A 55,555-nucleotide genomic window follows, 5' to 3' on the forward strand; every position below is an offset into this window, starting at 1 on the left:
CCTCATCCGTTAATGCAATCGTCGCACAAAGGCTTTGCAGAAAGATATGCACCGATTGCCGCCAGCCCTATTACCCGGAAAGCGAGAGCCTCCTGGAAATCGGGCTTGTCAGAGAAAAACTGCTCTCTGAAGGCCACTTGTACAGGGGTGCCGGCTGTATGGAATGCCTCAATACAGGCTATAAAGGCAGGATCGGCATTTATGAAATCCTTGTGATGAGCGATTCGATGAAATCAACAGTCCTGAAGACATCCGATGCGAATGATATTAAAAAACAGGCAATTGAAGAAGGGCTTCATACGCTGAGAGAAGACGGTGCAAGAAAGGTGAGTGACGGCGTCACCACTATAGAAGAAGTCATAAGGGTCACTCAGCAATAATGGCAAAAGCCAGACAGCTCTTCAGGTGTTCATCATGTGGAGGCACATCTGACAGATGGTCGGGCAAATGCAGCCAGTGTTCGGAATGGAATACACTGGAAGAGATCTTCGTTGAATCAGGTACCATCAATTCAAGTCCGCCAAGGGATACCGTACCGCTGCCCTTTGATGACATTACAGGCCAATCCCTTATGCGCCTGCCAACAGGTATTCCGGAACTGGACAGGGTTCTCGGTTCGGGTATTGTCGACGGCTCACTGGTGCTGATCGGCGGGGACCCAGGAATAGGCAAATCCACATTAATGCTGCAAATGGCGCATCATCTTTCATCTTCCAGAAAAGTGCTCTATGTCAGCGGGGAAGAATCGGCTGTCCAGTTGAAAATCCGGGGAGAAAGGCTTGGCGTGAAAGGCAGGTCCCTCCTTATCTATGCTGAAATCATGATGGAAAAGATAGCGGAACAGATCAAGGCCGTTTCCCCGGATATTATCATAATAGATTCCATACAATCCGTGTTTTCATCAAAAATCGAAGCAGCCCCCGGTAGTGTGGCGCAGATCAGGCATTGTGCGGGTATACTCATGGGTATCGCCAAGGCTACAGGAATTCCGGTTTTTGTGATAGGACACGTAACAAAGGACGGCTGGATAGCAGGCCCAAAAATGCTTGAGCACCTCGTGGACACAGTCCTTTATTTTGAAGGCGACTCCACCGGTGCATACAGGGTTCTCAGGGCGGTAAAAAACAGGTTCGGCCCTTCCGGCGAAATCGGCATTTTTGAAATGAAGGAAACAGGTCTCGCCAGTATAAGCAACCCTTCAGGAATCTTCATGGGCCTGGGCGGCAGACTATCCGGCAGTTCAGTCATGCCTGCAATTGAAGGCAGCAGGGTTTTTCTGGTGGAGATCCAGTCCCTTGTTAGCAAAACCACATTTTCAATGCCTAAACGGATTTCAATCGGCATCGATCCGTCACGGGTATCCGTCCTGCTGGCTGTTCTGGAAAAAAGAAGCGGCATGTTCATCTCCGGCTCTGATGTCGTAGTTAATGTTACATCAGGAATAAAGGTAATGGAACCCGCAGCCGATCTTGCTGTTGTAATGGCTGTAGCTTCAAGCTCACTCGACAAGCCTCTGCCTCAAGGATTCATCTGTCTGGGTGAAATAGGACTCAGCGGAGAGATCCGACCGGTCAGTCAGATAGAAATAAGGATGAAGGAAGCAAAAAGACTTGGTTTTACAAGAGCGCTTATTCCAAAGGCAAATTCCGAATCGATAATAAAATCCAGAGGAATTGAGATCACAGCTTTATCCCATCTGAGCGAGGCGATATCGGTTATCAGAAAAGTTTCCAATTGATTATGTATTCTTATAAATGAAATTATTATTAAATTTCTCTGCATAATCAGCCGATATAGATATGAGGAGAAACAATCCATGCGAAGGTATAATCTTTATTCAACAATGCCTGACACAGGAAGGTTCGAACTAATTAAAGATGTTTCATTCAACAGAGGAAACCAGGAAACAACATACTGGGCGGAATGCTTTACATGGGAGGATCTGAAAAAGTTGGTGCCCTACCTGAAAAAATTAGGATGGAAGCTGACTGTCGAGCCTGTTGATGAAGACGACCTTTATGGGAAAATGCATATCTACTCCTTTACCTGTGGAATCAACAGCGATGCACAGATAATAAGCATCTGCGGAATCAGAGTTATTCTGGCAAGGGACATCATTATTACCAGAAAACAAAAATCTTATTAAATCCAAGCTATTGACATAAAACTATTTCGCATTATTCTAAGATAATAATAATTTTTAGGGGAGAGATAGATGGGTACATTGACCAAGAATGTAATTATTGATGAAATTGTTTCATCAACGGGACTTTCCAGAAAAGAAGCTTCGGAAGCTATTGAGACCCTGCTCGATATCATCAAACTCCAGCTTGAAAAAGGCGATGATGTCTGCATCTCAGGATTCGGAAAATGGAAAGTCCGAAAGAAAAATTCCCGGAGAGGAAGAAATCCGCAAACAGGTGACGAGATAACAATAACACCTAGAAATGTAGTAACTTTTTCTCTTTCGAATGTTTTGCGGGCAAAGCTGACTGAATCAGCGAAATAATTAACCGGGAATAAACTGTTAAGGCAGCAACCTTATTCAAGATTGCTGCCTTATCATCTAAGAGAATTTCTGACTACTGTCGAACGTTTCTTACTTTTCCGCTTCTATAGCTTCTGTAGGGCATACATCAGCACAGGCGCCACAGTCCGTACAAAGTTCCGGATCGATGACATATTTATCATCACCTTCACTTATCGCGTTGACAGGACATTCATCAACACAGGTACCACATGATATGCATTCGTCCGTTATCTTATGTGCCATGATAATCCTCCTTTCGTTGTGAGAAATTAGCTATCGGAATTATCCTCAAAATGCAATTGGTTTTTTTCATTATTCCAACACCCTTGACCCGTACATCACAGGCATGTAAGCTGAACAACGGAGGAAAATAAATATGAACTATCACAATCTCAAAGACTCACCCGAAAAAGAAATACTAAAGGGATATCTGGCGAAATATGTCCATACATCTAACATGACAATACAATACTGCAACATTGCTTCCGGCTCGCCGATGCCTGAACATTACCACCCGCATGAACAGATATGCATGGTGATAAAAGGAAAGTTCGAAATGAACCTTGACGGTGAAAAGATCCTCCTCGGAGAGGGTTCAGTACTTGTCATTCCGCCTAACATGAAGCATTCAGGCATGCCCCTGACAGACTGTTATATCATTGATGTATTCCACCCGAGACGGGATGATTTTGCAGCGGCCGGAAATAAGTAAAAAACATGACAGAATACAGACACAGAAAATATTTCTTTGATGATGGAATCCGGTTTGATTGCATCCGGTGCGGTAAATGCTGTAATGGTGCTCCGGGGATAATCATTGTACTGGACAATGAGATAGGACCGATTGCTGATTTTCTGGAACTCGACAGGCAGGTGTTTATCGAGCGATGCCTGTATCCCTATCTTGATAATTTCAGCATAAGGGAAGATGATACAGGAAGGTGCATCTTCTTTGAGAACGGTTGTTCGATATATCCCCTCAGACCACTTCAGTGCAGGACTTTTCCATTCTGGTTCACGAACCTTCGATCCGAGACGGAATGGGCTCAGGTTCTGAAATCATGTCCGGGAACAGGCAAAGGGAGGCTTTATTCAAAAGAAGAAATCCTTGATATTGTCATGGCGACATTCAGTCTTTATAAACCGTTCTGCCATGCGCTCGGTCTGGATGACTACAGACCCTGATGTCTATCTGATTTTTTAAAGATTTTTTCTGTTATCCGTAAGCGCCTCTTTTGACAGTGATGAATATTACCCCGATCCCGAGCGCTGCAATATTGGCTGCCCAGCTTGATACAACCGGATTCATATATCCGGACATCCCCAAAGAGACCATTCCCGAATGAAAGGCCCAATAGGAAAGGGCGAAAACAAGTCCGAGGGCAATGCCTCTGGCTATTCCGCCTGTTCTGGGAAACCTCATGCCGAAAGGAAGAACAAGAATAGTCATGATGAGAGGTGCAATTACAAAACTTATCCTGCTGTGAAAATATGTTTCCACATTTTTTGAACTCAGTCCGTCTTTTTTGATCTGCGCAATGTAATGCCACAGCTCCGGTATTGTCAGGACTTCAGGTTTAGGCCTGGCCATAAAAAGGTCTTGGGGGTTACTCTTGAGAGGGAGCAGATTATCGCCCTTGACTGCCGATATTCCTTTATCAGAGAAGCTGTACCTGCTGACCCCCGTAGCAATCCAGGATTTCCCGTCCCATTTCGCCTTGTCCGCTTTCAAAACACCAGTCAGTCTGCCTTCATTCAGGCTGTAACAGGAGATCTTTTCCATGGATTCGCCATCGATGTCCAGCAGTTCAACATAGTAAATATAATCGCCGTCCCTGAACCGGCTTCCGTGGACATCGAATGAACCCTTAATCCCCTCGGTATCGATTTTGAATTTTTCAATCTTCTCGGCCTCCCTCTGGGCAACGGGATAAAAATAGAACGACAGAAATGACATGACACCGACTGCTATTATCCCCATGCAAAGGTACGGCAGATAAATTCTCCATACCGGAACAGAACATGACTGCATGGCAATCGTCTCTACATGTCTTGAAAATAGTGCCTGGGCTGCTAGGATACCGAGACAAAGCGAAAACGGCAGAACCAGATAGATCATCTCGGGAAGGCTTAAAATCATGAATGTGAATACAAGGGAACCCTGTGCCTGGCTTCTTGAAAACATTGACATGTTCCCGATAAAATTCGCCATGAATATCATCCCGGAAAGACTCACAAGCGCGCCTATCCACATGATGAATGCCTTTTTGAATATATAGTTGAAGAGCGTCATTTCACTGGCCTTTTCTGATATATGGACCTGACAATCCAGACAATACCAATTATCGCGCAAAACACTATATTGGGTATCCATGCACCCAGTACAGGATCAATACTTTCCGCTTTTACAAGCCTGTCTGTCATTATGAAAACAAAATAATAAGCAATAACAGCAGATATACCTATTATAAAACCTCCATATTTCGACGCCCTCGGTTTTCTGTAGCCGAAGGTTATGCCGACAAACCCGAGGATCAGACTCAGGACAGGAAATGAATATCTGTTGTAGTATTCTTTTATCCATTTGGGATCGGGATCCTCTGTAATAAGCTTTTTCAGCTCCGGCTGTGATGCCGTCTCCCAGGTCTTTATCCCCAGCTCTCTTGTCAGATTGAAATTGAGCACAAAATCATATTCATCAAAGGTGATATATCTTACAACCTTGTCCTTCTGCATAAACAGGCTGCCGTTATACAGTTTGAGAACAACCTTCGAATCCCCCATGCCGACTTCGCCCTTTTCCGCCGTCACAACATATGGTGTACTGCTTTTACTCTCGATAAATATCTGCTTGAGTCTTTTATTTTTCTGATCAACAGATCCAACATAAAAGGTTATCCCTCTGAACGAATCGTCAAAATCCCTTTCCTTAATGAAGGAATATATTTTCTGGGGCGCTTCTTCAACCAGCCTTTTCTGGATTGTCTCCATGGAAAGCGGCCCAAGCCATATAGAGATAATTATGTTTACAATCATGCACAGTACGGAAAACCATATGATAGGCATATTGATTGTTCTGCTCTTTACGCCGCATGCCTTAAGGGCAATTATCTCAGAATCTGAAGAAAGTTTTTCGAGCATAATCAGGATACTGAAAAGAAATGCCATAGGTACGACAAATCTCCCTACAGGCACAAATGCAAGAAGCATCAGATCAGCATCTTCAAGAGAAATAAACCTTCCCATCTGCACCCACTGGACAATAAGCATCACGCAAAAGAGAACGGCAAGTGCCCCCAGGAAGGTTTTTATAATATTATAAGTTATATATCTCTGGACCAGCATACAGAATTTCTTATATCCGTGAATTCAGGTTATGTCCATCTGCTTGATTTCATATCTAAACGATTTTTTTGTTATTTTCATTTCTGAAGATTACTCATTACGATTTGAATATTGCACACCGTAATCCAGATTACAATCATGTGATCATTGTAACCGAAATGAAGGAATATCAACACCAGGATGTTGTTCTATCATATTGTTTTTACATTATATTTTATAATTCATCTGACTTTGGCACATATGGCACCCGCATTGCCCTTACTTATTCGGATTCAGAACAAAAAGGGGGGCAACATGAAAGGACCGAAAACATTTTTTGCAGCAGCAATTCTCATGGCACTAATTGGTACTCCCGTTTTCTCAGCCGACTACAAACAGGGAGAAGTAATTGTCAAATTCAAATCCGCTTCACCGTTCATGAGCGCTGAAGCAGGGGCTCCTGCAGCCTACGCAGTTGCTGTGGATGACACACAAAAGGCAATCGAGGAACTCAATGCCAGGGACGATGTCGAGTATGCCGAGCCTAATTATATAATTAAGGCGGATGAAATACCTTCAGACTGGCCATATTCCTCTTCAGAATGGAAAGATGTGAGCCTGCCAAACGCATGGACCTATGTTTCCACCCATTCAGCCAATGCAAAGGTCAGGATAGCGGTCGTGGATTCCGGTGTCGACCTTCACCATTCGGAACTTGCTGATGTCCTGATTCCGGGTTACGATTTTGCAAATGATGACAGTGAGCCGGAAGACGATGCAGGCCACGGCACCAGAGTCACCGGCATAATAGGTGCAAAAGGCAATAACAACATCAAAGCCTGTGGAGTTGCATGGAACAGCAGCATAGAAATCATGCCGCTCAAGTTCATGAAGCTCAATGGATCAAGCACAACAGGTTATACCTCTGATGCAATAGAGGCAATCAATTATGCAGTAAACAACGGGGCCAGGATAATAAATGCCAGCTGGGGATTCGATTCATATTCCCGTTCGCTTGAAGACGCCATTAACTATGCAAGGAGCAAAGGCGTCCTTTTCATCTGCTCGGCCGGAAATAATTCGACGAACAACGATGAGGTTGCACACTATCCCTCAAACTATAAAATCGACAACATAATAGCGGTTGCAGCAATGAACAGGTATGGCGAACTGGCCAGCTTTTCAAATTACGGGCACTACAGCGTCCATGTTGCCGCACCGGGAAGCAGCCTTACAACTACCGACCTGAATAATTCCATTACATCCTATGCATCAGGTACTTCATTCGCTTCACCTTTCGTAGCAGGAATCGCCGCAATGGTGTTTTCGGAAAATCCATCAATCGGCTATTCCGAGGTCAGGACGAGAATAATCGAAGGTTCGATTATTGATTCATCATACTCAGAAGAGTTGAACATGAGCGGCGGATGCGTAAATGCCTACAATGCCCTTATGGCTATCAAGAATCATGACATGGTTGACAGTTCTTCCTGGAACGCTCCGGCAGCGGCAAGTGTTGATGATGAAGAAGCGTCGAGCGAAAGCGGAGGCAAGGGCTGCTTTATCGAGACGACAACATGTTCGCATGCCTCAGGCCTCCTGATGATGATATTAATTTCGATGGTCCTGTTCCCGGTGGTTGCCTTCAGGCTGCGCAGGGAATAATCCATACCCCCCCATGCCCTTCCGGTGGTCGGAAGGGCATGCCCCCCCAATTTACAGGGCGGGAGACTCCAAGAAAATAAAAGAACCGGCGGAAATCATATCCGCCGGTTCTTTTATACTTAAAAAGAAATTCTATTGTCCTATTCAGTTATAGTCTGAAACTCCTATTTTTGCATCATTGCTCTTTTTTAGTACGGGAGAAACAAATTCTGCACCAGTGACAGAGTCATCTGATCTGAACTTCCATTGTTCATAATATTTCGCTTTCCTGCTGCCTGTAAACTCGACCATGGTTGCGCATCCTGGATGCTTGATTCCTTCTCTTATAAGAATCTTCCATATAGTTATAAACGCTATCTTGACATCCAGCCAGATACTCCAGTTTTCAAGATACCAGGAATCAAGTTCGAATCTCTTCTCCCAGGTAAGTGTATTACGGCCGTTAATCTGAGCCCAGCCTGTTATTCCGGGTTTTATATTAAAAACCTTTTTCTGCTCGTCTGACAGCAGTTCCCAGTATTTCTCCATCTGCGGCCTGGGCCCTATTGCGCTCATTTCACCTTTGACAACATTGATGAATTGAGGAAGTTCATCAATACTGAATGACCTTAAAAAATCCCCGAATGGGGTCAATCTGTCCTTATCCGGAAGCAGATTTCCGTTTTCATCATATAAATCAAGAAGCGTCTTGAATTTATAAAGGGTAAATATCCTGCCGTTCATGCCCGGCCTGTCCTGCTTGAAAATAACGGGCGAACCGATTTTGAATTTGACAAGCAGGGCGACAACCAACATCAATGGCGAAAGGATAATCAATACAGGTATCGATATCATTAAATCCAGAAGCCTTTTTAATATATACCCTACCCCATGAACTGATGGCATTTTTCACTGACTCCTTGATTATATGAACAAAATTATTAATTTTTTTTATAATAATACCTGATGCCGATTTGTCAATTTTATTCTAAAAAATTATTCAAAGATAAACATATTGTTTCAGCTATGCGCTTCCCTGAAAAACCGTCCCAGAGCTGCGGAATTGAGCCTTTTCTTACGTTGCCCGTGATAATATTATCAACTTCCGATTCAAGCTTTTCCATGTCCCTGCCAATTAAAATGTTTGTTCCTGAAGTTACAGTTACCGGCCGTTCCGTGTTTTCCCTGACGGTCAGGCATGGAACACCCAGGAATGTAGTCTCTTCCTGTATTCCGCCGGAGTCGGTTATCACTGAACTTGCCTCGGACTGAAGGACAAGGAACTCAATGTAGCCGATTGGCTCAATCAGTTTAATGGTATCTGATATTCTGATTCCTGGAATTCCGGCAATCCTTTTTCTGGTCCTTGGATGGACAGGAAACAGGACTGGTATCTTTCTGCTTATATTATTGAGCGCATATATTATCCTGCCGAGCATATCGGGATCGTCGACATTTGACGGCCTGTGCAGGGTCACCATGACATATCCCTTCCTTTGTATCTGATACTTACCGGATTCCTGAGGCCACAGCAGTTTCGCTTCAGGCAACAGTCTGATCAGGGTGTCTATCATTACGTTCCCGACCATATGAATTTTTCCGGGGCTGACCCCTTCACGTATAAGATTTTCATTCCCGTCCTGTGACGGGGTAAACAGAACATCGGCGAGAGAATCAGTGACAATGCGGTTTATTTCTTCCGGCATTGTCCTGTCAAATGACCTCAGTCCGGCTTCTACATGGGCGAGCTTTATATGCTGCTTCGCGCAGACGAGCGAGGCTGAAAGGGTTGAATTTACATCACCATAGACAAAAACCATGTCAGGTTTAAGTTCGCTGAAAATCTTTTCGAGTTTTATCATTATCTGACCGGTCTGAAACGCATGCGAACCTGAACCTGTCCCAAGGTTTATATCCGGCCTTTTCATACCCAGCTGAGAGAAGAATATATCGCTCATATTGGCATCATAATGCTGGCCTGTATGGATAAGCGTCTGTTCGATGCCTTTCATATCATTTATCGCCCTCATAACAGGGGCCGCTTTCATGAAATTGGGCCTTGCTCCCACTATATGGATAATATGCATTTAATTATCCCTTTCCTGCCACTTCGAGAATATGTCCCAGCATTTCCGATGCATTGGCATCCCTTCTGTATTTCTTTGATGCATGAACGCATTTATTTCTTAATTCTTTTCTGAGAATTTCATTATCCTTCAATCTGTTAATCTGTCTGCTCAGATCATCAGGATTCTCGGGTTCAAAAGTTAACCCCACATCTTCGGATATCACTATTTCGGCAGATTCACCTTCGACACCGAATATAACCGGGATCCCCATGGCCATACATTCAAAAAGCTTTGAAGGTATAACCGTTCTGAACAAATCCGTTTTCTTCAGATGAATTATTGAAGCATCCAGCAGTGAATAGTATCTGGCTATATCGCTCTTCGGGACCGTGTCGATGAAAACCACATTGTCGAGATTTCTCATTGCGGCTATTTCTTTCAGATGATCCTTTTGCGCACCGTCCCCGACCATCAGGAATCTGATATCCCGGTTTTCGGACTTCGACGCCGCTTCAAGTATTGTCTCAAGGGCATGGGCCATGCCGTGTGTCCCCACATAGCCGGCAACAAATCTGCCTTCCAATCCGTATCTGGAGCTGATCTCCTCATCTTTTTGCATCGGTTTGTAGTTTGACAGATCCGCTCCGTTCAGAACCACTCTGATTTTATTTCCATCGACCCCCCTCCCCATCAAAACCCTTTTGAAGGAATTGGTTACCGATACTATCAGGTCAGCTTTTTTATAAAGATGCATTTCCACCTTTTCCAGAAGGTTTAAAATAAAAGAGTCCTTCATGGCGCCGACAACTTTTATCGATTCAGGCCAGATATCCCTGAGTTCAAAAATGAACGGTTTCCTCTTGAAGAAGCTGACAATATAAGCTGCGCAGGCAGTAAAAAACTGCGGCGATGTGCCGATAACAACATCAGGCTTCTTAACAAAAACCGAAGCTATTACAGCAGAAACCATAAAGCTCTGATAATCTATAATCCTTTTCAGAAAGCCTTTGTTAGGCGTTATAAAAGTCCACACACGGATGACCCTGATGCCGTTCATATTTTCGATGTCCCATAACTTGTTTTTATACCCGCTGAATACCTTCCCATTGGGAAAATTAGGAAAACAGGTTACGACCGTTACCTCGCAGCCCTCTTTCACCCACTCTATGCAGTGCTCGTATGTCCTGCTTGCCGGAGCGTTAACTTCAGGGGGAAAGTTGTCAGTCAAAAACAGGATATGCATGTTGTTTTCAGGCTTGCCGTGATATTTCAATAACCGAATGACCGGTGTGAAGATTTATTTCCAGGCATTTGCCTGGAACACGAAGACCGAATTCAGGGAAATAAAATGCATCGGAAATTATGACATTCCCGCCTTCGACAGACCATCCAACAGCTTTATTGTCCGGAAGAATAAATCTGCCTTTTTTTTCCGATCCGGAAGAGAACTCGATTTTTACATCCGGGTGAAGATGAAGAAACGATGACGCCTTTTTATAACCGCCGTAAACAGAGTCGTTTATTCGCAACCCGGAATTCATAAAGCTCCATTTCCTGTTGTGTACAGGCTTCCCCTGCAATCTGCGATAACCGTCATGCGAGCAGGATATTTCTTTCGACTCTTCATTGATGATAAGATTATATGGATGTGCCCTTCTCGCAACTCTGAAACTGCCCCACATCTCGGATGAATCGGCCCCGTCAATCATCAGCGTATTATGGGCGCGGGTTCCGCGCTGATTGAGCCTTTCTCCGCCATCTTCATAAAGTGAAACCCCGCTGTCAACTATTACACGCTGACTGCCGATTGAGAGCTCGAAATTAAGGGTGTCCGCATGAGCATGTCCCGGAAGATAATCAGCGCCGATTTCAGCCACATCAAGAAATGCCGTCATATCCCCGCAATCCACCCTGATATAACCGCTTTCCTTTAAATGTCTGATTTCAATATCACAGGCTCTTTCATACTCTTTCTGTTTCAACAAAGGGCTTATTCCCAGCCTTTGCGCATACTTAAAAAGTTCCAAGAAAGACCCGGCCACACCGAATGCAGAGTCATTAAATAAAACGATTTCCCCATCCGGATGGCTCATAGTCTCAAGCCATGAAAGCATACCCGATGAAATCCTCGAAAAGCCGGCAACTATCCGGGCCCGATTCCCGATCAATGTATCCGGGTACGCATTAAAAATATTTATCACATCAAGGACGTCTTCCAGCACCTGAGCGTGATACATGGGACTGAGCTCAAAATGTCCGCCGTCAGATAATATCTGTTCATCGAGCTGGGCTGAAAATATCCTTATCCCTTTTTCAAGCCACTTCTCGGCCGCATCACCTGAGAAAAAGAGCCCGGCAAAAATTAAGGCCTTTGCATTTGCCAGCAAATGATTTCCCAGTATATGCCACTCGAGCCTTCTGCTTAGGAATGCTGCCTGAAGATTGAGGCTGCTCTTTGCCTTCTCATTCAATATGTTTCCTGAAAGCCCCCAGAATATCCAGTTCACAAGCCTCCTTGAAAGCGGATACGGTTCCCAGCCGTTTCCTGAAAAAGGAGGATTCTCTGCTATCCATCTTTCTATTAAATTTCCATGCCATTCCTTTCTGTTTGCAGAACTTTCAGATCTCAAGTCATCGAAATAATGGAGATTATACAGCCATAGCTTTTCGATCTCAGGATTATTCCAGTCATATTCTGTTCGGATTTTGTTCTCTTTGTTCAGAAACCTGAATGTATCATGTGCGAGCATGCTCTGTTTTTTCAGTAATGGCGGAATAATATTTTTGCCCGGATGTCTTAAACCGAAATCTGAAGGTATCGGTTTCGGCTTTTTCAGGTTGAACCACACCCTGCAGTAAACCTGTGAGGGTTTTAAATATCTGATCGTATTTATATACAACAGAACCCTGTTTAAATCTTTATCAGTCAATGTCTGTCTTCCGGAAATTCCTGGCAGACTCAACTGCATCAAAGCTGCCTGCTGTAACATTTACAAGGGCACTGAATGGAACAAGAGGCAAACCGCCCTCTTCGACACTTTTAATAAAAGATTCAATTTCTGAATTATGCCCTTTATCCTGCCTGAGTGTTCTAAATGTCCTGAATGATTTAAAACCGTATCCTTTTGTCACCCTGAAGTTTTCCATCCTTATCACCCTTGAATCGCTGAAGACCTCAAGCATTTCCTTCGGATAACTCTTTGAGCCGTTTGAGAAATAATTGACCGTTCCGATGGAACCGTCTTCAAAGGCAAGCGATATGATCATCTTGTCATCTTTCACCTGCTCATTGCCTCCAGCCATGACGGCCTTGACCGCCTCGATCGGGCTACCTGCAATAAAGGATAAGAGGTCCATGAAATGACAACCCTCGCCTATTATCCTGCCGCCTCCGCGCAACGGGTCCTGAATCCAGTGATCGGCCGGAATGGCGCCGGCATTGACAGTCATATTCATGCAAAGCGGCCCTTTTCTTCCTTTAAGAGCACTCACGATTTTTTGAGTATGCGGGCTGAATCTTCTGTTGAATCCGACCATCAGATGAAGCTCGGGGTTTCTCCTTACCGCGTCTTCGACTTCGGCGAGCCCTTCCCTGCTGATAGCGAGGGGTTTTTCAACGAACACATTCTTCCCGGCATCAAGGGCTTCACTTACAAACCTTGAATGAAGGTGATGGCCGACAACTATAAACACCGTGTTTATATCAGAATCGTCCAGTATATACCTGTAATCGGAAACCGCCTTGGAAGAATTGAATTTCCGTGCAGCATGATTGGCGCTCACGCTGTTCAGATCGGCAATCAGACGAACATCCGCATCGGCCGAGATGAGGGCCGGAATCAGAATTGACTTTGCAAAACCGCCTGCACCGATGATACCAATTCTTGCCTTGCCCACACCCTTTTTGAGAGATGGACCTCCGATATCATGCCCGGTTTCAGAAACATTCTTATATTCCACGCTTTCAGATGACTGTGCGGGGAGGCTTCGCGTCGGGCTTTGAGGATATCGGATCAATATACCCAGTGAATCCTTTTCATGCAGTATCCTGTCATATTTATCTGCAATATTTTCAAAATCTATCCTTTCGCTGATAAGACTTTCAATATCCAGGGACCCATTTGAAATGGCTTCGAGTACCGCCTCCATATTGCGCTGTTCCGTCCAGCGGACATACCCGAACGGATAATCATGTCCCGAAAGTTCATATGACTCGTCATACCTTCCGGGTCCATATGAGCATGAAACCTGGAAGGATATCTCTTTCTCATAAAAATCGCTGCGAAGCAGGTTAAGGTCAACCACTCCCACAAGAACTATTCTGGCCCTCTTCCTGCAGGATTGTGCGGCCTGATGGATAATATCATCACCCTTCGCTGATGCTGCGATGATTACACCGTCAACACCTTTTCCCGACGAGAATGCGGACGCTGCCGCAACAGGGTCATTATCCGATGCATTGACGACCTGCGCTCCGAACTTTCTTGCCAGCTCAAGCCTTTTTTCATTCATGTCCACAGCCAGCACACTGCATCCGTTCGCCCTCAAAAGCTGCACAGCGAGCAGACCGACAAGACCGAGCCCGAAAACAATGAATTTTTCGCCCAGGTCCGGCCCGGCAAGCCTTATGCTTTGAAGCGCTATACTACCGAGGACTGTAAATGCAGCATGTTCCGATGAAACATTTTGAGGAATCTTGACGCAGAGATTTCCCGGAACGCATACGATTTCAGCGTGCGAGCCGTTAGAAGCAACCCTGTCTCCGGGAACGATGTCTTTTATTCCCGGCCCTACTTCGAGTACAACCCCGGCATTGCAGTATCCCAGGGGCATAGGTTCATCAAGCTTGTTGAAGACGGCATCAACGGTCGCCAATACCCCGTCGGTCTGCATCTTTTCCAGGACCTGCTTTACCTTTTCGGGCTGCTGCCTGGCTTTCGCTATCCAGCCGGCTTTCCCGAAATCCAGAAGCATGCGTTCCGTCCCGGCAGACACCAGGCTTTCAGCAGTTGCAATCAATATATGCCCCGGACGCACAACAGGAACAGGAACTTCAACAATCTCAGTCCTGCCGTTTTTGATATTCTGAAGAATCTGCTTCACCCATCCCCCATAAAATACACTCGGTTTATTGTTTATAAAGTTAATCGACTTTGAAGCTTATACAATATTGCTCTTGACTGATTTGAAAATGAGTTCATTTTTCTCAACCTGACCGATATAATTAATCAATACCGCCCTGTATTTACCCTTGAAAACAAACAGGCTTCCCGCTGCAGCGCCGATTATACCAAAATTATCAACCAACTCATAAATATCATTAACAGATCCGGCTCCTCCCAACGCGGTCAAAGGTATGCTGACAGATTTTCTAATCTGTGAAATCAGGTCCAGGTCATATCCTTTCATCATGCCGTCTCTGTCTATAGAATTGATTACTATTTCGCCTGCCCCCAATTCCTCAACTTTTCCGGCGAATTCAACCGGATGCTTTCCAGCAGCCCTTTTGCCATTATGTGTAAATATCTCATAATGGCTAAAAAACCCCTTTTTCTTTACATCGATTATTACAACAACGCTCTGATTACCCACCTGCGCAGCAGCTTCAGAAATAAGAGTGGGCGTCTGGATTGCTGCTGAACTGATAGCGACCTTCTCGACACCCAGACCTATAATCTTCTTTATCTGTGCGACAGTCTTTACGCCTCCGCCGTAGCATAAAGGCATGCGGCACTCTGCAGCAAGATGTTCAATCAAGGTATAATCCGGTTCCCGTCCCTCAGCAGTGGCATCTATATCAAGCACGACAAGTTCATCGACTTCCTTCTCGTTATATATGCGGACAGCATTGATCGGATCGCCGACATATTTCGGATTGTCAAACTTAACCGTTTTGACAAGCCCTTTATTCTTAACAAGCAGACATGGGATTATTCTTGGACGCAGCATATCTACATCTCGGCAAAGTTCTTCAAAAGCCTGATGCCCCAATGATGGCTCTTTTCAGGATGGAACTGGACACCAAAAATATTTCCGGAACGGATGGCACATGAGAAAGTACCGTTATAATCAGTTTCTGCTAGAATATTATCATCTTTGTCAGGATGAACATAAAATGAATGGAGAAAATAGAAGCGGGCATCCTTCTCGAGACCATTGAAAAGGCAGTCACCGTTTCTAGGAACAACATCATTCCAGCCCATATGTGGCAACGACAGCCTCCCCTCTCTTGTTCTCTCCCCTTCTAATCTTTTTATTTTTTCACTATCCTCACTTCTGACTCCTGATTCCTTACTGAACTTACACACTTCCGCATCAATCCAGCCCAGCCCTGGCAAGGAACCTTCTTCACTGCGTCGGGCCATTATCTGCATACCAACACAAACACCCAGGACAGGTATGTTCTTTTTAACTACCAATTCATCAAGGACATCTCTCATTCCAGATTCATTCAGAAGGGCCATGGCCCAGTCAAAGGCACCGACCCCGGGAAGAATGATCCGGTCTGAGGCCAACAGCTCTTCCGGTGAGGAGGCAACAGCATATTCGATATTCAATCGCTTATATATATTTGCAAAAGCCTGGATGTTACCCAGTCCGTAATTTACAATTTTGATCAACGCTTGCCGCCCAAAGTAAGACCTAAAAGTCTCATTGCTTTTGCCCCGATACTATAAATCATTTCCTGTGACTTATAATCCTTGTACGACTTGTTGGGCGCATCCATATAGCCCTGCAATTCATTTACCGTTATCCCGAGTTTTGTCGCCACATATTCAAAATCCTGTCCGATCGTCTCCTCATCATAGGGTGGCTGCGATAATTTATCCAAGGCCTCTTCCCGTGTCATCTGATTCGTAAGAATCAGACTGGAATACTGCACCCTTCTTGTATCATATCCGAACTTCTTGAACAGCCAGTAACCTTCATAAAATTTGGTGAATCTTGATTCAAAATGTTTCTGGGGATAAGCCTGCCAGCCGAACTTTTCTTCCAGGAGCTTCATGGCATCCATCTTGTGATAAGGAATGTAATTGAGTGGCGTCACCACCCGGATTCCCTTAAAATATCTCAGATAAACCTTATGGCGCAGAATCGTCGTCAAAGGAAAATTTATTAGCGGCCTGGTTCCAAACTTCCTGTGAATATCCTTTAGTTGAATTGAATCGGACTGGTAATACATCCATTCGATCGGATTTCTTATGCATTCAGTTGAATAGTTCGCCCCGGTCAATATGTATTTGACCCTATATTTTTCAGCAAATCTGTACATCATTGCGAAGAATGCATGGTCCTGCGGTGTATCGATATGAGCAACACCCGATTTAAAAAAGGCCAGTTGGAGATCTTTCATTTCCTCCCAGTCAATCACCTCGGTGTACAGGTCAAGCCCGAGCTTATCGATCAGCTTTTCTATATTGTTTACAGCCACCTGCGAATTCCATCCAGCATCGACATGAAAGACCAGAGGCCTGAGATTGAATTTTTCTTTTGCCACATATGTCAGATAAGAACTGTCGATGCCCCCGCTCATGCCTATAATGCAGTCAAAATCTTTTCCGGCGCCTTCTTTCCTGATCCTCTCAACGATCTTCTCCAGCTCTTCTCTGCCCTTCTCGTCAGTATGCCAGTTCGGCAGGATTTCCTTATAGAAAGTATTGCAGTGATCACACATGCCGTCCTGATCAAATGTGATCATGGAATCAGTAGTATCCATGACGCAGTTGGTGCATATTTGATAAGATTCTTTCATAAAATATTTTTTACTCCCGTATGACTTTGAATGTCGCTCTCAGTTAATTTCAATTTAAACTTACCGCTTTTCGAGTAAATAGGCTCCTTCAATATTACATAATCAAAATCAATATTTACATTTTTCAAATTAAAAAGACCCAGCACTTCTTGATTTGTTATTGGGATATCCTTTTTGAAAGATATGTATAAAGTAGCAACTCCCTTTTTCGTTTGGGATATCTGAACATAATCGGCAATGTTGAATATCTCATGATGTCGGCCGAATATCAAAGCCGTCAAAGGTATTTTCCTGCCAAATCGATCTTCAATGAAATCCCCCTCTCTGCCTTCTTTGATCTGAAAATAATCCATAATCCCATAATTATTTTTTTGGGAATCAATCAAATCACCTGTTGCATATCTAATGAGAGGCATATCAAAATTGTGAAAAGACGTCCCACATAGAACACCATCTACATCTTCTGCATACCCGTATGTCACAAATGGTTTATATCTTCCGTTGCATTCACTATCATATGCCAGTATACACATTTCACTATGACCGTACCAGGATATGTATTTTAAAGACCAGACATCCCTTAAATATTTAATCATATATGGAATCGGATATTCAGAACTGAAAAAACAACTCTTTATTTTTGATGTAATAAGCTCTTTGTCAATATCATCCAATTCATTCTCCAACTCCCGGAAGAAGTTATAGATAGAGGATGGATATCCCTGGAAATACTTTATGGGGTATCTGTCAAATATTTTTTTAATTTCCGATAATCTTGTTCCGGCATCTTTATACGGATTTATTTTAATCTCGTTATGAACTGCATTATACTTATACAACTTATCTCCAAGGTCTTTCCCGAGCATTGTAATCATAAGATCAGTATGTTTATAACCTCGTAATCCCCAAATATAGTGCATATGCGCCCACTCACGAGCCCAGGCATTTCGATCTAAATAAAAACTGAGAGGTTCCCCGGATGTGCCGCCGGTATTGACAAGCATAGCCCCTGTCGATTGTCTTACATACTCACGAACTTGGGATTTTGTAATTATCGGTAATCGCTCAAAATCTTCCAGATTATTTATCATTATAGGTTTAGGCCCATATAGAATTTTATAAAAAGGAATATTTTTTTGGGCATACTGAACTATCCGATTCAACCGCTCTATTATATATGTATATCTTTTTTCAGGCCCGGCATGTTCATAATGACGTGCAAGGTTGCTAAAATCGGTGTACTGACTACCCAATCGATATTTATAAGGGATATACGAAGTCCATTTCCCCAACGAATAGGGAACATATTCAGCAACAATTTTGAGTCTCAATTTCAAATCCATATCAGTTTTTCAAGGTGTTTAATTTAATATCTGATTGCGCTTATTACAGTTTCATCAAGGGTCAACAGCCATAGTCTTTTTCTTTTTACCTATTTTCAATATTTTGAATCGCACAGTATGAAAGTAATATCTTAGATTCATTGGAAGTAATAACCATGCCAAATATTTCAGCCACAAAGAAAGCGATGAACATTTCAAACAATGCCGGCTCCAAACTTTAAACTCGCGCTTGTACCAATAGGCATAATCAGTTGCAAACCAATGCACATCATCTGTGGTGTGTATCCTCTCGCTTAGGATATTGACTCTTGAGATAAGTTCCTGACTCTCTTCATGTGACACAGGTACAGGCTGAAAATTCTCATTAATTATATATGGGATAAGCTCAATGTCACCGTTTATCAGACCATACATCACCATATATCCCCAACGATTGTCATAAGTTGTCTCTTTATCAAACTGCCAGAAATTAAAATTTCCAAGAGAATAAAAAATGAATTTGCTTTTATAAGTTTCGAAACCCTGTGGGACATGTGGGTGATGGCCGATAATCAGATCCGCACCCGCATCTATTAATCTCTTTGCAAGTTTTCTTTGAAATGGTGCAGGCACATCAGTATGTTCATAACCCCAATGGAGATTGACAATCCTTCTATCAGCATCGGAATTGTGCAACATATTTTCCAAGACATCGGCCCGAACTCCGTCATAAGACATACGAAGCCTGGGTATAGCAAAGTAGGCTGACAAAAAGTCTACAGATATATCTCCTATGGTAGTATTTGCAACGGATGGGTTATCAGGTCCGATAACTATTTTTCCTCTATCGCCAAGAACCCTCGCAAGCCGCTTTGGATCTCCGCTGTCGGCACAATGATTGTTGACAATTGAAAGTATGTTAATTTCATCAGACAGCCATTGTAGGGACATGTCATCAATCAGCAAAACAACATTTTTCTCTTTACGAAAATTTCCACGTAATCCGGTTTCAAGATTCAGGCAAACTACATTATTCTCAAAGTATTTGATTATCCCGGTAAAAGGAGCTTCACCGTTTTTAGTTTTCAGAAAGGTGTCGCCACAGAATAAAATACAATTATTTGACTGGTAATTTTCTATGATCATTATCAGCGACTTTATTTGTTTCCGAAATAAATGAAAAAGTTTCATCAGCACATCTTGACCACAAATATTGTTCAGATATATGTTTTGCTTTTAACGCAAGATCTAAACGTAACCTTTCATCAACAACAAGTTTTTCTACAGCGTTTGCTATTGATTCTTGGTTTTCTGGGTCAAAATAGATACCACCGTCCCTTAATACCTCGGGCATAGGCCCACGTTTCGAACAAGCGATTGGCAAACCAACTGCCATAGCTTCAACGAGAGTATTCGGCATGTTCTCACAACTGGATGCAAATACAAAAACATCAGCCTTTGCCATTTCTTTCGGTAATTCGCAATGAGGTACAAAGTCTATTAATTCAACCCATTCTTGGTTTGGGTCTGATTTATCTCTCTGATTTTTAATCATTTGTTTAACCTTCACAGCACCTACTCCGACACCAACCAGTGATAAACTAACGTCATATCCATTCATTCGTAATCTTTCAATTGCCTGAATTACAATACATTGGTGTTTATACAATTCGGCATGGGATACATATAGAATACGAAGTGTGTTCTTACTATCCGCTGGTTTCCTGATTTGCGCTTTTATATTTCGGAACTCATCCCCGACACCATGAGGTATGATAGCAATTCGTGATAACTTACCACAGGATCTTTGAATGACATCGGCTGCATACTGAGTTAAAAAAATGGTTCCATTGGATTTTTTTAGAGAAAGGTTTTGAATATACCTTAATAGAATCAACCTCAAAACAGCTTTACTGAATCCAAATCTTTGTATTTCACCCGGCTCGTAAGAAAGCATATCACGGCTCATCGTAATTGACGGATAAAAATTGCTGATTGTTCCAGCATCCGTATTCAGGACAATTGAGCATCCGGCTTTTTTTAATTCACTTGGAAATTTATATCTCTGCCACCACATTTGATTAAAAATTGATCGTTCCAGTTCTGGCGGATTATGTTTAATCAACCATGGCTGGTTTGGTATAACATCAAGTAATGATTTGTATGACCAGACATGTATTTCCCTAATTCCATGTTTATGCGGCTTTCCCTCGGTAATAAGGTTTATCAGATGTGTCCTTGCGCCGCCTGAACGATTCCTGGATGCATCAACTCCGACTATAATGCTCATATGAACATATCCAGACTAATTATTTTATCCATTTAAACCTTTCATGTTTGTAAAAACTACTTTTTTATGTTTTCTTAAAATCTGATTATATGCATTCATATAATTCTCTGCACATAGCTGCATCGAAAATTGTTTCCTGAAGTCTTGTGCAACATTTTCAGCTCTTTGTTTATAAATATTAATATTTTTCTGCATATATAATAACCCATCCGCAAAAGATTCCACATCATTCACTGGTCTAAGCAGCCATGCGTCATCAGGAGATATGTTCCTTATCTCTGGAATATCTGAGGCCAGAACAGGCAATCCGCATGAGGCAGCTTCGGGTAATACATTTGGCAAACCTTCGTAACGGGAAGGAAAACAGAATATGTCAGCTGCCTGAAGCACAGGCCATGGTTCCGTTTGCAGCCCTAAAAAGCAAGTCTGTTGAGCAATACCCAGATATCTGGAAAGCGCTTCCAGTTCGGACCGAAGCGGTCCATCACCAACTAGAGCCAGTATATGATTGGGACTGCCCCTGAATGCCCGTGCAAAAGCTTTGATCAATACATCATGAGCCTTCTGGCCTTTATCTATACCTGTTCCAAGCATCTTCCCAATATGAACAACAATAAAAGCTTTATCTGGAAACCCATATTTTTCTCTGGCGTTACGCCTTTCTTCATTTGTTGTCGTATTCTGCTGCAAAAGCCCACCATTAGGAATTGTTATCAGTTCACTTTCACAGTCCCTCCCAATGAAATTTCTGTAAGCTTCGGCTACTGCAACTGAGCAGGCGATGGTCTTACTGAAGAATAGAGGCATCAGCCGGACTATTGTTTTTGAGCGGGAACCCACCTGTTCTGTATTAGCAAGCCGCCTGATATAGCAGGAAACGCTGCCCAATGTAAGAATTCTGGAAATGCAGACCAGCGCTTCAGTCTGATACATGTTTGCCTGGACAATATCGGGCTGCCATGAGCGGATCGATTCTGCCAGATTCAGAATGTTCATCAAAGAGCGGACATTGTGTTCTTCGGAACCGTCAACTTCAATCCCGGCCTCTTTCAAGCGTGAATACAATACCCGGCCTCTTTCCCCTCGAACTCCGGCCATGAGAAAGAATCTTACTTCTACTCCTAATCCAGCAAGGCTTACCCCGAGATTTGTAACAAACCCTTCCGCTCCACCCGCTGAGAGGTCAGGCAGAATTTGAAGAACCTTCATAGTTCCATTCCCAGTTCGCAAGTGTTTTTGTCATCAAAATCGGAATCAGCTGTAACTATTCTGCGCTGCTTTCTCTTGTAATATCCTGTAATTTCTCTTCTCGATAATACTCTGGTAATATGACTGGTATCATCATAGCAGAAAACTCTCCTCGGACAATAAACAACTGCGAAGAACATCCCCAATATGATATAAAAAGTCCGTGTATCCATAATGCTGCCCATACAGAACAGCAGGACTGTTATGGAGACAAACTGCCCTATTGAATTTACTTTGAGAAATCTCTCAATCTCTCTGCGGCTTTTTCTTCTGTAAAGTAAAAGCACAAGAAGACAAAAAACGGCCGGGTACAAGAAACCGTATTCCATGGCACTTTTCAGAGCATCACTGTGCGCTGACAAAAATATGTTGCCGCTTTCTTTGTAGTAGGCTTCAGCTCCAAAACCATGCCCGAATAAAGGACTTTCTTTGAAGAGCGACCAGTAAAAAGCCTGAGTATCTATCCTCTGTTGTATACTTCCTATATTCTTGATATCGTCTTCATTGCCCAACTTGAAATTCAACATCAGTTCCATTCTGTTGATCAAATCGTCTTCATGAACATCCGTATAATTAATCTGTGCAAGGTAAAATTTCATTGCAGCAATTCCAGCAACCAGGGCGAGCATCAGTGTGCCAAGCTTTAAAAGATATCTTCTGCTCACTACATTCCGTTCAGGCATAAGGATAAATATGACTATGATTGCGGTACTTACCATACCGGTTCTTGAGCCAGTCAGCAATATCAATAGCATGAATATAAGAATTGCCGCCGCTTCAAGCCATATTCTTCTGCGGCCCCACAGCATGAACCAGGCGATGAACATGAAATCCAGGCTCAGGGCAAGCTGGTTCGGCTGCAGAATGAACCCGCACACCCTGCCTTCCTTCAGAACTTCTGCACCGGCTATATAAGATACCGCCTCGAAGTACTGGGGCGCCAGAAGATTCAACACCATACCGAATATAGTAATTACCAGACTGACGGCCAACAGACGGCGCATTGAGGTAAGGCCATTGGCAATTGTATATATTGCTGCACCAGAAAAGAGTGTAAAGTAATACACCTGCAGACCGATTTCTCTTATTTCCAGTGACTGTGCATACAACAGGGTAAACAGCGGCCAGACAAGCAGTATAACAAACCAGTTTAACATTCCGATTCCGGCCATGCGAAAAACAGCTATCGAGTAGCGCAACTTGATGATCAGATAGAAAATGTTCAGACCAAGCAGTGTCCCAGTAACTATAGCGATTGATACATCAAACTCTTCCGCCAGAAACGAAAAAAGGCCAGTCGCGTTCAGAACAAGGACAACAAAAAAAAGTTTATCGATCATTCATAAGACCAATCATAAATCATCTGATTTTAATATTTCTCAGTCTATGACTCCAGAGATACAGGATGGTCTCGAAACGCCCTGCAAGAGAAAACTCGGGAGATCTGGGATTATCACAATCGATTTCCCAGTCATTATTCCTTAAAAAAATCGACAGAGAGGAGAGCCAGAGGATTATCTCTTCAATTCTTCCATTTAAAATTTTAGATTTTCTGTTCTGCATCATTATAAAATGAATCTGATCCATATTGAATATTCCGGTTTTTTCTATTTCTCCGTTAAAGATCAGACCCCTGATATGCGAAAACAGCTCATTTCGTACCCATTCAGAATAGTTGTGAAAAGATTTCGGCAGGTCATCGGGATTTGAGCTGTCATCCAGATATTTCATCCCGGTTCTGGCCCATGGAATGTCCAGAAGTTTCGGGTCGACTTCTCCCAGCAGGTATTTATACACCTCATTCGTTCTGCACTTATTGGCAAACGACCACATCAATGACACAATATCGTTGCGGGTGAATACCTGATGGAAATCCGTGACCCTGTTCAGTATATTCATGCAGGTGCCCAGCATATTGCGCATGTAATGAAGCTGATAATCCAGTTCATTTATTGCGGCTTCCGATGATTCGCCAAACAAAGAATGGTATGCACTGATATCAGAAATTGTCCTTTTCCTGTATTCCTCATATAAATCCTGATTGAACAATCTGAACCAGTTCCTGAAACACTTTCTTATCGGAGTGAGATTCTCGACCCTGACCCCGCTGTATTCAGCACGCCCTATACTGTCGCCATAGCTCCCCGCCAGCAGACACTCTATTCCAAGTTCGCTAACTCTTTTTGTAACATCAGGCAGGGCATGGAGATGCTTTGGTGCGTAAAAACAGCCCTCATCAGCGCAGACTTCGATATTTTCTTTTAATGTGTCACTCGTAATTTGAAAATGCTGGTAATCCCATCCATACAATCCGGCTATCCTTTTGGCATAAACAGGATCTCTGGTTTCAGGATTCCCCCAGCAGAAAGCATATACATCAAAGCTTTTTCTTTCATTCTGTATCTCCTTCAAAATAGAGGAAACAATGCGGCTGTCCATGCCGCCGGAAAGAAGAATTCCCACCCTGCTTGAATTTTTTATGTAATCTGAAATCTCTTCACGAAGGGCGAGATGCAATTCTCTGGCAATTTCCCCGGCATTCGCTTCTCGATTTCCATGACGTAAAGAAAATTCATTTTCAAAAAAACCATGTTCAGGATCATAATTGCTGAACCATTGAGTACGGCTGATATTATTTATTATTGTCTTGTCACCAACGAACGCATAGTGCGACGGAACTTCCGTCAACGCTGTTATATTCAGTTTAACTTTTGAAGATTTCCCAGCTGCTTTAACTGCATCTCCAAAATATTCATAAAGACTTATCCTGCCAGAATCATCTTTGATTAAATATTTTCCCGTATCAGCTATGCAGCTGTGATATTTCATTGTGTTCTTTCCTTGATTTGGCTTCATTAAGAATCTTATAATCTTGCATTACTCCACCTGAGACTGAAACGATTGACTTATTGTACTGATCATAATTTCCTAATTGTATTCATAGGATTCGGAAAATTTTTTTAAAAACCATATTAAGAAATGTTTTCATCTCCCGTTTTTCAACATCAGTTGCAATAAAAGTGTAACAACTACTTAAGAACAGAAATACAAGGAACACTGAAACGACAGATCTTGCAATAAAACCATCAATGCAGTTTAGGGTCACAATACCATAAATAATCATGAAGAATACGGCCGCTAGTGCAATCGGTTGGATATAAGCACGCATTATCACTTCCCTCATGCTTGCATTAATGGTTTTCGTACAAAATAATATATTGAGATATCCACAAGCCAAATGCCCGACAGATAATCCAATAGTTATTGCAACATATGGATTGCTCATTATACGTAATGTGGAAAGAATTAGCACGGCAGGCAGTATGACAAGACCAACAGAATAAATCAGTACAACAATCCGCAATTTACCCATACCCTTGAGCATAAAATGCGAAATGGATGTGCTCTGCATAAAAGCCCCACTGGCAAAAAGCACCAAAGCATACGGTGACAGAAACATATAATCTTTCCCAACCCAGAGGCTTAATACATTTTTCATAAGAAGCGAAGCCATAACTAATCCAACAAGTTCCAAAATTGTTGTGTAGCGTATACCACGTATAAGAAGTTCATGGAGCATTTTTTGATTACCGGTAGCCTCATAAGCACTTGTTGCAGGCATTCCCGTTATGGTCATTGCGTTAATGGCCTGGCTCATCAAAGATGTGGGCATTAACATGATCGCCAAATGGGCTACAAAACTTGTAGATACAAGCGAATTCATCAACCATCGAATTCCGGTTGTATTCAGCATCTGGCACAGGCTAATCAGTACTACCATACCTCCGAAATATACAATTAATGCAAGGGTTTCACGATTAGACAAACGCGGATTATTTTTCAATCCTGGTACCAGATGATAAGCAATAGGCACTTGAGAAAGTTTCGAAAGAAACAAGGTCCCAGTCATGATCACAATCAATGCACTTACTGATGGCTTCCCAATTTGGAACCAAGCCACTACTGCGAGCAGGCCGACATATTTTGATATGGCACTAGCAATAGCACCTACATAATAGCGTTGCCTTGATTGGATCACAGCTATATACGGCGTTAACGGGATAATGAACAGAAAAATTATGCCAGTTATTACCAAGGCGGAACCGATTTGACCTGCTGATCCCTTATAAAAATTAGCAGCAATTAGAGTACCAGCACACGACAATATTGCAAGAATGACAGAGTAGATGAAACTTGAACTAACTACTTTATTAACCTCATCAATACGTTTCTGTGCAATAAAGCCAGCACTATATTTGACTACCCCCTGTTGTAATGACATTTGTAGTTGTTCGACAGACATTGTCAGCGACCAGACCAAGGCATAGACCCCATATCCTGTTTCCCCGATTGTGCCGATCAGATAGGGAACCATAATCAGCGGGGGAACCAGCTGGAAAACCTGGGACACCCACATTATAGCTGCATTGGAAAGTATGAGTTGTGACTGGCGCATCAGTTAAATATGTATCTTCCTATTCGATATTTGATGACGGTAAATATACATATATGCTTCGGAACTTCTTATCGGGCTTTATTCCCAGATTATCCAGCATGTTTACCCAAGATTTTGCAAAGTCATCCGACAAATAATCCACTGCCACAACTTTCTTGAGTGACTTCTTTTCTAAAACATCTTTGAGTTTTACATTTCTTGTTTCTCTTCCCCAGGCGATTGCCTTTTCCATTTTGTTCAGGTCCGGATAAACATCAATGATGGCCGGATAGCCATCTGCATAAAAGGCAATCCTCCTGCGGTTTGTGATAATATCCTTTTCCGGGCCGCATTTCGACAGTATCCAGACACCTGCTTCCTTCCTGGCCAGCCTGTCGGCATCGGGAGGGGTAAAAGCCTTCCCTGCCCATAAAAACGGGGCCGAGATAACAGCCAGTATTGCCAGGTACTTGAGAAACCTTGATGATGATCCTATTGAAGATGCGACAGCGCAGGAAGCAATCGGCAGCAGGTATATGATTGGAGCAATTATGTACCTGATGGATTCCCTGCCTGTATTATTCCATCCCATGCCAAGGACTATTTCAAAATAAATCAGAAGAGTAATCGCAAGGTGTTTTGCATATGGAGTGGTTCTGTAAAAATAAATACCTATAATGCCGAAAAAGCCAATCAGATAATAGGTCTTAGCCATAAAATCACTTATCAGATTGGTAACGGCATTCATAAAATCTGCAATGTTTGAATATGAAGCTCCAAAACCTCCCAGGTAACGAGGTATGTTCAGGCTGTTACGAAATAACGGTATATCCGGCATTGTAATTATCAGGAATACTGTAATAGAAACCGGTATAATCAAGACCAGTGCCCTTGTCAGAAAATTATCCTTTTTATGGAAAATCCAGATTATAAGCCATGCAGCGAGGAAAATGAGTGATGTACCCCTTACCATTGCCCCAGATAAAAATAAAAATATGCCTGAAACAAAATAAATAAGTTTTCTCCTGCCTGTAGAATTAATTCCTTTGATAATTAAGAAATTAGCCCATAATATTAAACAGATAAGAAGAGATTCCTTAAGACAATCAACCGAGTATTCAAGCAGCTTTCTGTGTGACAAATAAAAAAGAACACTTATCAAAGCCGTGATTTTGTTATCAGCAATCTGTCTAGTAATTTTATAAATTCCGATGGAGCCTATAACATATGCACCTGACGCAACCAGCCTGCTCGAAGTTTCCAGAGAAAAACCGGTAACCTTGACCGTTATAAAGATAAGGAATTCATACAAAGGAAGCGGAAAAAGTGGTTCAAGTCTACCATATAAAGCTTCATGGAAATTTCCCTTTAAAAACAGTTTAACAACGGGAATATAAAAATAAACGCCATCAGTCGAGATTATGTCATAGTTAATCCAGGCGGGAATTAATGCCAGTATACTAAAGAAAAAAACTATACCGATTACTGTGTAGTCCGGGCATTTATTCAAGGTATCGTTGATCTTAACTAATCTGGCCTTTAAAGACATTTCAGAACCTTCATTTGGTAAGGGCATCAAATATTTCTGTTTTACAGATGGAGTATTCGAATAAGTTGCTCGTTTTGCAGCTGAAATTAACTGCAAATATTCATGTTTCTTTCAGCTGCATTGAAGAATTATTAGCCTGTATTACTGACTGGCTTTTCTTCTCATTTCGTATATAAGGTCAAGAATGTATGCCATGATAAAGGCTATGATAATCCCAGCAATTATTGCAACCGCCATAATAACAATCGGACTGATGTCATATGATACAAGATTGTGAGGTTCCTCGGTTATCATTATCACTTTTGAATATTTGGAGGTCATGTATTCCTTATTTAATTCATTGGCAGCCTTTGCAATACGTATCAATTCAAGTCTGATAGTTTCGAGCCTTTTTTCGACAAAGTCTTTGGCTGAAGCCTCGTTTACTTCTTTTCCCTGTGACTTTTGCAGGAGATCAATATATTCCTGGAGGTACTTTTTATCGACACCCAAATTCTGTGATTCAACCCCTGATTCGAGAGATCTCTTGATAAGCAGATTCAGATACTCTTTCTGGTTCAGCTTATCTATCGTATCAGCGTCGAGAACGATTTGCGTATTCGGTGTGCCCAGAGACATCGCTGCACTTGCACCACTTTTATCCTTTTCAAGAACCTGTTTGAGAAGATTATTCACCATTTCCGTTTCCAGCATCTTTTTTTCTCTAGCCTGCTCCATCCTCTTTATCTTGTATTGTGTTCTTGTCAGAAGGAAATCTTTGTATTTCGAAAGACGATAATAATAAATCAGAGAATCAACTCCGACCAGCTCGATTTCCCTCAGATTTTTCAACTCTGTTTGTAGGTCAACAAATGATTTTCCAGTCTTTGATGATTGAAAGTATCCGGCAACCTCAATCCTTTTATCTAAAAATCCCATGTAATTATCTGCAGTGTTGTTAAGAACTTCAAATGAATCGATATAATCACTGTTTTTGATGAGATTCTGAGGTAATTCAATTGTCAGAAGCTGTCTTCCCACATAATCATCATAAAATCGTTGTTCGTATGATTGTACCAGACTATAGAGTATCTGCTTCCTTTCTCTTCCGCTGATAGGGCCGCCGAGTTTCTGTATAAATCTGATATAATATTGGTTGGGCAGGTAATACAGGGTTTCTTTTTTCACCTTTTTCATTTCAATTGCCTTTTCCTGGACTTCAACCGGAACAAAAGGATCAACAAAAAGAAATGATTTGGGATTTTTTTCGAAAATACTCCTTTTCTTGGGATTCTGAATAACATTTGCCGCCTGTACAGCTGCATCCGATGGTATCAGATCACTCATCTCAAATTTTTTGCCATTAGGATACTCATGCTTGTCTATACCGGAAAAAGTCAAGGCCACCTTGCACTCAGAAACACTGTGCGCATTTATCAAGATATAAATACCGCCTACTAATATACATGCGCCAAGAATAGACATTATGAGCCATTTATGCCTTTTGATCATGAAAAATATCTTCATGAAATCGATTTCTTTTTCATCAAGTCTCTCTTGTGTATCCATTGTCCCTTTGCTGGAATCCATTTAATCCTCCATATTTATTAATTGTACATATCTTGAAACATGCCCATAGAACCATCATGATTAAAAGTAATCATACAATAATATAGATTTGTTGTTAATCTTTTATCAGGCAGATTACTTTAGATATTTTTATTCTTCCAGAGAACTCTTTCAGAGGAATATGTGATTTCAAGTTATCTTGTTCCCGCTTCCAAACTTTGGAAAGACTGGCCCTGACTAGTGTGATATGTCTTTTATTCTTGCATCAAACAGATTCATTTTCATGTCAAATTCTTCATTTTGTTTTTCGGCCATCAGATTTTCAAGGATATGGCTAACTATTACATTCGCAACTTCAATTCTGCTCTTTCCCAGCCTCTTTGCTGTCCTGTCAATTTTATCAACTATCGATTCTTCCAGTTCTATTGTAAGCAGCCAATCCATAACATCCTCCCTGTTAAATAAACATTCAAGCAATTTTTACTTATCACAATTCAAATACAATCAATCTTCTGTCATCTAACCATTGAAAACTTAAAATCGCAACAACATTTTTTAAAAAGAATCGATAATTAATTTATTGAAAATTATAAGCTATATAACAATATTGGAAATTTACTTCTTTAGCGCAAGCCCTTCTGCATGTGTATCCGTATATGCTTTTCCGCAATGGCTGCAAATCAGGTCATCATCCAGTTTTTCACCACACCGGCACATCCAGCCGATTTGCTTCGCCGGGTTGCCTACCATAAGGGCATATGCCGAGGCCCCCCTCGTTACAACCGCACCCGCACCTATGAATGCATATTCGCCTATCGTATGGCCGCATACTATCGTTGCATTGGCTCCAATTGTTACACCCTTTTTAACAAGAGTCGGTCTCATTTCGTTCATCTTTGAAATATGGGCCCTGGGATTATAAACATTGGTAAAGACCATTGAAGGCCCGCAGAAGACATCGTCTTCCAGTGTGACACCTTTATAAATTGATACATTGTTCTGGATTTTACATCCGTTTCCTATCGTGGAATCCGGCCCTATGACCACGTTCTGGCCTATATTGCAATTCTTTCCTATCTTTGTCCCTTTAAGTATATGGCTGAAATGCCAGATCTTTGAACCCTCGCCAATCTCGACCCCATCATCTATATAGCTTGAATTGTGTACAAAATAAGCTTTCTCTGCCTGATTAAGATCAGAGATGAATATCTTCCGGCTGGAATTATCAAGGGAAAGCTGTCCAGCTTTCAGAATTCTTAAAACATCAATCCCTTCATTGCCATCGGTTAACGGTTCATTCCTGGTCTCAATGCATGATACGAAATGCTCACACTCTTTTCTTAGCGGTTCCTCATTTTCCACTTCAATCTTGATCGCTTCTTTTTTATCAGGTACGGGAATACCGTTTTCCCATTTGACATTATGAGGATACAGCAGGAGTTTGTCTGTCCAGGCCAATGTATCATTAAAGACCGCCATACCTTTTTCACCGACAACTACAAGCTTCTGCTCTTTGAAAGGGTGCAGCCATGAAACAAAAACATGAGCCCTTAATCCCGACGCAAATTCAAGGTGCGTTGTAGTTACATCAGCAATTTTTTTGTGAAGATAATATCCGCCGGTTGCTATTACCGCTTCAGGGGTTTCATTTGCAAGCGAGAGGATCATTGATATGTCATGAGGGGCGAAACTCCACAAAATATCCTCCTCCCGTCTGATTTTGCCGAAGTTGAGCCTTGTTGAATAAACATAGTCTATCCGCCCGAGCAGTCCATCTCTGATCATCCCCTTAAGTCTGATAAAACAGGGGTGGTACTGAAGCAGGTGGCCTACCATAAGGATTCTCGAATTTTTCAGGGCGATTTCTTTAAGTTCTTCTGCATCCCTCAGATCAAGAGAAAGGGGCTTTTCGACAAATACATCCTTTCCAGAAAGAAGCGCCTCTCTGGCCAGGGAGAAGTGCATCGCCGCAGGTGCGGAAATAACAACACCCTTTATTTCTTGATCCTCAAGTATTTCACTGAAGTTGCTAGTGAATCTGACGCCCCGATACTGCTTTTGAAGTTCGGCAAGATATTGAACACTGGTGTCGCAGACAGTTTTCAAAACCCCCAATTCACTGTAGTTCCTTACAAGATTTTTGCCCCAGTATCCTGCACCGATAATTGCGATGTGAGAAAGGAGGTGTAAGGAGTTAGGGGTGAGGGGTGAGGGGTGAGGTGTCATTGCGTTCTCCTTTCTCGTATAGAGTTAATTAAGCCCCCGAGGAGGCCAAAAACTTTTTTAATCTGTTCAAAAATGACATCTGGATTTCTTATGTATCCTAAATTGCCAGCAATAAGCAGTTGGGTTTCAACCTCACTTAAAGAACCTTGGCTCATGGAAAGATAATGTAAAAATTCTTTAGTTCCAGTGCGGGCAGCACCTTCGACAGCATTACTTGGAATTGAAACAGACGATCTGCGTATCTGACTTGTTAAACCATGAGTTTCTTCAACAGGAAAATTCTTTGAAAATTCATATATCATTTTAACAAGTTCAATCGACTCTTGCCATACTTTAAGATCGTGATGAACTCTCTTCACCCTTAACTACTTACGCCTCACTCAATAATCTCGCAATATTTTCCTGTTCTTCTTCCGTGAGATATGGATGCATCGGTATGCTGAATATATGTTCCGCAATATCTTCAGAAACGGGAAACGAACCTTTTTCATAGCCTAGATATCTGTAGGCGCCCTGAAGATGAAGAGGTATAGGATAATATATGGCAGTAGGAACACCTGCTGACTTCAGCTTGCCCATCATTTCATCGCGGTTTTCGCAAAGGATGGAATACTGCGCCCAGGCGCTTTTACAGTCTTTTTCAACAAATGGAACTGTAACTTTATCCTTCAAAAGCCTGGAGTATCTCTCTGCAACAGTCTGCCTCAATTCTATTTCCTCAGGGAATATCTCAAATTTAGCCAGCAGTATGGCCGCCTGAATCGTGTCAAGCCTGCCGTTAATGCCAAGGCGGATATTGTCATATTTATCCGAACCCGAACCATGAACCCTTATTGAAATCATTTTTTTTGCAAGCTCGTCATCATCAGTGAAAACCATACCCCCATCTCCATAGCATCCGAGAGGCTTTGCAGGAAAGAAAGACGTGCAGGCAATATCGGCAAGTGAGCAGGCTTTTCTCCCTTCATATTCGGCACCGAACGATTGGCAGGCATCTTCGATAACAAAAAGTCCGTGTCTTTCTGCTATTTCATTTATTTTTGCATAATCCGCGGTCTGCCCGAAAAGGTCAACAGGTATTATCCCTTTCGGCAGAAGACCATCAACCCCCATGGGAAGGGGATATTCCTGACTGCCGCCGTTTTCAACTGCGAGGATTGACTGTTCAAGCTTTATTGGATCCATATTGAAAGTATCTTTATTAATATCCACGAAAACCGGCGTGGCGCCAAGAAGCGAGATGACTTCGGCAGTCGCTACAAATGTAAAAGGTGTTGTAAAGACAGCATCCCCGGGGCCGACCTCATAAGCCATAAGAGCCATCAACAGGGCATCGGTTCCGGAAGCGCATCCGATTGCATTTTTTGCCCCCGTATATTCGGCCAGCTTCCTTTCAAGCTCCTTAATTTCAGCTCCCATAATGTACTGACCGCTATCCAGAACCTTTTCAATGCCGGACACAATTTTTCCCCTTATACGTTCCTGCTGTTTCTTGAGGTCAATGAACTGCATATTCTCTCCTTATTTTTTATGTAGCTCCGCCGTAAAAGGTGCACTAATAGAATAGCACCTGTTCAGCCTCTTGCATAACAACATGTGAAAATCCTGGCATTCAATGTGATTCGTAGATAATACCAGTGAATATTCTTAAATCAAGCCTTGAAATAATTTTTATCTTTCATTTTTTACAGCATTCATCAGCTTTTCAGGCCGGTTGAATGATGTCCTGTTGAAGCCGGATATTGACTTATTCGAAATTGTTATTATGTCTTAATCAGGTAAGATTGTCATATAATATTACAAATATCCGGAGGTGAAAGATGATGGACTATCAGCTGCTTTTAAGGACTTTCCTGATAAGGACTGCCAGGTTCTTCCCTAAAAAAGAGATCGTTTCTGTCTACCCCAATGAAATTCACCGGTATACATATGCAGATTATTACAGGCGTACATGCCAGCTCGCACACGCCCTCGACAAGCTAGGGATAAAGCGAGGAGACAGGGTGGCAAGCTTTGCGTTGAACAACCAACGCCACCTTGAACTTTATTTTGGCGTACCATGCATGGGAGGTGTCCTGCATACAGTCAATATCAGACTGCCGCATGAACACATTATTTATATAATCAACCATGCTGAAGATAAGATACTGTTCATCGAGGAAGACCTGGTATTTCTTATAGAACCGATTGCGGAACAGCTCAAAACAGTCGAGCATTACGTAATACTCTCTCAGTCAGGGAAAATGCCCCAAACAACACTGCCGAATGCAGTTCTCTATGACGAGATGATTAAAGAATTTCCAGAGGACTATGACTGGCCGATTGATATGAGCGAATTCGACCCCGCCCTGATATGCTACACATCCGCCACAACGGGAACACCCAAAGGAGTGGTCTACAGCCACAGAGGAATTATGCTTCATACATACGGCATCGGTGTAACCCTGAACGTCAACGAGGGTGATTGTGTACTCCATATCGTGCCGATGTTCCATGCCAATGCATGGGGAGCACCCTTCGGAGCAGTAGCTCTCGGCTGTAAGCAGGTATTGCCGGGAAGAGAAGTCCTCAATATGGAGAAGCTCTGCCGTGTGATTGCAGACGAGAAGGTGTCTTTTACTGCCGGAGTCCCGACAATCTGGATGATGCTGCACGATTACCTTGAAAAAGGGGGATGGCACGACTTTTCATCATTGAAAGGCATCTTCAGCGGAGGCTCGGCCTGCCCTATCTCCCTGATGAAAAGCCTCAATGAAAAATACGGCTTCCCTGTCAGGCAGGCTTACGGAATGACGGAAACATACCCGATGGCAACAGCGGCACTACCCAAGAGCTATATGGCCGACTGGCCGATGGAAAAAATCTATGACATCCGTGCAAGCGCGGGCATACCTGCACCCGGTGTTGAAATGCGGGTTGTAAACGACAATGGTGAAGACGTCAGAATGGACGGTAAAGAATGGGGTGAAATATGGTTCCGAGGCCCATGGATCGCAAAGGAATATTACAAAGATGATGCATCATCAACAAGGCTGTTCTCAGACGGATGGCTTAAAACCGGTGATATAGCGACAATGGACGAAGAAGGCTATTTAAGACTTGTCGATAGGAAAGGCGACTTGATAAAAAGCGGAGGCGAATGGATATCTTCCGTTGACCTGGAAAATGCAATCATGGCCCATCCGAAAGTCCTTGAGGCAACAGTCATCGGCATACCTCACCAGAAGTGGCAGGAAAGGCCCATGGGGTGCATCGTTCCGGTTCCCGGCGAGACCATATCAGAAGAAGAATTGAGGGAATTTCTCAAAGGGAGCGTGGCAGACTGGTGGATACCTGAAAAGTTTGTCTTCATGTCAATGATTCCAAAAACAAGCGTGGGAAAATTCAACAAAAAAGAACTCAGAAAAATGTTTTCGGAGGGAATGCTGAAATAAAACCTGAGCTTGTTTTAATTCGTTTTGTCGGGTTCGTGGTTACGGCTCACATCTCTACGACCAGACATTCCCTGCCAAGCATACCTGAAAGCTGCCTGTTATAGCGTTCGGCTGTAGACCTTGACGGGAAACCGCCCCACAGGACTGAATAATGGCTTCCTTTTTTCACGATCCTGCAGGTTAATCTTCTGCCGCTTTCAAGCTCTTTTGCAAAATCCTCGGCGGATTTTCTTGACTTGAAAATATCTATCTGAACCGAAAAATGATTATCGGCGGATTTGGGCTGTTTCTGATGATAGAGGATATCATAGAATGAATATTTATAGTCCTTTTCTACAGCTGCTGATGCCTCAGCTTTCTTCTTACTGTTTTTATCGTTTTCAGCTATATGCCTGTCATCAATTACATTTTTTCCGAATCTTGCCTTGATAGCCGATATTACTTCCAAAGGTTTTATTTCATCTATCTTAAAGGGCAGCCCGGGCAGTTCAACAATGTTTATAAAGAGCCATGATGTTCCTGCAAGAATTGTGATCGACAGGAAGAAGAGAAGAATATTTTTTTTAAGTGTCTTGGTATGCCGGGATGCCTTTGTTCTTCTTCCCATATCAGCTACATGGAATCGGGCGCGTCAACGCCCATGAGAGACAGACCATTGGCAATGACCTGTCTCACGCAATCAACAAGAAGAAGCCTCGCAGCGGAGACCTCATAATCTTCTCCGATAACCTTGTTCTTATTGTAAAAACGATGGAAGGCCGTTGCCAGTTCGAGAACATAATAGGCTATGCGATGCGGTTCCAGTTCAGTTGCGGCAGATAATACCGTATCCGGAAACTGGGCGATCATTTTCATAAGATCTATCTCGTCATCCGTTATAAGTTTCTTTAAATATTTTAATCCCGTTTCAGGTTTTTGCTCTGAGAGTGCGGCTTTTCTTATAATCGAACATATCCTGGCATGGGCGTACTGCACATAGAAGACCGGATTTTCCTCGCCCTTTTTTTTTGCCAGTTCAAGATCGAACACAAGATGGCTGTCACAACGCCTCATCATGAAAAAGAACCTTGCGGCATCCCTGCCCACTTCATCGACGACTTCCTTTAATGTGACAAACTCCCCCGAGCGTGTAGACATCTGAACCGGCACACCTGCCCTTACAAGCGAAACAAGCTGTATAAGCAGTGCATGAAAACAGTCGTCTTCTGCACCGAGGGCTTTCATGGCGGCCGACATTCTGGGTACATAACCGTGATGGTCGGCGCCCCATATATCAATTATTTTTTCAAAGCCGCGCTCTAGCTTGTTCTTATGGTAGGCTATATCTGGTGCAAAATATGTAAGGGCTCCATCCGATTTTCTCAAAACCCTGTCCTTCTCATCCCCGAATTCAGTGCTTCTGAACCACAGGGCATTGTCTTCTTCAAATGTAAGGCCCTTTGCCTTCATTGACTCAAGAGTTTTCCCGACCATATCGTCCTTATACAGTTCCGACTCACTGAACCAGACATCGAAATTGATATTGAACTCCCTGAGGTCCCTGTTTATGCCTTCGAGAATATTTTTTCCGGCATATTCCCTGCATATTGCAACAGCATCTTTTTCGGGCATATAAAGCAGGCTTTCACCATGAATTCCATGAATTTCTGATGCGATCTCTTTTATATAACCGCCCTTGTATCCATTTTCAGGAAAATCAGAAGTATGGCCCAGCAATTCCCTGTAACGCGAATAAACAGACAGGCCGAGCATATTCATCTGGTTGCCCGTATCATTGATATAATACTCACGCTGCACATCGAAACCTGCAGCATCAAGTATCCTTGCAAGGGTATCGCCGACAGCGGCCCCTCTTCCATGTCCTACATGAAGCGGACCTGTAGGGTTTGCGCTGACGAACTCGATCTGAACCTTCTTTTTTGCACCGATACTGCTCCTTCCGAACAGTACTTTTTGTGTGATGACTTCCTCAAGAATTTCCGCCCATGCATCAACTTTGACAAAGAAATTTATAAATCCAGGACCGGCAACTTCAACTTTTGTAAACAAGTCCGAACTATCCTGAATTTTTTTTGAGATTAATGCGGCCAGTTCTCTTGGATTTTTTTTTGCCGGTTTTGCCAGCATCATTGCCGCATTAGTGGCATAGTCGCCAAATTGCTTATCAGCAGGCACACTGATACCTGACTTGAAACCTTCAGGTATTGTTATTTCGCCTTCTATTAAGATTTTATTCAGAACTTCGTTCAGTACAGCCTCAACCTTATGTTTCATCAGTGTCCCTTTTGCATGCTCATTATGATTATGAAATCAATAACACATCAGAGGCTTTTGTCCATATTTAATCGGTGTCTTTAAAAAAATTTACTATTGATGAACGTAGTGCCGAAAAGTCAGACATGGCTTATTCAAAATCCATGGGTATTGACATAAAGACTTTGAGTTTCTATAAAAGGATTGTTAGCAGATAAGATAAGCGAGTGCTAAAAAATTATGGGAATAGTGATCAACCAGCGAGACAAGCAGATTTTCGGATTCATAATGCAGGAATTTATAAGTACCGGTGAGCCGGTCGGGTCTCGTTCGGTCTCCCGAAGATATGATCTGGACTTGTCGCCTGCAACTATCAGAAACATCATGGCAGACCTTGAAGAACTCGGGTTTCTTCTGCAACCGCATGTCAGTGCGGGAAGAATACCCACGAAAGAAGGCATTCATTACTATTTAAATGAAATCGTTAAAATGAAAGCCCTGCCGAAAGAAGAAAAATCCATAATTTCAAGGCAGATGCACAAAAACTCCGGGGGACTAAAAGAGATTCTGCGAGAGGCAAGCCTTCTTTTATCGGAAATATCAGGCAATGCTTCTGTAGTCATCCTGCCTAAAATCAGTACGTTTACCTTTAAAAGAATAGAATTCGTAAAGCTCGGGACGAACAGGATCCTGGTAATCCTGATAAGCAAATCCGGCCTGGTCTATAATCATGTTGTACGGGGCGATGATATCAATCAGGATGATCTCACGAAATACAGCAACTTCCTGAATGAAAAATATTCAGGGTTCAGCATCGAAAAAATGAGGAAATCCCTCTCACAAGAGATGAAAAGCGAAAAAGCACGGTTTGACAGTCTGGTGAAAGAGGCCGTGCATATGGGGATGATGGCGCTTGATAACGTGGAAGATGCCCAGGATATGGTTATTGAAGGCAAGGATATCGTCTTTAACTACCCTGAGCTGGCAGACATAGAAAAACTCAGAGAAATCGTAAGGGCATTCGAAGATAAAGGCCGCATGCTCAGCATACTGAATCAGGTATTTGAAGGAACTGGTGTGAAAATATTTATCGGTGAGGAAATAGGCAACATAGGGATGAACGATTTATCCATGGTGGCCAGCGGTTATTTCCATGGAGATACGCCTGCGGGTTCCCTTGGAGTTATCGGCCCCATGAGAATGAACTATAAAAGGGTCATACCACTGGTCGAATATATGGCAAAATTACTTAGTACCATGATCGAGGAGATTTAAAAAAAATGAGCAGCTCAAAGAAAAAGAATGTAACAGAAGAATTGACCGGCTACTTTGATCAACCCGAAACAACGCCTTCAGAAAGCCAGGCATCGGAAGAACTGGACAGCGGAATTCAAGATCTTGTGGGGCAGCTTGATGAGATGAAGGACAAGTATTTAAGAGCCCTGGCCGAGATGGAGAACATGAAGAAACGGCTCAACCGCGACAGGGAAAACATCATTAAGTACGGCAATGAAGGTCTTTTGAGGGATATGTTAAGGGTCTATGATTCAATCAATAAATCCGTTCAGGTGGCAAAAGAACTGCATCCGGACGATACTAATTTCATTGACGGCCTGGAAATGGTTGAAAAACTTTTTATTGAAACCTTGAAACGGCATCATGTTGAACCTATAGATTCAAAGAAAGGCACGCCCTTTAATCCGAATTATCATGAGGCTATGATGCAAAGGGCCGATGATGATATAAACGAGCCTAACATAGTGATTGATGAATTTGAAAAAGGGTTCATGCTTTACGACAGGGTATTGAGACCTGCAAAGGTTTCAGTATCGATTGATAATACAGCAGCTACTAACTAAGGAGGAATATAGACATGGGAAAAATCCTGGGAATCGATCTGGGAACTACAAATTCTTGCATGGCCATTATGGAAGGCGGCGACCCCAAAGTTATACCGAACGCTGAAGGTGCACGCACCACGCCATCTGTCGTAGCGTTCACGGGAAGCGGTGAAAGGCTGGTTGGCCAGGTAGCAAGACGCCAGGCAGTGACAAATTCCGAACGCACACTTTATGCGATAAAAAGGCTTATCGGCAGAAAGTTCACAGACAACGAAGTACAACGCGACATCAAGATAATGCCCTTCAAGATAGTGGATACGGTTAACGGCGATGCGGCAATCGACGTTGACGGCAGGACATACTCCCCACCTGAAATCTCTGCAATGGTACTCCAGAAACTTAAGATTGATGCAGAAGCGTACCTTGGAGAAAAGATAGAAGACGTGGTCATAACAGTTCCTGCTTATTTTAATGACAGCCAACGCCAGGCAACAAAAGATGCGGGGAAAATTGCCGGATTCAACGTCAAGCGCATAATCAATGAGCCGACCGCGGCCGCGCTTGCATATGGTCTTGACAGAAAGAAAGAGGAGAAAGTAGCGGTCTTCGACCTGGGCGGAGGAACGTTTGATATATCGATTCTCGAAATCGGCGACGGCGTTTTCGAGGTCAAGGCAACAAACGGAGATACGCACTTGGGCGGCGAAGACATCGACAACCATGTAATCGACTATCTCGTAAGCGAGTTCAAAAAGGAATCGGGTGTTGATCTCAGCAAGGACCGCATGGCCCTGCAAAGGCTCAAGGAAGCGGCTGAACGTGCAAAACACGAGCTTTCATCCATGATGGAAACTGAGATCAACCTGCCTTTCATAACGGCAGACCAGAACGGGCCAAAGCATCTCAACATGAGGCTTTCCAGGGCAAAGCTCGAAGGCCTTGTCGATGATATAATCCAGAAACTCGAGGGCCCATGCCGCAAAGCCCTTGCAGATGCAGGCCTTACAGCATCACAGATAGACGAGGTCATTCTCGTAGGCGGACAGACCAGAATGCCGAAAGTTGTTGAAAAGGTTAAAGAGATTTTCGGCAAAGAACCTCACCGCGGAGTTAACCCTGACGAGGTCGTAGCTGTAGGCGCAGCTATTCAGGGCGGAGTCCTGGGCGGAGATGTAAAGGATGTTCTCCTTCTTGACGTTACGCCGCTGTCTCTCGGCATCGAAACCCTTGGAGGGGTTTTCACAAAGGTTATTGAGAGAAACACCACTATTCCGACAAAGAAATCTCAGATATTCTCCACTGCTGAAGACAGCCAGAATGCAGTTACGATCAGAGTCTTCCAGGGAGAACGTCCGATGGCGAACGACAACAAGCTTCTCGGCCAGTTTGACCTTCTAGGCATACCGCCCGCACCTAGAGGAATACCGCAGATCGAGGTATCCTTCGATATCGACGCGAATGGAATCTTGCACGTGTCTGCCAAGGACAAAGCGACCAACAAGGAACAGTCCATCAGGATTACAAGTTCCTCAGGCCTTACAGAAGAAGACATAAACCGTATGATCCATGAGGCCGAAGACCATGCCCAGGAAGACAGGAACCGTCAGGCGCTGGCGGAGGCTAAAAACAAAGCCGACAGTCTTATCTATGCAACTGAAAAAACCATGAAGGATCATGGAGACAAGATTGACGGCATGACAAGAAACAAGATCGAAAATGCAATTGTCGATCTTAAAGACGCCATAAAAGGTGAGAGCCCAGATCTCATAAACCAGAGAATGGACGCCCTTACACAGGCCTCCCACAAACTGGCGGAAATGATGTACGCATCGGTGAAACAGGCCGCAGGACAAGCCGGTGGCGGAAGCGAAGCCCCCGGAGGCCCAAAGCCTGATGACGTAGTTGATGCAGAGTTTGAAGAGGTCAAGGGAGATCAGAACAAATTTTAAAAAAAAGGGCAGGGCTTTACACCCTGCCCTTTTTTATTAGACCTATGCCGATTTACGAATATAAATGCACATCGTGTCTTCATATCACAAGCATTCTGGTTCAGGGATTCTCTTCCCCCTCCGGACTCAAATGTGAATCATGCGGTTCTGATGCGCTCAACAAGATCATATCAAGGGTCAACTACCACGGGTCTCAATCTGACAGGCTCGCCTCATATGATCCTGGTTCAAGAAAATCCGACAGTTTTTTCAGGGACACCCGCAACATAGGGCTTGAAGCTGAACGCATGCTTAAAAAGGCCGGCGTTGAACCAACGGATGATTTCAAGGCAAAGCTTGAAAAGGTCAGAACAGACCCCGGCAGCATACTGAAGGACAGCTAGAATATTTCGAACCTGTCTCCGTTTTCCGTTGTATAAATCACCTCTTTACCTTTCATCCGTCTTTTCAATTCATCGATCAGATATTGCGCATCATCACCTGTCAGGGCCGCATATGCATCGATCATGTCCCTGCCTGATTCCATCGCAAACCTTCGCGGAATGCTGAGCCCGATCTGCATGAGGTTTCTTAATCTCTTTTTCCTTGAAACACGACTTGATTGTACAACCCTGTCCGTGTCGATGAAGACTGCCTCGTTCCTTTCTGTATCCATGAATATGTTGCAAGCCTTCATATCAGCATGAAAGATACCGGACATGTGCATCATTCCGACAGTCCGGCCGATCGTGCCTGCCAGAGTTTTTCGTTCCGTCTCAGTAAGCCCTCCGCTGTCAAGAATCCTGTCCAGCTGGGGATAATCAAGTTTCCTGCTGACAAGCATGCTCGACCTGTCCCTGAATACTATGCAGGCAACAGGTTCCGCCACTCTGAACCCGTTGAACATGAGGACAAGAGAACCTTTCCATGACCTTCGCGCATAAGGCTCAAGGAATAACGGTGAACTCTTATAGGACTTTACACAATATTCACCGGCAATCGAAACCTGCGTCTTTTCCTGGACCTTGAGAAGGTTTGATCCCTTACTAAGATTCTTCCCGTGAATATCTATAATCTTCTTAAGATCAGGTGTTTCCTCTCTTTTCACTACTGCCTGATAATCCGCGTTATTTTCAATCCTGCTGAAACTTCCGTCCAAGAGAGATCTCCTGATCCACCTTTCAACCCTCTTGCGACGTATATTCCCGGCCATTTCAACAACAGCCCTGTGTGTTCCTTCAGACTCATCCGGAATAAGTGTTTTCAGCGCTGGCATGGATGTTCCGAACACTGCTGCCGCCGAAGCGAATGATCTGACCCGGTTTGACACGCCGACACTGCTTTTATTTCTGACCTCATAGCAGTCAATCAAAACGTAATTGCTGTTTTCATCAATCAAGATGTTGCCCGGATGAAGATCATGATGTACAAAACCGCGTTCAAGAAAATCCCTTGTAACTGAAAAAAGTACCCTCTCCTGAAAATCTCTTTCGAAACTGATCAGAAGCCTGTTTCCTTCAACTTCCCTGACAGCAATGGCCGAACTTGTTCCACAGCGGAAATGACCAAGCACTTCTGCAACAGCAATGCCCTTGGAAGCAAGTTTGTTGAGCATATTCGCTTCTATTCTCGTCCTTGGGAAAACAAGGTTTCTGATTCTCTGGAAAAAGCCTCCAGGGTGGCAGACCTTAAGATAAATTCCTGGATATCCTTCTCTGATAAGGTGATAAACGCTGCGTTTGGACGACGATTTGACAATTTCCCAAGAATACCCTTCGAACCGAGCTTCAAGCTCTTTTATCAATCCCCGGGGTAATAAGCTTCTATCATTCATTTACAAGCCTCTGCCTTTTCCATCTCCTGTAGCGTTTCGTCAGACTCATTTTTCTCGGATAAATGCGATCTTCCCCGGCGGGTCTCGTTTTGAATCTTCTGTGATACCATATCCACTGCTCGGGATATTTTCTTATCCAGGTTTCAATCATCGAAGTAAATCGCTGTGTGAGCTCGAGTTCACTTTCCTTTGAAGAATCATATATATAAGGTTTATCTATAAATATCCTGTGACCTCTGGGAGAACTAACAACATATGCTGGAAGGATCGGGCTGCCGTATTTGTTCGTAAATGTGGCAAGACCTCTTATCGTGCATGCTTTTCTTCCGAAAAAGTCAACAAAAATTCCGGTATCCCGCTGCATGTTCTGGTCCAGAACATATCCGACAATCTCTCTGTTTTTTAATGCCCTTATGATGCCCAGTGCGACCCTTTCTTTAGTGATGGTCCCCGTCCCGAAGCGGTTGAGCATTCCGGTATAGAGTCTGTCAGCCCATTTTGCCTTGATCTGCCTTGTAACGACATTTACCCTCAGGCCCCTCTTTGACATATAGGTGAGCATGATCGGGAAATTCCCCAGATGACCGCTTACCGCAAAGACGCCCTTATTCAACTTAAGAGCATCAGTCAGGTTTTCCTCACCTGAGACATGCACAAGCTTCGACTGCTCATAAGGAGGCATCTGCAAAATTTTCAGGAAATCAAACCCTATTGAAATGGAATTCTGGAAACTCTCTTTTGCGATTCTTTTCAGTTCATCCCTGCTTTTCTCATTTCCAAGACAGATTTCAAGATTTGTCAAAGCTATCTTTCTGCGGTTAGGCATCAGATAAAAGAGGATGAGGCCAAGGGTCCTGAAAAATGACAATCCGATATCTCTCGGAATAAGCCTCACGATAAACAGTATCAGGTTCTCCATTGTCAGAATTTAGGTTTCCTTGTGCTGCCAGTCAACAAAGATATTAAGATGCTTAAGAAAACAGGTTGAATTTTTTCCTGCCTTTGCCGGGTTCAGCGACATCGTCATTCATTGTAGATGCAAATTGCCTGAGAAGTTCCGCCTGCTCTTTTGTCAATTTGTGAGGGATGACTACCTTGATTATTATTTTAAGATCACCTGAACCGGAACCGCGCAGATGTTTTATCCCTTTTCCCCTGACGGTCAACACATCACCTGGCTGTGTTCCAGCCTTGATTTCAATCTCATGCTCCCCGTCAAGGGTTGGCACTTTCATGGTGGCGCCGAGCGCTGCATGAGTGAAAGAAACAGGCAGCTCGAAATAAAGATCGTCACCTTCTCTGGCAAAGAGTTCATGGGCTTTCACTTCTATGATTACATAAAGATCGCCCGGCGGGCCGCCGTATTCTCCAATATCACCCTCTCCTGAAACCCTCATTGTCGAGCCGTTATCGACACCCGGCGGAATTTTAACCTTCAGTTTTTTTGTCCTTGAAACAATACCCGTACCCCTGCATGGTTTGCACGGCTTTGATATGATTTTGCCTTCACCCTTGCATTTGGGACAGGTAGAGCTTATGGTAAAGAATCCCTGAGAACGGTAAACCTGGCCTTTGCCCTGGCATGCGGTACATGTCTGGGCCTTGCTCCCGGGTTCGGCACCGCTTCCTTCACAGACATCGCAAGGTTCATTTTTCGGGATATCGAGTTCGAGTTCGGTACCTTTATCTGCGTCATTTAAAGTTATTATTACATGCTTTTTTAAATCTGAGCCTCTTGCCGGTCTTCTTCCGCCGCCCCTTCTTGATGACCCGAAACCGAACATTTCGCCGAAAAGGTCCGAGAAACTTCCGAATATCTCTTCAAAATTATTGAATCCGCGGAAACCCGCCCCTGTAAGGCCGTCATGACCATACTGGTCATAGATGTGCCTCTTTTCAGAATCGTGAAGCACCTCATATGCCTCGGCAGCTTCCTTGAAGCGTTCTTCCGCATCCTTGTCCCCCGGATTTCTGTCGGGATGGTATTTCAGGGCTAACTGCCGGTATGCCTTTTTGATTTCTTCAGAGGAGGCAGATCTGGAAACGCCAAGGATCTCGTAGTAATCCCTTTTTGTCATCCTTTCCTTACTATGCCGATTCTACCCTCAGCAATTTCCCTGAGAGAAGTCACTACCTGTCTGTTTTCCTTTCTGTTGCACAGCGGATCCGCACCCTTGATCAGCTGCTTTGTACGTTTGGATGCCGCTATTGCAAGCGAAAAGCGGTCGTTCAATTTTTCGAGACAATCTTCTACTGTAACTCTTGCCATGGTTTATTTCCTTTGGTTTTTTAGAAGTGATAGCCTCATGCCATAATATTGTTAATACGTCAATACTTGGCCTGAAAAATCTATTTCATATAAATTGAATTCTGCTCCGGATTCGACATTTTTATAGCCAAATTAAATCTTACCATATCATTTTAGATTCACGGTTCAGTTCCTATGCAGAACAAGCTGGTTATTTTCTCATTCATCAGCTTTACACTAATAAAACTTAAAAGTTCTTTTTTCTTTAAGCACAATATTAAATACGTTAAACTGTACTGATGAAAAATCGACTGGTATCGTTGCAAAGAATTTTCAGCAAAAATAAACCTTCAAATTCTCGGATACTGTTGACCGGGAAAAATATCGCCAGGGTAACCGTCTCGAACGATAGTGATTTCAATGAAGCGCCTTTCGTCAGGGACGTGCTTCTGCCACATCGATACCACGATGAGTTTTCATCGACATGCTTTTCAGATATCTGTTTTGACAAAGATAAGAACCGGTTGAAAGTCCGTTTCGCTGATCAAAAAAACCTGGTGATACATGCCGACCCTTCCTGTCTTTCATTCGAAATATACACCAGTGAAGACGAGGGCTTTTACGGTTTCGGTGAGTGGTTCAACGCATTCAGAAGACAAAGCGGGGAGCTTACCGTTCACAACCTCGAATCGCCGGCATTCCTGCAGCATAAGCAGACATATTCTGCATTTCCATGCTTTCTGAGCGACCGTGGATACATGATATTCATCTTGAATGCACACAGGGCGAAAGTGAAAATAAACAAGCCCGCCGGAAAGCTTTCAGTCAGGTTTTCAGGCGGCAGCCTTGATTTTTTTGTAATAGCCGGCTCGGACTTCAAGGAGATAATCACAAATTATACAGCTCTTACAGGCAGGCCGCCTCTTTTGCCTCTCTGGGCCTTCGGCTTGTGGAACACCGCCTACCCTGTAGAAAACCAGGAGGAAACCCTCACACGTATACAATCGCACAGGGAAAAGCAAATACCGCTGGATGCCGTAATATTCGATTATCACTGGCAGCAGGCCTTTTCCGATTTCAAATGGCGCAGGTCCGTTTTCCCTGATCCAGGTATAATGCTTGACCTGATGAAAAAAGAAGGGGTTAAAGCCGGACTGATCTACACGCCTTACATAAACAGGGATTCCTACCCTTTATATAAATTCCTTGTAAGGCTCTATGTCAAAAACGCACCTGAAGGCGTGCCTCTTCTTTCAAAAGACTATGCAATGGATAATTTTAAAGAAGGCATGAAAAATGGCTATTTCGCTCACGATAATGTTACATGGTGGCTTGGCAGGGGTGGCGCGGTTGACTTCACAAACAGGAATGCATGCGACTGGTGGTTTGACAAACAGAAACCCCTGCTCGATCAGGGTGTTTACTTTTTCAAGAACGACGGTGCGGAATATCTCCCAAAAGGCTCACGTTCAACAATCGGGCTTGATGACGAGGAATATCACAACATTTACTGCTTCTATTATACGAAGGCACTTTTCGAGAGATGCCAGGAATATCACGGAAACAAAAGGGCCCTTGTCTTTTCCAGGACAAACTGGGCAGGAACCCAGCGCTTTCCCGGTATATTTTTAGGCGACCAGACACCGGAATTCAAACACATCGCTGCAACCATGAGATGCGGACTCAATATGAGCCTGCTTGGCTATGCCTATTGGGGAGCTGACGTGCTTTCGCTCTATAAATCGCCATCAGCCGAACAACACCAGCGTTATTCCCAGTGGTCGATTTTCAGCCCTCTGTCGAGATATTTTTCCTCACCTGATGATCCTAACAGAAATCCCTGGGGAATCGATAAAGAATGCGAGGAAAATTTCAGGCGGCATATTGACCTGAAAATAAGGCTGCTGCCTTATTATTACGGTCTGGCACGCGAGGCCTATGACACCGGCATTCCTATTATCAGGCCTCTTTATCTGGAATTTCCCGGTGACCCGCACACACGACCCATCTGGCAGCAACCCATGATCGGCGATGCGCTTATGATGGCCCCTGTGCTTGAACCCGGGGCAAAATCCATAAAGGTCTATTTCCCGAAAGGGCTTTGGTACTCTTGGTGGGACATGGCAAATTTTGAAGGGCCCGGATGGTTCGATGTGCCTGTTGATGATGGACACCTGCCGCTCTTCGTCAGGGGAGGCAAACAAATTATCCTGGGTAAAATACTTCAATTCATACCTGATGCACACAGGTTTGATGAGATCGAAGTACACGCCTTTCCGCCATTTGACGGTACTGCGGTCTTATATGAAGACGACTTCTCCACTCTTTTCTATCAACAGGGCGAATCATCCACACAGAAATTTACGTTCAGAAATGAAACGGACTCCTGCATATCCATAGCAGTCTATCCTGCAACAGGGGTCTTTTCAGGCCAGCCTCTTAAAAGAAACGTAACTTTTGTTTTGCACGGCTGTGCTTCATCATGTGTCGAGGCTGATGGATGCATAATTGAAAAAACCTTTTCAGATGACATTACAAGTACGCTTTCAATAAGCACAGTGCTCGATGTCGCATCAAAGGCTTTAATAAGGATTTCATAAAAAAGGCCATGATCTGATCATGGCCTTTCGTTTATCACTGTATTTGCTTAAGACAGATATCAGTCGTCGTATTTCCCTGCAGGGCTGTCGTCGGTTTTCTCCTTGCCTTTAGCCTTTATCTTTTCAACCGTCCAGTCTGCGGGATTCTCAATCTGCGTCCCTTTGGGGCCGAGATCATGGGACCCTGCCTTGAGGATTGCCTCAACTGCAAGAGGTGCGGTGTCTTTTGCATTAAAGACATTTACAAGAAGGTCGTAAACAAAGTCTTCCACCGCTTTTTCCATACGCTCCCTGACTTCGGAGGTTTGTGCAAGTATCTTGTTTTCAAACGGCAGGTTGAGCTTTTTGAAATCACCGGCTTTCAGACCTTTGTCCTTTGCGTATGCGACCATTTCAGCCCACAGCTTATCGTCCATGCCTGTACATTCCAGCTTGAGCAGGTTCTTATCTGCATCGAGAATGGCGTTTCCGAATTCATTCACCTTCACGCCCCAGGAAAGCATCTGTAGTGCTGTCGCGACATTTGCCTTTGTTGTATGCGTCTCCGAGGCTATTTTCTTGAGTCTTTCATTACTGTTGCCTGATGTGCCGTGCTGCGCCCCGGATACTCCGTATTTTTCAATGGCCTTGTGAATTTCGGCCGTCAGTTCGACCTGTATGCCTGCATCACTTTCTTCGATGCCGTGCGTCGTTCCGTTATTGAGCGCTATCCAGTCTGGAAAAATCTTATGCGCATTCAGCCCCTGGATCAGGAACAGGGCTTCTTCAGGCGTCGACAGTCCGGTTGCACCTTTGATCTCGCCGACCTCGGTCTCGTAACCTGCCCATGACGGGATATATTTGCTGATTTCGATGTTTGCAAGAAGGTTTTCATCTTCAGGCATGTGCGAGGCATCGATTGCAATCGATGTAATGCCTTGATCGAAGATGGACGGTATGTCGGTCTTCGCCTTTTCGAGTTCGGCGGCACTCGTAATTCCGAAATGGTCGGCATGAACTGCAACCGGAACCGTTATACCAAGCTCATTGCAGAATGAATCCACATATCTTGCTATGTTCCATAACCCGACATGACAGTAATTGCTTTCCGATTTTGCTATCTCGATTATAATGGCGGCATTGGCCTTCTGGGCCGCCTTGAGCGTTCCGCGTATGACCGTTGTGCTCCTGCCGTTTGCCGCAATCGTCATTGCATGGCCTTTCGCCCTCATTGCACGGTCGATTGCCTTGCCGCTGACAATAAGCGCTTTCGAATACGGAAAAAGTTTCCTGACATTCGGCGGTCTGCCGATTTGAAGGGCCTTTGCATAATCAGCCTCGTAGCTCATGTTTCATCCTCCCATGAATTTTAATTTTCTGCGATTACTCCATATTATTTTCTTTTGCAAACGCTTCGTACTCTTTAACATCCTCTTTTGAACCGATAATCAAAGGCACCCTCTGATGCAGCTTTTGCGGAACGATATCAAGGATGCGTTCATATCCGGTGCTAGCATATCCTCCCGCCTGTTCGGCGATAAAGGCAAGCGGATTCGCCTCATAAAGAAGCCTCAATTTCCCGGATGGTTTTTTAGGATCAATGCTGTCCTCTGGATAAAGGAATATGCCGCCCTTCAGAAGATTCCTGTGAAAATCGGCAACCAGTGATCCGATGTATCTCGAAGAATACGGTTTTTTAATATGCGTTTTATCCGTCTTGATATGGTCGATGTAAGCCCTGGTGCCTTTCTTCCAGTAATTATAGTAGGACTCGTTCACGCTGTATATCTTTCCCCGTGATGGTATCTTTATATCCGGGTGCGAAAGAACGAACTCACCCACACTGGGGTCGAGGGTGAAGCCGTTGACACCGTTGCCCGTCGAATAGACCATCACCGTTGAGCTTGAATACATTACATAACCGGCGCCGAACTGCTTGTATCCGGGCTGCAGACAATCTTCAAGAGTCCCGTCACCTTTGTTTGAAATTCTTTTATATATAGAAAAAATCGTGCCTATGGAGACATTCACATCAATGTTCGACGACCCGTCAAGGGGATCGAACATCACCACATATTCACCCTTCGGATAACCTTCAGGGATGAGTACAATGCCTTCATCTTCCTCGGAAGCCATAACACAAACCTTGCCGATGTAGCTTAAGGCATTGATAAAAGCCCTGTCGGCAAATACATCGAGTTTCTGCTGTTCATCGCCTGTTATATTCTGTGCACCTGCCGAGCCCAGAATATTTTCCGCAAGACCTGCCTGTGAAACCTGGGCGGAAACCACCTTTGCAGCCAGAACTATCTGGGTCAGCACCGAACTGAAATCACCCGTTCCGCCATATATTCTCTGTTCTTCAATTATATGCCGTTCAATAGTCATCAGAATATCTTTCATTGGTAAGCCTCCGTTTATTGTTGAATGTTCATGTTTCTTGCAAGCCAGCCTGTCATCTGGTCGACAACCATTTTCAGAACATCCCGCGGCAGAAAATATTCGCCTGCATTTTCAGCCATCCAGCCGGTAATTTCCTCGGACGTCATTTCCGCGTTGTGTGTCCTTTTCAATGAATCTTCGATCATTTTTCTGGTTTCAATTGCCGCCTCGATTGATTTCGGAATAAATGATTTTGCATCATCGCCTGTAAAAGCCCCATAATGTTCCGCACCGTGAAAATCCACATCAAAGCCTGCCATTTTATCAAGACTTGCCTGATACAGATCAAAATTAGAATTTGCCGCAGCAAAAACCTGTCCCTCAAATGGAATGCCACCCGCATCGGAAGCAAAAAGGGCCTTCAGTTCAGGGACATATACTGCGATCGAACATGTGCTGTGACCGGGCACCATCAAGAATTGAAGCGTCAGATCCCCGATTTTTCTTATTTCTCCATCTGCCGGAGTGTCGTCAACCGGTATGCTGTCGAAATCAAACCCCAGCTCATTTGCTCTATCCGAAAGTCCGGCATTTGAAAGGAGCATGAAATTGATGTTTTTTATTGCATCAATAACCACTGATCTGGCAAGCTGTCCGGCCCCTCTGGCTGATGATGTCACGCTCGCCCACGGCCATCTCTTTTTCAAATAAGGAATTACTCCTACATGATCAAAGTGCGTGTGATGTATGACAAGGCGGCTTATTTTTCTCTCGTCGATCCCTGTTTCGGCGATCTGATTTTTGATATCAGGAACAATATATGTCATCCCGCCGCCCAGGATTGCATATTCTGTCCCGCCATCGAGAAGGTAGATGCATGATTCCCTTCGACCCAGAAGCGTAATACGCTCGGTTATTTTTCCGGGAGAGCTAAATTTCATGATGGCTCCTTGATTTAAGTTACATCATGTTGAGAAATGATATCCAACATTATAAGGTTTCCCGGCGAATCGACAAGCAGAAACTGCTTCAGGGAACAGGGGTAAAACCTTCTTGTTTTGCAAGCTCGTCCAGCTCAAGCGTTATTGCATCCATAGTTTCTGCATCGGTTGATATTTTATCCTTTGCATCAACAACCTTGATAAAACAGCTGCATTCCCTGCAGAAATAAACCCTCACACCCACAATGCCCTCAGCCTCGAAGAAGCCAAGCCTCTCATGGTCCGTATTCCCGCAATAGGTACACCGGATCCTGGGAAATCTCCATGAAAATCCGCAAAGGGGACAATGAAGAACCCGTTGCGACTCCTCGTCAAAAGCAATGCGTGCATGCGTGCCGCAGAATGCGCACCTGCCTGAATGCGTTTCAATCTTTTCTGGCCCGGGAGAGGCTTCCCTCAGTTTCCGCAGAACTGCCCTGAGCGCATTATTAAGGAGGGCACCGATTGCGGTACTGTCTGATTCAGGGACATTGATGCTGCCACCCCAGATAAATGCATCAGCAGCGGATATCATATCAAAAGCCGGTTTCGTTTTAAAATGATTCCCCCATGCCGTCATGCATATTTCAGCTAAAACAGGCACAATCTGCTTAAAATCACCTTCCGAAATTTCTACAGTATTAATTGCCGGAAGTCTGAAATTTTTACAGACAGAATTTATGCTTTCATAAAGGCTTTTTGCCGAGAGAATGCCTTCCCTGTCATCCGGATATGTTTTTAATATCAGTTCCCAGTCCATTAACAGACCTTAGGTTAGATACCCCTTCAAGTCAAGCCTCAATGAGACCCTTGATATCTATACCTATAACATAAAATATTCTTGTATTTATGTGTCAAATTGCATAATTCATTCCCCTTGATTTAACTTGAATTATTGAATAACGTAATCAAGTCCATAAAATAACTTTATAGGAGAGGATGCATGGAACTTACCAGAAGGGGTTTCCTTAAACTTTCCGGCGGTAGCCTTGCAGCAGCGGGAATCGGCGTCAGTATAGGCGTACAGCCTGTTCTGGCCCAGCCGAAAAAAGTCCGCTATGCAAAGGAAGTAACTACCATCTGCCCTTATTGCGGCGTCGGATGCGGAATTATTGCCCAGGTCAGCAACGGCAAGGTTATAGGTACGGAAGGTGATCCTGATCACCCGATAAACAAAGGCTCGCTCTGTGCAAAAGGTGCGGCGCTTTACCAGATAGCGAACAATGAGAACCGCATGAAAAAAGTTCTCTACCGTGCCCCAGGTGCAGATGCATGGGAAGAGAAGGAATGGGATTGGGCCATTGATAACATTGCCCGCAAGATAAAAAAGCTCAGGGATGACAATTTTATTCTTACAAATGAAAAAAATGAGGTCGTCAACCGTCTTGAAAGCATTGCGGCAATAGGCGGAGCCGCACTTGATAATGAAGAAGTTTACAGTTTAACAAAGATGAACCGCTCCTTAGGCCTGGTTTATGTCGAACACCAGGCCCGTATCTGACACAGCGCCACCGTCGCCGGTCTGGCGGCATCATTTGGTCGCGGTGTTATGACAAATCACTGGATAGACATTCAGCATTCTGATGCAATCCTTATCATGGGTTCCAACGCAGCTGAAAACCACCCGATTTCCTTTAAATGGGTAAATGAGGCAAGAAAAAACCGAAAGGCCAAATTGATCAGCGTTGACCCGAGATTCACAAGAACATCTGCAACAGCCGATATTTACGCCCGTATAAGACCAGGAACGGATATAGCGTTCCTTGGAGGCATGATTAATTACCTTCTTCAGAAGAACAGGATTCAGGAAGAGTATGTCAGGGAATACACCGATGCCGGCTTCCTGGTAAATCCCGACTTCAAGGGACCTGTTGATCTGGATGGTGCTTTTTCAGGGCTTGTCGGTTCTAAATATGATCCTGCAACTTGGAGCTATCAGGTCGATGAAAACGGCACTCCAATAAAAGACCCGACCCTGCAGAACCCCAACTGTGTATTCCAGCATTTAAAGAGACACTATTCCAGATATACAACAGAGAAAGTATGCGCTATTACGGGGACCGACCCGAAGGATTTTGAAGCGGTCTGCGATGCTTACACCTCAACATTCAAGCCTGAACTTTCAGGCACAATCCTTTATGCGATGGGAACAACCCAGCATACCTACGGTTCGCAGAATGTTAAGGCCTATACAATACTTCAGCTCCTCCTGGGCAATATCGGCGTTGCAGGCGGCGGCATCAATGCCCTGCGAGGCGAAAGCAATGTTCAGGGTTCAACCGACCACGGAGCATTGTTCCATATATTGACAGGCTACCTGCCTTATCCGACGGCAAGCCTTGCTACAGCAGCCGCATATAATGAGAAAAACACACCACAAAACAAAGACCCGAAAAGCGTAAACTGGTGGGGCAATCGTCCCAAATATCTGGCAAGCCTTATGAAGGCATGGTGGCGTGATGTCGATGTTGAAACCGCTTACAGCTATCTGCCCAAAATAGATGATGGAAAGAACTATTCCTATCTGCCTTTGTTTAACGCAATGGCAAGGGGCAAGATAAAAGGTCTTATGGCATGGGGTATGAATCCGGCCGTAGGTGCACCGAGCTCCAAGATGGTGAGGAGGGCGCTTTCAAAACTCGACTGGTTGGTAGCTGTTGACCTGTGGGAAACCGAAACGGCCTCATTCTGGCAGAAGGAAGCAGGGGTGAATCCTGCTGACATAAAAACTGAAGTATTCCTTCTTCCGGCTTGTTCATCCATTGAAAAAGAAGGTTCGATATCCAACTCAGGGCGCTGGGCGCAGTGGCGCTATAAGGCCATCGATCCGATAGGGCATTCCGAAGACGACCTGTGGATAATCAACCAGCTCGTATTGAAACTGAAGGAACTCTACAAAAAAGAAGGCGGCGCATTCCCCGACCCGATACTGAACCTGACATGGAAATACGGCGCCCTTGCCGACAAACCTTCTCCAAGAGAGGTTGCAAAAGAAATTAACGGCTATTTTGTTACAGATAAAGACATTGAGGATCCCGTTACGAAAGAGGTTAAAAAGTTCAAGGCAGGCGATATGGTTCCCTCATTCGCAATGCTTCAGGATGACGGTTCCACATGCAGCGGGTGCTGGGTTTACTGCGGTTCTGTCAATGACAAGGACAATCTCATGATGAGGCGCGATCCGGCTGACCCGACAGGTCTGGGAATGTTCCATAACTGGTCCTGGAGCTGGCCTGTCAACAGAAGGATCGTTTACAACCTTGCCAGCGTTAACCTCGAAGGAAAACCCTGGGCAAAAGACAAGCCGGTTATCTGGTGGAATGCCCTTAAAAAGGCCTGGGCCGGCGATATTCCAGACGGAAAGAGCGATCCCGGCGATAAGTATCCGTTCATCATGAATTCACATGGACATGGTATGCTTTTCGGGGCAAGCCTGAAGGACGGACCGTTCCCCGAGCATTATGAACCGCTCGAATCGCCTGTCAAGAATTTGATGTCAAAATACCAGGTCAACCCTGTCATCAAGCGCTTCGACGAAGATGTCAAGAAGGAGCAATGCGATCCGTTCATTGTTGAAGGGTGTATCGCTGCGACACTTGATAATCCAGACTCAAAGAACTTCCCGATTATCTGCTCGACCTACCGTGTCGTTGAGCACTGGCAGACAGGCCAGATGACAAGATGGATGCCCTGGCTCTGCGAGATGATTCCGAACCAGTTTGTGGAAATGAGCGAAGAACTCGCCAGGGAAAAGAAGATTAAGAATGGAGATAAGGTAAAACTTTCTTCCATCAGGAACCTGGAAGGAATCGAGGCAGTGGCGATTGTCACAAAAAGGCTTAAACCTTTCTCTATAAACGGTGCTACACATCATATGGTCGGAACCACATGGCACTTCGGGTATAAGGGACTTGTCACAGGCGGAAATGCAAATGACCTCACTCCATTTATAGGAGATGCGAACACGATGATACCGGAATACAAGGCATTTCTGGTGAATATTGAGAAGGTTAAATAGGGGGTGAGCCATGACAAAGAGTGAGAACAGTTCAAAATATATAAAGCTTGTTGATGTAACTAAGTGTACTGGGTGCAGGGGCTGCCAGGTTGCATGCAAGAACTGGAACGGTCTGCCTGC

At 43.8% G+C, this 55,555-nt stretch carries 48 protein-coding genes (1 of these 48 running past the window's edge); 14 read left to right on the forward strand and 34 right to left on the reverse strand.

What is annotated here, in order from left to right; genetic code table 11:
* From gspE to VIS94_12720, 4 genes are all read left to right on the forward strand, one after another.
* On the forward strand, positions 1-380 hold the end of the coding sequence (gspE, locus tag VIS94_12705; protein HEY9161928.1) for a type II secretion system ATPase GspE. 1,321 nt of this gene lie to the left of the window's left edge; the window shows 380 of its 1,701 coding nt (coding positions 1,322-1,701); its start codon lies beyond the left edge, outside the window; it ends in the stop codon at positions 378-380.
* Entirely contained in the window at positions 380-1,738 is a 1,359-nt protein-coding gene (radA, locus tag VIS94_12710) for a DNA repair protein RadA (GenBank protein HEY9161929.1), read from the forward strand. The genes gspE and radA overlap by 1 nt, the downstream gene beginning before the upstream one ends.
* Before the next feature lie 78 nt (positions 1,739-1,816).
* Complete coding sequence (locus VIS94_12715; GenBank protein ID HEY9161930.1) at positions 1,817-2,146, forward strand: hypothetical protein; 330 nt, start codon at positions 1,817-1,819, stop codon at positions 2,144-2,146.
* Positions 2,147-2,215: 69 nt separating this feature from the next.
* Positions 2,216-2,509 carry an integration host factor subunit alpha gene (locus tag VIS94_12720; GenBank protein HEY9161931.1) on the forward strand — a complete coding sequence of 98 codons (294 nt, stop codon included), beginning with the start codon at positions 2,216-2,218 and terminating at the stop codon, positions 2,507-2,509.
* Between the two features lie 90 nt (positions 2,510-2,599).
* Here the strand turns inward: VIS94_12720 and VIS94_12725 are convergent, their stop codons facing one another.
* Positions 2,600-2,773, reverse strand: coding sequence for a 4Fe-4S binding protein (locus VIS94_12725; GenBank protein ID HEY9161932.1), 174 nt, complete (start codon positions 2,771-2,773; stop codon positions 2,600-2,602).
* Between the two features lie 133 nt (positions 2,774-2,906).
* Here VIS94_12725 and VIS94_12730 point away from each other — a divergent pair, with 133 nt between their 5' ends.
* Entirely contained in the window at positions 2,907-3,242 is a 336-nt protein-coding gene (locus VIS94_12730; GenBank protein HEY9161933.1) for a cupin domain-containing protein, read from the forward strand.
* Between the two features lie 5 nt (positions 3,243-3,247).
* Complete coding sequence (locus tag VIS94_12735) at positions 3,248-3,715, forward strand: YkgJ family cysteine cluster protein (protein ID HEY9161934.1); 468 nt, start codon at positions 3,248-3,250, stop codon at positions 3,713-3,715.
* Between the two features lie 31 nt (positions 3,716-3,746).
* On the opposite strand, the gene VIS94_12740 is transcribed toward VIS94_12735, so the two are convergent.
* Together VIS94_12740 and VIS94_12745 are read right to left on the reverse strand one after the other, a co-directional pair.
* On the reverse strand, positions 3,747-4,823 hold the full coding sequence (locus VIS94_12740; protein HEY9161935.1) for an LptF/LptG family permease: 1,077 nt from the start codon (positions 4,821-4,823) through the stop codon (positions 3,747-3,749).
* Positions 4,820-5,875 carry an LptF/LptG family permease gene (locus VIS94_12745; protein ID HEY9161936.1) on the reverse strand — a complete coding sequence of 352 codons (1,056 nt, stop codon included), beginning with the start codon at positions 5,873-5,875 and terminating at the stop codon, positions 4,820-4,822. The genes VIS94_12740 and VIS94_12745 overlap by 4 nt, the downstream gene beginning before the upstream one ends.
* Before the next feature lie 294 nt (positions 5,876-6,169).
* Here VIS94_12745 and VIS94_12750 point away from each other — a divergent pair, with 294 nt between their 5' ends.
* Entirely contained in the window at positions 6,170-7,519 is a 1,350-nt protein-coding gene (locus VIS94_12750) for a S8 family peptidase (GenBank protein ID HEY9161937.1), read from the forward strand.
* Positions 7,520-7,663: 144 nt separating this feature from the next.
* On the opposite strand, the gene VIS94_12755 is transcribed toward VIS94_12750, so the two are convergent.
* The 21 genes from VIS94_12755 to VIS94_12855 form a co-directional block, all read right to left on the reverse strand.
* Complete coding sequence (locus VIS94_12755; GenBank protein ID HEY9161938.1) at positions 7,664-8,404, reverse strand: sugar transferase; 741 nt, start codon at positions 8,402-8,404, stop codon at positions 7,664-7,666.
* Positions 8,405-8,481: 77 nt separating this feature from the next.
* Positions 8,482-9,585 carry a UDP-N-acetylglucosamine 2-epimerase (non-hydrolyzing) gene (gene wecB, locus VIS94_12760; protein ID HEY9161939.1) on the reverse strand — a complete coding sequence of 368 codons (1,104 nt, stop codon included), beginning with the start codon at positions 9,583-9,585 and terminating at the stop codon, positions 8,482-8,484.
* A gap of 4 nt (positions 9,586-9,589) precedes the next feature.
* On the reverse strand, positions 9,590-10,810 hold the full coding sequence (locus VIS94_12765; GenBank protein ID HEY9161940.1) for a glycosyltransferase family 4 protein: 1,221 nt from the start codon (positions 10,808-10,810) through the stop codon (positions 9,590-9,592).
* Between the two features lie 7 nt (positions 10,811-10,817).
* Positions 10,818-12,497, reverse strand: a complete 1,680-nt coding sequence (locus VIS94_12770) for an alginate lyase family protein (protein ID HEY9161941.1) — start codon at positions 12,495-12,497, stop codon at positions 10,818-10,820.
* On the reverse strand, positions 12,490-14,670 hold the full coding sequence (locus VIS94_12775) for a bi-domain-containing oxidoreductase (GenBank protein HEY9161942.1): 2,181 nt from the start codon (positions 14,668-14,670) through the stop codon (positions 12,490-12,492). Before VIS94_12775 ends, VIS94_12770 begins: the two co-directional genes overlap by 8 nt.
* Before the next feature lie 57 nt (positions 14,671-14,727).
* The gene (locus VIS94_12780; protein HEY9161943.1) at positions 14,728-15,516 is read right to left on the reverse strand and encodes an AglZ/HisF2 family acetamidino modification protein; all 789 of its coding nucleotides are present in this window, start codon (positions 15,514-15,516) and stop codon (positions 14,728-14,730) included.
* 2 nt (positions 15,517-15,518) lie between these two features.
* Positions 15,519-16,187: an imidazole glycerol phosphate synthase subunit HisH gene (gene hisH, locus VIS94_12785; GenBank protein HEY9161944.1), complete on the reverse strand. Its 669-nt coding sequence runs from the start codon at positions 16,185-16,187 to the stop codon at positions 15,519-15,521.
* Positions 16,184-17,320: an N-acetyl sugar amidotransferase gene (locus VIS94_12790; GenBank protein ID HEY9161945.1), complete on the reverse strand. Its 1,137-nt coding sequence runs from the start codon at positions 17,318-17,320 to the stop codon at positions 16,184-16,186. The genes hisH and VIS94_12790 overlap by 4 nt, the downstream gene beginning before the upstream one ends.
* Entirely contained in the window at positions 17,317-18,663 is a 1,347-nt protein-coding gene (locus tag VIS94_12795) for a CoF synthetase (GenBank protein HEY9161946.1), read from the reverse strand. The genes VIS94_12790 and VIS94_12795 overlap by 4 nt, the downstream gene beginning before the upstream one ends.
* Before the next feature lie 54 nt (positions 18,664-18,717).
* Positions 18,718-19,788 carry a CapA family protein gene (locus VIS94_12800; GenBank protein HEY9161947.1) on the reverse strand — a complete coding sequence of 357 codons (1,071 nt, stop codon included), beginning with the start codon at positions 19,786-19,788 and terminating at the stop codon, positions 18,718-18,720.
* Complete coding sequence (locus tag VIS94_12805) at positions 19,760-20,932, reverse strand: glycosyltransferase (GenBank protein HEY9161948.1); 1,173 nt, start codon at positions 20,930-20,932, stop codon at positions 19,760-19,762. Before VIS94_12805 ends, VIS94_12800 begins: the two co-directional genes overlap by 29 nt.
* 24 nt (positions 20,933-20,956) lie before the next feature.
* On the reverse strand, positions 20,957-22,141 hold the full coding sequence (locus VIS94_12810) for a glycosyltransferase (protein HEY9161949.1): 1,185 nt from the start codon (positions 22,139-22,141) through the stop codon (positions 20,957-20,959).
* Positions 22,138-23,520 carry an O-antigen ligase family protein gene (locus VIS94_12815; GenBank protein HEY9161950.1) on the reverse strand — a complete coding sequence of 461 codons (1,383 nt, stop codon included), beginning with the start codon at positions 23,518-23,520 and terminating at the stop codon, positions 22,138-22,140. Before VIS94_12815 ends, VIS94_12810 begins: the two co-directional genes overlap by 4 nt.
* 19 nt (positions 23,521-23,539) lie before the next feature.
* On the reverse strand, positions 23,540-25,009 hold the full coding sequence (locus tag VIS94_12820; GenBank protein ID HEY9161951.1) for an asparagine synthase-related protein: 1,470 nt from the start codon (positions 25,007-25,009) through the stop codon (positions 23,540-23,542).
* Positions 25,010-25,118: 109 nt separating this feature from the next.
* Positions 25,119-26,555 (reverse strand): hypothetical protein, encoded by a 1,437-nt coding sequence (locus VIS94_12825; protein HEY9161952.1) that lies wholly within the window; start codon positions 26,553-26,555, stop codon positions 25,119-25,121.
* A gap of 100 nt (positions 26,556-26,655) precedes the next feature.
* Positions 26,656-27,588, reverse strand: coding sequence for a hypothetical protein (locus VIS94_12830; protein HEY9161953.1), 933 nt, complete (start codon positions 27,586-27,588; stop codon positions 26,656-26,658).
* Between the two features lie 717 nt (positions 27,589-28,305).
* Positions 28,306-29,733, reverse strand: coding sequence for a hypothetical protein (locus VIS94_12835; GenBank protein HEY9161954.1), 1,428 nt, complete (start codon positions 29,731-29,733; stop codon positions 28,306-28,308).
* A 216-nt stretch (positions 29,734-29,949) separates the two neighbouring features.
* Entirely contained in the window at positions 29,950-30,156 is a 207-nt protein-coding gene (locus VIS94_12840; GenBank protein HEY9161955.1) for a hypothetical protein, read from the reverse strand.
* Positions 30,157-30,327: 171 nt separating this feature from the next.
* Positions 30,328-31,938 carry a Gfo/Idh/MocA family oxidoreductase gene (locus VIS94_12845; protein ID HEY9161956.1) on the reverse strand — a complete coding sequence of 537 codons (1,611 nt, stop codon included), beginning with the start codon at positions 31,936-31,938 and terminating at the stop codon, positions 30,328-30,330.
* Positions 31,935-32,297, reverse strand: coding sequence for a four helix bundle protein (locus VIS94_12850; GenBank protein ID HEY9161957.1), 363 nt, complete (start codon positions 32,295-32,297; stop codon positions 31,935-31,937). Before VIS94_12850 ends, VIS94_12845 begins: the two co-directional genes overlap by 4 nt.
* A gap of 10 nt (positions 32,298-32,307) precedes the next feature.
* A complete protein-coding gene (locus tag VIS94_12855) occupies positions 32,308-33,450 on the reverse strand; it encodes a DegT/DnrJ/EryC1/StrS family aminotransferase (protein HEY9161958.1) in 1,143 nt (380 codons plus the stop codon).
* Between the two features lie 308 nt (positions 33,451-33,758).
* Between VIS94_12855 and VIS94_12860 the strand changes: the two genes are divergently transcribed.
* The gene (locus VIS94_12860) at positions 33,759-35,372 is read left to right on the forward strand and encodes a long-chain fatty acid--CoA ligase (GenBank protein HEY9161959.1); all 1,614 of its coding nucleotides are present in this window, start codon (positions 33,759-33,761) and stop codon (positions 35,370-35,372) included.
* Positions 35,373-35,418: 46 nt separating this feature from the next.
* Here the strand turns inward: VIS94_12860 and VIS94_12865 are convergent, their stop codons facing one another.
* A complete protein-coding gene (locus VIS94_12865) occupies positions 35,419-35,979 on the reverse strand; it encodes an SPOR domain-containing protein (GenBank protein HEY9161960.1) in 561 nt (186 codons plus the stop codon).
* Between the two features lie 5 nt (positions 35,980-35,984).
* Positions 35,985-37,646, reverse strand: a complete 1,662-nt coding sequence (gene argS / locus VIS94_12870; protein ID HEY9161961.1) for an arginine--tRNA ligase — start codon at positions 37,644-37,646, stop codon at positions 35,985-35,987.
* A gap of 219 nt (positions 37,647-37,865) precedes the next feature.
* On the opposite strand from argS, the gene hrcA reads away from it, so the two are divergent.
* Genes hrcA through VIS94_12890 form a run of 4 tightly spaced genes read left to right on the forward strand, consistent with a single transcriptional unit; the run spans position 37,866 to position 41,798 of the window.
* A complete protein-coding gene (hrcA, locus tag VIS94_12875) occupies positions 37,866-38,900 on the forward strand; it encodes a heat-inducible transcriptional repressor HrcA (protein HEY9161962.1) in 1,035 nt (344 codons plus the stop codon).
* Positions 38,901-38,905: 5 nt separating this feature from the next.
* Entirely contained in the window at positions 38,906-39,484 is a 579-nt protein-coding gene (locus VIS94_12880) for a nucleotide exchange factor GrpE (GenBank protein ID HEY9161963.1), read from the forward strand.
* Positions 39,485-39,498: 14 nt separating this feature from the next.
* Complete coding sequence (gene dnaK, locus VIS94_12885) at positions 39,499-41,415, forward strand: molecular chaperone DnaK (GenBank protein HEY9161964.1); 1,917 nt, start codon at positions 39,499-39,501, stop codon at positions 41,413-41,415.
* Positions 41,416-41,459: 44 nt separating this feature from the next.
* On the forward strand, positions 41,460-41,798 hold the full coding sequence (locus VIS94_12890) for an FmdB family zinc ribbon protein (protein HEY9161965.1): 339 nt from the start codon (positions 41,460-41,462) through the stop codon (positions 41,796-41,798).
* Here the strand turns inward: VIS94_12890 and VIS94_12895 are convergent.
* The 4 genes from VIS94_12895 to rpoZ are packed head-to-tail and all read right to left on the reverse strand — an operon-like array spanning position 41,795 to position 45,497.
* Positions 41,795-43,228 carry a lipopolysaccharide kinase InaA family protein gene (locus VIS94_12895; GenBank protein ID HEY9161966.1) on the reverse strand — a complete coding sequence of 478 codons (1,434 nt, stop codon included), beginning with the start codon at positions 43,226-43,228 and terminating at the stop codon, positions 41,795-41,797. The genes VIS94_12890 and VIS94_12895 overlap by 4 nt on opposite strands.
* Entirely contained in the window at positions 43,221-44,147 is a 927-nt protein-coding gene (locus VIS94_12900) for a lysophospholipid acyltransferase family protein (GenBank protein ID HEY9161967.1), read from the reverse strand. The genes VIS94_12895 and VIS94_12900 overlap by 8 nt, the downstream gene beginning before the upstream one ends.
* 52 nt (positions 44,148-44,199) lie before the next feature.
* Positions 44,200-45,306: a molecular chaperone DnaJ gene (gene dnaJ, locus VIS94_12905; GenBank protein ID HEY9161968.1), complete on the reverse strand. Its 1,107-nt coding sequence runs from the start codon at positions 45,304-45,306 to the stop codon at positions 44,200-44,202.
* The gene (gene rpoZ, locus VIS94_12910) at positions 45,303-45,497 is read right to left on the reverse strand and encodes a DNA-directed RNA polymerase subunit omega (GenBank protein HEY9161969.1); all 195 of its coding nucleotides are present in this window, start codon (positions 45,495-45,497) and stop codon (positions 45,303-45,305) included. Before rpoZ ends, dnaJ begins: the two co-directional genes overlap by 4 nt.
* Positions 45,498-45,844: 347 nt before the next feature.
* On the opposite strand from rpoZ, the gene VIS94_12915 reads away from it, so the two are divergent.
* A complete protein-coding gene (locus tag VIS94_12915; protein HEY9161970.1) occupies positions 45,845-48,076 on the forward strand; it encodes a TIM-barrel domain-containing protein in 2,232 nt (743 codons plus the stop codon).
* 59 nt (positions 48,077-48,135) lie between these two features.
* On the opposite strand, the gene VIS94_12920 is transcribed toward VIS94_12915, so the two are convergent.
* The 4 genes from VIS94_12920 to VIS94_12935 form a co-directional block, all read right to left on the reverse strand.
* Positions 48,136-49,404, reverse strand: coding sequence for a class II fructose-bisphosphate aldolase (locus tag VIS94_12920; GenBank protein ID HEY9161971.1), 1,269 nt, complete (start codon positions 49,402-49,404; stop codon positions 48,136-48,138).
* A 34-nt stretch (positions 49,405-49,438) separates the two neighbouring features.
* Complete coding sequence (gene fbp, locus VIS94_12925) at positions 49,439-50,458, reverse strand: class 1 fructose-bisphosphatase (protein HEY9161972.1); 1,020 nt, start codon at positions 50,456-50,458, stop codon at positions 49,439-49,441.
* Positions 50,459-50,472: 14 nt separating this feature from the next.
* Entirely contained in the window at positions 50,473-51,378 is a 906-nt protein-coding gene (locus VIS94_12930; protein HEY9161973.1) for an MBL fold metallo-hydrolase, read from the reverse strand.
* 88 nt (positions 51,379-51,466) lie between these two features.
* Positions 51,467-52,177 carry a formate dehydrogenase accessory protein FdhE gene (locus VIS94_12935; protein HEY9161974.1) on the reverse strand — a complete coding sequence of 237 codons (711 nt, stop codon included), beginning with the start codon at positions 52,175-52,177 and terminating at the stop codon, positions 51,467-51,469.
* A gap of 183 nt (positions 52,178-52,360) precedes the next feature.
* Here VIS94_12935 and fdnG point away from each other — a divergent pair, with 183 nt between their 5' ends.
* On the forward strand, positions 52,361-55,435 hold the full coding sequence (fdnG, locus tag VIS94_12940; GenBank protein HEY9161975.1) for a formate dehydrogenase-N subunit alpha: 3,075 nt from the start codon (positions 52,361-52,363) through the stop codon (positions 55,433-55,435).
* Positions 55,436-55,555: the final 120 nt, after the last annotated feature.

The sequence above is a fragment of the Desulfomonilia bacterium genome (assembly GCA_036567785.1).
Taxonomy (GTDB): domain Bacteria; phylum Desulfobacterota; class Desulfomonilia; order UBA1062; family UBA1062; genus DATCTV01.

Excerpts from the sequence above, each read along its gene's own strand:
- VIS94_12835 (HEY9161954.1), bottom strand. The coding sequence starts at position 29,733 with ATGGATTCCAGCAAAGGGACAATGGATACACAAGAGAGACTTGATGAA.
- VIS94_12715 (HEY9161930.1), top strand. The coding sequence starts at position 1,817 with ATGCGAAGGTATAATCTTTATTCAACAATGCCTGACACAGGAAGGTTC.
- VIS94_12815 (HEY9161950.1), bottom strand. The coding sequence starts at position 23,520 with ATGATCGATAAACTTTTTTTTGTTGTCCTTGTTCTGAACGCGACTGGC.
- VIS94_12750 (HEY9161937.1), top strand. The coding sequence starts at position 6,170 with ATGAAAGGACCGAAAACATTTTTTGCAGCAGCAATTCTCATGGCACTA.
- VIS94_12935 (HEY9161974.1), bottom strand. The coding sequence starts at position 52,177 with ATGGACTGGGAACTGATATTAAAAACATATCCGGATGACAGGGAAGGC.
- VIS94_12820 (HEY9161951.1), bottom strand. The coding sequence starts at position 25,009 with ATGAAATATCACAGCTGCATAGCTGATACGGGAAAATATTTAATCAAA.
- VIS94_12765 (HEY9161940.1), bottom strand. The coding sequence starts at position 10,810 with ATGCATATCCTGTTTTTGACTGACAACTTTCCCCCTGAAGTTAACGCT.
- VIS94_12725 (HEY9161932.1), bottom strand. The coding sequence starts at position 2,773 with ATGGCACATAAGATAACGGACGAATGCATATCATGTGGTACCTGTGTT.
- dnaK (HEY9161964.1), top strand. The coding sequence starts at position 39,499 with ATGGGAAAAATCCTGGGAATCGATCTGGGAACTACAAATTCTTGCATG.
- dnaJ (HEY9161968.1), bottom strand. The coding sequence starts at position 45,306 with ATGACAAAAAGGGATTACTACGAGATCCTTGGCGTTTCCAGATCTGCC.
- VIS94_12855 (HEY9161958.1), bottom strand. The coding sequence starts at position 33,450 with ATGCAGTTCATTGACCTCAAGAAACAGCAGGAACGTATAAGGGGAAAA.
- VIS94_12880 (HEY9161963.1), top strand. The coding sequence starts at position 38,906 with ATGAGCAGCTCAAAGAAAAAGAATGTAACAGAAGAATTGACCGGCTAC.
- radA (HEY9161929.1), top strand. The coding sequence starts at position 380 with ATGGCAAAAGCCAGACAGCTCTTCAGGTGTTCATCATGTGGAGGCACA.
- VIS94_12795 (HEY9161946.1), bottom strand. The coding sequence starts at position 18,663 with ATGGATTTGAAATTGAGACTCAAAATTGTTGCTGAATATGTTCCCTAT.
- VIS94_12790 (HEY9161945.1), bottom strand. The coding sequence starts at position 17,320 with ATGAAAGAATCTTATCAAATATGCACCAACTGCGTCATGGATACTACT.
- VIS94_12845 (HEY9161956.1), bottom strand. The coding sequence starts at position 31,938 with ATGACACCTCACCCCTCACCCCTCACCCCTAACTCCTTACACCTCCTT.
- VIS94_12805 (HEY9161948.1), bottom strand. The coding sequence starts at position 20,932 with ATGAGCATTATAGTCGGAGTTGATGCATCCAGGAATCGTTCAGGCGGC.
- wecB (HEY9161939.1), bottom strand. The coding sequence starts at position 9,585 with ATGCATATTATCCATATAGTGGGAGCAAGGCCCAATTTCATGAAAGCG.
- VIS94_12755 (HEY9161938.1), bottom strand. The coding sequence starts at position 8,404 with ATGCCATCAGTTCATGGGGTAGGGTATATATTAAAAAGGCTTCTGGAT.
- VIS94_12900 (HEY9161967.1), bottom strand. The coding sequence starts at position 44,147 with ATGGAGAACCTGATACTGTTTATCGTGAGGCTTATTCCGAGAGATATC.
- VIS94_12865 (HEY9161960.1), bottom strand. The coding sequence starts at position 35,979 with ATGGGAAGAAGAACAAAGGCATCCCGGCATACCAAGACACTTAAAAAA.
- VIS94_12780 (HEY9161943.1), bottom strand. The coding sequence starts at position 15,516 with ATGCTGCGTCCAAGAATAATCCCATGTCTGCTTGTTAAGAATAAAGGG.
- VIS94_12860 (HEY9161959.1), top strand. The coding sequence starts at position 33,759 with ATGATGGACTATCAGCTGCTTTTAAGGACTTTCCTGATAAGGACTGCC.
- VIS94_12830 (HEY9161953.1), bottom strand. The coding sequence starts at position 27,588 with ATGGTAAGGGGTACATCACTCATTTTCCTCGCTGCATGGCTTATAATC.
- VIS94_12740 (HEY9161935.1), bottom strand. The coding sequence starts at position 4,823 with ATGACGCTCTTCAACTATATATTCAAAAAGGCATTCATCATGTGGATA.
- VIS94_12825 (HEY9161952.1), bottom strand. The coding sequence starts at position 26,555 with ATGGTTCCCTATCTGATCGGCACAATCGGGGAAACAGGATATGGGGTC.
- VIS94_12895 (HEY9161966.1), bottom strand. The coding sequence starts at position 43,228 with ATGAATGATAGAAGCTTATTACCCCGGGGATTGATAAAAGAGCTTGAA.
- VIS94_12920 (HEY9161971.1), bottom strand. The coding sequence starts at position 49,404 with ATGAGCTACGAGGCTGATTATGCAAAGGCCCTTCAAATCGGCAGACCG.
- VIS94_12735 (HEY9161934.1), top strand. The coding sequence starts at position 3,248 with ATGACAGAATACAGACACAGAAAATATTTCTTTGATGATGGAATCCGG.
- hrcA (HEY9161962.1), top strand. The coding sequence starts at position 37,866 with ATGGGAATAGTGATCAACCAGCGAGACAAGCAGATTTTCGGATTCATA.
- VIS94_12745 (HEY9161936.1), bottom strand. The coding sequence starts at position 5,875 with ATGCTGGTCCAGAGATATATAACTTATAATATTATAAAAACCTTCCTG.
- VIS94_12720 (HEY9161931.1), top strand. The coding sequence starts at position 2,216 with ATGGGTACATTGACCAAGAATGTAATTATTGATGAAATTGTTTCATCA.
- fbp (HEY9161972.1), bottom strand. The coding sequence starts at position 50,458 with ATGAAAGATATTCTGATGACTATTGAACGGCATATAATTGAAGAACAG.
- VIS94_12930 (HEY9161973.1), bottom strand. The coding sequence starts at position 51,378 with ATGAAATTTAGCTCTCCCGGAAAAATAACCGAGCGTATTACGCTTCTG.
- rpoZ (HEY9161969.1), bottom strand. The coding sequence starts at position 45,497 with ATGGCAAGAGTTACAGTAGAAGATTGTCTCGAAAAATTGAACGACCGC.
- VIS94_12890 (HEY9161965.1), top strand. The coding sequence starts at position 41,460 with ATGCCGATTTACGAATATAAATGCACATCGTGTCTTCATATCACAAGC.
- VIS94_12730 (HEY9161933.1), top strand. The coding sequence starts at position 2,907 with ATGAACTATCACAATCTCAAAGACTCACCCGAAAAAGAAATACTAAAG.
- VIS94_12810 (HEY9161949.1), bottom strand. The coding sequence starts at position 22,141 with ATGAAGGTTCTTCAAATTCTGCCTGACCTCTCAGCGGGTGGAGCGGAA.
- VIS94_12840 (HEY9161955.1), bottom strand. The coding sequence starts at position 30,156 with ATGGATTGGCTGCTTACAATAGAACTGGAAGAATCGATAGTTGATAAA.
- VIS94_12800 (HEY9161947.1), bottom strand. The coding sequence starts at position 19,788 with ATGATCATAGAAAATTACCAGTCAAATAATTGTATTTTATTCTGTGGC.
- argS (HEY9161961.1), bottom strand. The coding sequence starts at position 37,646 with ATGAAACATAAGGTTGAGGCTGTACTGAACGAAGTTCTGAATAAAATC.